We start from the raw sequence: 57,671 nt of genomic DNA on the forward strand, positions 1-57,671 counted from the left end.
GCCCGCAGCCGCGCCTCCCGCGGCCTCCGCGCCCGCAGCCGCCGCCGCGCCGGTGGAAGCGCCCACGCCCGCGCCCGCGCCCGCGAAGCCGCGGATCTGGTCGAAGGGGCGTTTTGCCTGGATCCACCCCCAGCCCGGGGCGAGCCACGCCTGGATCGGATACCTCGCGCTCGGCAGCTCCGTGCCGCTCAAAGGAGGCAGCGTCGAAGCCGCGCGGATCCCAGGTTATGCCGGCTGCGACGCCTGGTACGCCGTCGAGCCGCGCGGTTACGTCTGCGCGGGCGCGACGGCGACGGTCGACGAAAAGGACCCAGCCATCGTCATCCTGCGTCGCGACGCAGCCGACGTGAGCTCGCCCTGGCCCTACCAGTACGGCGAATCCATTGGCGCTCCGCGTTATGACCACATCCCGACGCGCGCCGAGCAACGCGAGGCAGAATGGGACCTCGAAAAACACGAGGCCAACGTCGAAAAAGCGCGCGCCGCCGCGGGAGACCCCGCCGCGATCGCCGCCATCGACAAGTCCCTGGTCGGCGTCGACCTCGCCCCCTCCGGCGAGGGTCCGCCCGAGCTTCTGCCCTTTGGCCCCCTCGTCCGGGAAAACCGCAAGTTCGTCCAGCTCGGCTCGACGATCGCGTTCGTACGCGCCTTCGAGTCCGGCGGTCGCACCTTCGTCCTCACGGCCGACCAGGCGATCATCCCGAAAGATCGCATCAAGCCCTACCCACGCTCGACGTTCCACGGCATCTCGCTCGGCGACGACGTGAAGCTGCCGCTCGCCTTCTTCCGGCAGAAGCCGCGTCCAAAATGGAAGCAAGGCGAAGACGGCAAGCTCGTGAAGACCGACGAGACGTTCCCGCGACTCGGCTGGGTGGGCCTGACGGGCTCGCGGATCGAGCAAGACGGCAAGGCGTTCGTCGAGACGAAGGAAAGCGGCATCTACGTACTCGCCGAGGACGCGCAGATCGTGGAGGCCGTCACCGAAGCGCCCTGGCTCGCCGACAAGGACCCGAACAAGAGCAAATGGGTCGACGTGCGCGTCCTGAACGGGACGCTCGTCGCCTACGAAGGTCTGCGCCCGGTCTACGCGACGATGATCTCCCCGGGTCGCGGCGGCGTCCCCTATCCAGGCATCGAGCCGCTGAAGACAGCCTCCACCCCCGTCGGTCTCTTCCGCGTCGACGGCAAGTTCCGCACGGCGACGATGGTGTCGAGCTCGGACGAGAACCTCGTGCATTCCGAGGTGAACTGGGTCCTGAACTTCAGCGGCCCCCACGCACTGCACGGCGCCTACTGGCACGACGCCTGGGGCGAGCCGAAGAGCGGCGGCTGCGTGAACCTCGCCCCCACAGACGCCAAATGGGTCTTCGACTGGACCGACCCCGACGTCCCCGAAGGCTGGCACGGCATGCGCGCCGTGAGGGAGTTCGGTCAGAGTACGATCGTGCGGATCCGGCGGTAGATCGGTAGCGTAGCGCCGGGGTTTCACCCCGGGCCCGACCAGGGGCTGTCCGCCCCTGGACCCGGACCAGGGCAAGCCCTGGACCTCTGGGCATCGACTGCGCGAAGCGCAGTCGATGCGGGGAAATCTGTTTGTAGCTATCCGCCCCCTGTGCAGCGCAAGCCCTGGACCTCTGGGCATCGACTGCGCGAAGCGCAGTCGATGCGGGGAGATCTGTTTGTAGCTATCCGCCCCCCTGTGCAGCGCAAGCCCTGGACCTCTGGGCATCGACTGCGCGAAGCGCAGTCGATGCGGGGAGATCTGATTGTAGCTATCCGCCCCCTGTGCAGCGCAAGCCCTGGACCGCTGGGCATCGACTGCGCGAAGCGCAGTCGATGCGGGGAGATCTGTTTGTAGCTATCCGCCCCCCCGTGCAGCACAAGTGCTGGACCGCTGGTGCATCGACCGCGATGCGGTCGATGCAAACGGGAGGCTCAGCGGGGAATTTCGAGGAACGCCTTCGCGAGTTGCATCGCTCGCTCGGGGTCGACCATGTTCAGGTAGGCGATCTTCCCCTGCAGGTACGCCTCGAAATGCGGGATGTTCTCGCGGTTTTGCGCGGCGAGCCCGGTCTTCTTCGCAGCGTGCAGGATCGCGCGGAGCTTGCGAACCTCCTCGCGCGGCATCCCGAGCTTGTCGTTCACCACGATGCCCGTGACCTCTTGCCGCCCGCCCGCATGCTGCACCCGACCCTTCTTCGGGTTGATGGCAAACCCCTCCTCCTGCACGATGTGCCGCACCCGCGCGAGCAGGATCCCAAGGTCGCTCCGGCCCTTCTTCTGGCCACCCTTGCCATCGTCGACGAGCTCGTTCGCCGCGGAGAACGTGAGATCGTCCGCGTACCGCGTGTACGTCCAGCCCATCTTGCGCGTCATGCCCGTGAGGCGCCGATCGAGCTTGCGCGCGACCAGATTCGAGATCGCCGGACTCGTACACGCGCCCTGCGGCAAACCACGCTCGCCCACCGCCACCCAGTACGTCGTCCCGTCATAGACGACCTTCCGCCGCGGCGACTCCGTGCAGATCAACGCAAAGATCGTGGCCACCGCAGGCGAGTACCCGATCGACTCGAAGAGCCCACGCACGCGGCCGAACGTGATCGTCGGGAAGAAGTCCGAAAGGTCGAGGTTCACCACGGTCCCGCGACCAAGATGCGCCCGCGCATTCGTCACCGTGGATCGCCCCTTCACGAACCCATGCGCCTCGCCCTCCACCGAGAGCTTCGCGAGCACATTCTGAAGGACCCACTGCTGCGCCTTCGAGAGCGCCTCGTGCGGCGCCGAGAGCAAGCGCGTGCCGCCCGAGCGCTTCGGCACCTCGAAGTACACGTAATGCGGCTTCTCGACCGCGTCGTTGTGATAGCAGAGCCAGCGCAGCCGCGGGATCGGCACCGAGAGCGCCTTCGCGACCTCCGCAGGCGTCGACAGCAAGGGCAAACCCTGCTTCCGCAGCTCCTCGACGTTCGCGCGTCGATCGCCGAGGCAGCCGGACACGCCACGACCGAGGAAGATGATGTCCTCGGCGCGACGCTTGGCGACGGCCTCCGCGAGCTTCTTCTTCCGCTCGGCCGCGAGCCGCTTCTTCTCCGCCTTGCGCTCGGCCTTCTGACGGCGAAGCTCCTCGATCGCCGCGTCCGCCTTCTTGCGGGCCACGACGGTCGCCATGCTCGCGGCCTCGTGGTGCTTGAGCCAGAGATCCCCGACGCGGTGGATCTCCTCGAGCTGCTGCTCCGTGAGCAAGCCGCGCAGGATGAGGCCCCGATCGATCAGCGCCGTCCGCTCGTCGCTCTGCGGCGGGATCGTGTCCACGCGCCCGATCCACGCCGTCTGGTACGGGTTGATCTTGAGCGCGCGCTTGCGCATCTCGTCCGCCGACAAACCGAGGATCCCCGACGTGTCGTACGGGTCCTTCGGCTTCGGTTTGTCCTTCTTCTTCTTGTCGGGCGTCGCCGCCGCCGCCGCCGGCGCAGGGCTCGACGTGAACGTCGCGACCGCCGGGTTTTTCCCGCCCGCGCCGCTCGTCGTCGAGGTCGAGGACGTCTTCGTCGACGTCGACGCACCGGCTTGCGGTTTGTCGCCCGGCTCGTTTTTCCCGGGCTCACCCTCGCCGGGTTTGCCGGTGCCGATGAAGGACTTGACTTTGTCCCAGAAGCCCACGGCAACTCCCGCTAGATCGAGGTTGCGACGCGCTTCGCCCGAGCGCTCGGGCGAGCGATCCTTGATGCACCGTTCGACGCGCCGTCCAGCCCTCCAAGGAAGCCCGTCCGCCCGACTACTCGCCTAGGACCACGTCCGATCACCGAGGCCCTAGGCCCCCTACCGGCATCCAGACCCAAGGGTCCGCTGAGTGGATGCTGGTAGGGGGCTTTAGGGCCAAAAGAACATCGGGCGCGGGGACGCATGGGGGAACGAACTCCGCCACGGCGGAACGCCGCAGCATGGTGGGCTCGGGCGGACGGACCTCCTTGCAAGGCTGGACGCGAGCGCGTCGAACGAGACGACAAGACCATTCCTACAACGACTTCCTACCAAGAAGCCAGGCCAGACAGAGGACGGATGCACGCTCGGCGCGGAACCGATCCGCGACGCGCTTCACCTCGGCGAGCACGTCGGGCGGCAGCGCGAGCCGCTCCTCGACAGCATCCGCAGGCGTACGGGTGGCGAGTAAACGCGCAAGCGTGACGTCCGCGAGCGCGAGCGCCGTGGTCCACGATCGCTCCGCCTGGATCCGCGGCATGGCCACGTCCCAGGCCTGCTCCAGCACCCGCGACACCGTGGTGTTCTTCCGGTTCGCGGTCTTGCGGATGTCGTCGAGGATCTGGCGCGGAATCGGAAAACTCTCGCCCGACGACCACTTCGACGCCTTCGCCGGCTCCGGCGCGGGCTCGGGCTTCGGCGCCTGCGGCAGCGCGCGGCTCGAGAGCACCATCTTGAGCGCGAGCAGATGCCGGCAAGGCCCGGCGCGGAGCCCGCTCTTGTAGAAGTACGAGCACGAGCACTTCGCCTTCTTGATGGCGAGATCCTCGTCGAAAATCGCCTCGCAGCTCGTGCCCTTCGCCTTGCCGACGACCGCACGCCGGCCGTCCGAGAGCAGCTCGTCGCGATCGATCGTCACGCCGTTGCCCCGGGCCATCGCGCGGCCCTCGACGAGCTCCGGATGCTCCGGCCCGATGAGCGCCTCGCTCAGCACGGCGGGCATGACCTGCCGATAGCGATACACGCGATCGGCGTGGTCGTAGATGAGCTGTCCACGCTTCGCGAGCTGGTGCAGCGCGGGCACGAGGCTCTCCTCGGACGCGCCCGTCGCCGCGGCGATCGCGGGCAAGGTCGCGCGTTGCTCGTTCTGGAGGAACCGATCGGCCTGCACCATCGTGCGCGCATCCGGCTCGTACGCGCCCGCGAGCAGATCGAGCCCCGAGCCGCTCGTCCAATCGTTGGTGGTCCAACCGCTCAGCGCGAGCACGAGCCGCATGTCGCCCATGTGCGCGATCCAGATGCTCGGCAAACCCGAGCCGAGCAGCCGCACCTCGACGCGCTCCGTGAGCGGAAGGACGCGGGCGAGCGCGAAGAGCCGCCGGCGGCCCCAGATCTTGACCTCCTCGGTGATCTCGCGAGCCACGGCGGGCGCCGAGCGATACGGGCCCAGATGGCCGCCCGCTCCATGGCCGCCGATCTCGAGCCCGCCGTCGTACACGGGGCCGCGCGACTGGATCTCGATCCCCCACGGATCGAGGATGATCTTCGGCGCCTTGCCCGGCGTGAGCACGAATCGGATGCTGCGCGGCCCGCTCTTCTCGCGGTGGCGCTTCAGGTGCGCGAGGATCGCGTACACGACCTCGACGGGCAGATCCACGCGGCGGCTCGGCAAGCACGTCGAGGCCTGGATCTGACCGAATCCACGCAGCCACGAGGGCGGCAGATCGATCTTCTCCTCGCGGTAGTCCGCCATGCCCTCGACCTTCACGTCGAACCCGGCCGGATCCACGGAGAGGCGCGTCTTGCGGTAGCTCCGCAGCGTCTGGAAATGCTCGTAGAGCGCGATCGAGTAGTCGACGTTCGTCGTGCCGAGCCCCGCCTCCTGCGAGCCCACGAACGAGTCGCGGTCCACGGACAAACAGCCGTAGCTCGACTCGTCCTTGGAAAAACACTCGAAGAAGACCACGTCGGGCGCGACGGTCACGACCGGGTCGCACGGCACGAGGTGGCGGAAGAGCTCGGGATCGTTCCGCGCGAGCTCGTTCGCCCACTTGACGCGCGCGTCCCAGTAGAGGCGATGCATCTTGCGGAAATCGCGGTCGAGGTTCGGCGGGATCGGCTCCTTCGCGAGGCGCGCGAGCTCGGCCCGCTTGGCCTGATCGAAGAGCTGCGCCTTGAGCTCGGCCTCGCGCTCTTCTTCGGCCTTCTTCCACGCCTGGTACGCGGTCTTGTCCTTCTTGCGGAACTTGAGATCGCCGACGACCACGTCGTGCAGCGCGCTCATGGCCTCGCGGAAGCGGATCGCGTCCTTGAGCTCCGCGTCGAAGAAGGTCTTCGGCCGCGCCAGGTTCGGGGAAAAACGCACGAGCAGGCTCTGCGCCGCCCCGAGCACGCCGCTCTTGCCCAGATAACGGAGATCGACGTTCACGCCCTCTCCTCCTGGAAGAGCGAAAGCTCCGGCAACTTGCGCCCGATCGCGCTGCGAAGCGCGGGGGCCTGGAAAGCCGCGCGCGAGACGGCCGCGAGCGCCGCGCGCCGCTCCGGCGGACGCACGCTGCGCAGCGCATACCCGAAGAGCCCCACGAGCGGCTCGGCCTCGCCCGGGTGCGCCACGATGCGCGCCGCGATCTGCGAGAGCGCCGTGCGCTTCTGCTTCGAGCCGCGGTGCACCGCGAGGATCGTCGTCGCCCAGATCCGCTCGAGCGTCGCCGGCCCAAGCGCCTTCTCGCGCGCCACGAGGTGCGCGAGGAGAAACGCGCGTACGTCGTCGTACGGGCTCTCCGCGAGAGCCGACCAGAGCGCAGGATCGTCCTTGAAGCGCACGTCGCGCTCGAAGAGCTGGAGGGCTTCGCGCCGCACGTCGTCGTACCGCGCATCCACGAGGTCCCGGACGTGCGTCATGCGCGCATCCTTGGAGGTCGAAAGGATCGACACGACCCACTTCGCCGCGGCCTCGCGCACGCGCGGCGCGCGCGCCGAAGCGAGCCGCAACATCGCCTCGATGCCCTTGATCCCGGCCGTCTTCTTGGTCATGGCCCAGTCGAGCCCGAGCTCGGCGACGGGCGCGACCGGCGAGCACGCGAGGTCCACGCACTGATCGAGCGTGAGCCGCGCCGGCGCGACGTGCTTCTTGATGGCTTCACAGAGAAAGCCGAGCGCCGTGGGGTTGTCGATCTGGAGCAGCTCCAGCCACTCGGCCACGGACAGGCTCGAAATACCCTCGGCCGTGCGCAGGAGATCGGCCGCGAAGACCTGCACCTCCTCGTTCGGGCTTGCGATGAGCGGGCGCAGGCGCGCCATCGTCAGCGAGCCGAGCTCGCGCGGGTACCACGCCTTGAGGATCTCCACCGCGAACACGCGCACCGTGCGGCTCTTCGCGGTCGTCACGAGCGCGAGCACGCCCTCGAACGAGCCCTTCCACGCCTCGGGCCAGAGCGGCGCGGGCTCGAGCTCCGCGAGCGAACGGTCCTTCGCCACGCGGATGCCGTCCGGGTGCCGATCGAGCACGGGCGAGCCGTGATAGAGGGCGTGGAGCAAGCTCCAGGCGTCGAGCAGATGCTCGGGTTTGTCCAGGTGATCGTCGCGGTAGAGCACGAGCGCCTTGCGGATCGCCTCGCCGTACCGGACGGGATCCTTGCGCCCGATGTCGCGGAAGTAGCGCAGGACGCGGCGGCGCAGGTAGTTGCGCGTGGCCTTCGAGAAGTGCGGCGCGCTGTCGTTGCGGCCCCAGAAGCGGGTCGGGTGTTTGCCCTCGCCCACGAGCGTGCGCACCTTCAGGGACTGCCGGCTCGACCAGTCGTAGCGCTGCTTCTCCACGAGCTTGCGCGCGACGAGCCGGTCGAAGGCGACCATGAAGTGACCGACGAGCTCGTCGTCGTGCGCCTTCTCGGCGAGCTTGAAGAGGCTCTTCACGAGCGGCCGGTGGTGCGGCCTGTCGCAGCCGTCGGCGATGTACGCGACGAGCGTGCGGCGCGCGAACGGACGGCTGTCCTTCATCCACCGATCGGCGAGGGATTTGAGCTTCTTGCCCGCCGTGAGCGAGAGGACCTCGTCGACGTAACGGTCGTCGCCCGCCTCCCAGTATTCATCGAGGAGAAGGTTCGATCCGGTCCGCGTGCGCGCGTTCGCCATGCGAAGGCCGAGACGATAGGCAAGTTGGACGCGCGCGGTCAAGGGGCATGGCCCTCGCGCCGCAACAACCCCCAAAAACCTCCGACCATTTCCACCCCCGCTTCCAATCTTCCACCCGAACGGTTCGTCCACGATCCGCGTTGAGCGCGCGCGACCGATCCTTTACGGTGTCTTCATGAGAGCGCTTCGATTCTCGCCTGGGACGCTTGCCATTCCCCTCGTCTCGCTCCTCGCCGCAGCCGGCTGCGGCAGCGGTGGCGATACCGATCAACTCTTCAACAACCCGTCGGGCTCGAGCAGCGGCACGTCGGTCGGCGGCGGAGGCGGCGCCGGCGGTGACGGCGGCGCGAGCGCCGGCGGAATGGGCGGCACGGGTGGGGACGGCGGGATCGGCGGGACGGGCGGCGCCGGTGGCGGAATGGGCGGCTCCGGTGGCTCCGGCGGATCGGGCGGCTCCGGCGGCGGCGGTCCGGCATGCGCGCCCGAGGGGCCGTTCGACGGCGCGCCCGTCGAGGCCGCGCCCGGGGAATGGACGTGGGTGCCGGTCCCCGAGGCGAAATGCCGCAACGGCAGCGCCACCGGCTTCGGCGTCCGCATCAACCCGGAATCGACGAAGCTCGTCATCTTCCTCGAGGGCGGCGGCGCGTGCTTCAACGGCACCACGTGCAACATCAACCCGAGCTCCTTCGGGCAGAGCAACTTCAACAACTGGAAAAACGGCGGCGGGAACAACGGCATCTTCAGCACGTCGAACGCCGCGAACGCCGTCAAGGACTGGAGCTTCGTCTACGTCCCCTATTGCACGGGCGACGTGCACGCCGGCAATGCCCCGGACGCCGACGTGCCGGGCACGCTCTCCCCGAAGGGCCAGCAGTTCGTCGGGTACGCGAACATCGGCCATTACCTCAAGCGCATCATCCCCACGTTCAAGGGCGTGACCGAGGTCCTGCTCACGGGCGTGAGCGCGGGCGGGTTCGGCGCGTTCTACAATTACGATCGCGTGGCGCAGGCATTCTGCCCCACGCCCGTCGCGCTGATCGACGACTCCGGCCCCCCGATGGGCGACACCTACATGGCGCCCTGCCTGCAGCAGCGCTGGCGCGATCTCTACAACTTCCCGGACACGCTGCCCGCCGACTGCGCCGAATGCACGCTCCCGAACGGCGGCGGCCTCGCCAATGCCTGGAAGCTCCTCGGTCAGAAATACCCCGAGGCCTCGCTCGGGCTCGTCTCGTCCGACAAGGACAGCACGATCTCGCAGTTCTATGGCTACGGGAAGAACGACTGCCAGAACATCGACGGCCTCTTCCCGTCGGCGCTCAGCGGCGCTGAATACACGGCGGGCCTCGAGGAGATCCGCGAGAGCTTCCTCAAGCAATCGCCCGCGTGGAGCAGCTATTTCGTGAGCGCCACGACCCATACCTACCTCGGCGGCAATGGTTATTACAACACCAACGTGGATGGTACGGCGTTGAGCGGCTGGGTGAAGGGGATCGTCGACGGCGCGGCCGCCACCCACGTCGGGCCGTAACGAAACGGCAGGCGGATCAACTTTCCGCTCTTACCGAATTTTCCGGGTGCCAGGGGCGGCACCCTGGACTATGTTCCGCCCATGAACAGCACGCGCACCTATTTCCGCCGCGTTGCGGTCTACTGCGGGTCCTCCGGCGGCGTCGGGACGCATTACCTCGACGCCGCCCGCGCGGCCGGCGCTTACCTCGCCGAACGCGGCATCGATCTCGTCTACGGCGGCGGCCGCGTCGGCATGATGGGCGCCGTCGCCGAAGGCGCGCTCATGAAAGGCGGCAAGGTCTACGGCGTCATCCCCGAGAAGCTCAAGTCCCGCGAGCTCGCGCACGAGGGCCTCACCGAGCTCTTCATCGTCGACAGCATGCACGCCCGCAAGACCATGATGGCCTCGATGGCCGACGCCTTCATCGCCCTCCCCGGCGGCTGGGGCACGCTCGAAGAGGTCTTCGAGGTCGTGACCTGGTCGCAGCTCAACTACCACAAGAAGCCCGTTGGCCTGCTCAACGTGCGCGGCTACTACGATCACCTCGTCGCATTCCTCGATCACGCCATGACCGAGGGCTTCATCCGCCCCATTCACCGCCCCCTCTGCGCGTCGGCGGATTCGATGGAAGCGCTCCTCGACCGCCTCTCGAAGCTCCAGATCCCCGATATCGGCCGGTGGATCGACAAACCTTGAACCGACCCCGCCCGATCCCCACACCCTCGCCTCGATGACCGACGAACGAAAAATCCCGGAAGGACGCCTGGGAAGGCTCGCGCGGCTCGCCGCGGTCGGGGCGCGCACGGGCGCGAGCCTGATCCGCGGGACATCGGCCGCGGACGCGGCCGCGCACAAGGCCGCCGAGATGCTCGGCACGCTCCGCGGGCTCGCCGCGAAAGCCGGGCAGATGGCGAGCTACGTGGACGGCATGGTCCCCGAGGCGCAACGCGAGGCCTACGAGACGGCCATGCGCAAGCTCCGCAATGCGGCGCCGACGTCGTCCCCGGCGGCCATCCGCGCCCGGGTCGAGGAGGAGCTCGGGGCGCCGATCGACAAACTCTTCGCCGAATGGGACGAGCAGCCGTTCGCGAGCGCCTCGATCGGCCAGGTGCACCGAGCGCGGCTCGACGACGGCCGCGAGGTCGCCGTGAAGGTGCAGCACCCCGGCATCGAAAAGGCCGTCGAGAGCGACCTCGAGAATGCCGACGTCCTCGGCGGCATGGTCGCGGTGCTCGGGCCGAAGCGCCTGGAGCCCAAGGCCGTGCTCGCCGAGCTCCGGGCGCGCTTCACCGAGGAGCTCGATTACGAGCTCGAAGCCCGGAGGCAGCGGGCGTTCACGGCGTTGCACCAGGGCGACCCGGCGATCCGCATTCCCGAGGTCATCACCGAGCGGTCGAGCAAGCGCGTGCTCACGAGCCATCTCGTGACCGGAAAAACCCTGGAAGAGGCCTGCGAGGCGGACCAGGCCATCCGCGAGCGTTATGCCGACACGCTCTGGCGGTTCGTCTTCAAGGGCAACCTCGTCGGCGGCATGTTCAACGCCGACCCGCACCCCGGCAATTACCTCTTCCAGGACGACGGCTCGATCATCTTCCTCGATTTCGGCTGCGTGCAGCCCATCGAGGGCGAGCGGCTCACGCTCGCGCGAAACCTCCACCTCGCGGCGCTCCGCCGGGACGAGCTGGCGTTCGGCGACATCGCCACGAAGATCCTCCTCACGGAGGGCGGCACCTACGAGCGAATGGCGGTCGCGTACTCGCGCCGCTGCTTCGAGCCGATCTTCGCCTCGCCGTTCCGGATCACGCGGCCCTACGCGGCGAGCCTGGTCGACGGCATCCGGGAAATGAAGGACGAGGTGCTGTTCAAGAAAGACGGCAACTTCGTGCAGCTTCCGCCCGGCATGCTCTTCATGAACCGGCTCCAGTTCGGCTTTTATTCGGTCCTCGCCCGCCTCGAAGTGACGATCGATTACGCGGCCGTGGAGGAGAAGTTCCTGCGGGAGGCGAGGCTCGTCTGATGCGAGGGCCGTTGTGAAACGCGCCCGTCGGCTTATACTCCGCCGAGGTCCGTGATGCAGAGGCTCCCCCTTCCCTTCCTCATGCTCGCCCTCTTCGCGCCTGCTTCCTGCGGCTACGAGGAGCCGGACATGCCCTCCCAGGACGCGCTCTACGACGAGCCGTGGAGGCCGAACGACTTCTACCTGCAGGGCTCGGGCGGGCACGTCGTCAACGCGACCATCGGCGAGGGGACGGCGATCGGGCCGGTCGTCAACGTCGGCCTCTACGCCGAGGACGACGGCAAGGCCCTGCGCGGCCTCGTGCTCGGCAAGACGCTGAGCGCCTCCGTCCGCGGCTCCGCGATCGAGGGGCTCTGGGGCGCCGAGCCGCTCCGGCTCCGCGTGACGCGCATGGAAAAGCGGCAGCACGTCGAGGGCCTGCTCCGCGGCCGCATCACCGATCTCTGGATCGGGCCCGAGGCGATCACGGGGACCGTCGGCCTCTGCGGATTCGATCTCGCGCGACGCGGGCACATTTACGAAGGGTCGCTACGTTGTGGGGGTTCGATGGAGCTCGTGAGCGTCCGGATCCCCGAGACGTTCGCGAGCTGGGGCGAGACCGCCTCGGCCGCGATGGTGGCTCTGCTCCTCTCGGGTTGAGCGCCTGCACATCATTCGTATTCGACGCCTGGGGTAGCCCCCTCGCCCGAAATTCTTTTGCGCGCCCCCCTTCCGGAGGCACGAGAGATGCTTACGTTCCGTAACCCGGCGAGCATCACCCTCCGCCGCGTCTTTCGCCGGGCTGGACGCGGGCCTGGAGACCACATTGAACAAACTGAGGATCGCGGGCCCCGCGAAGGAGCCCGCACGCAAGCGTCGGCCGCGTACGCCCAAGGGCCCCACGCCCCAGGCGCCGCGCGCGGCTCCGATCCAGGACGCGACCGATCTCTACCTGCGTGGGCTCGAAGCGAGCCAGCCGCTCACGCGCGAGGCCGAAGCCGAACTCGGGCGTCGTATCACCCTCGCCGAGCGCGACGCGCTGTCCGCGCTCGTCCGCTCCCCGGCCAGCGTGCACGCGCTCGCCGCGATTGCGGAGGAAATCCGGTCTGGCCAGACGAACCCGCGGGACCTCCTGCTGAACGGAGAGGCCCCGGACGCGGCGGACACGGCGAGCCGCCTCGTCGACGCGCTCGAACGATCGCGCGCGCTCGCCTCCGAATCGGGGAACGACGCTGCATTGCCCGCGGATCTCGCGGACGCGTTCGACACGCTCCGGGTCGACCCGACGCTCGTCGAGCGGCTCGATCAGGCGCTCGCCGCGCACGCGAAGGTGAGCTCGGCCGAGGAGCGGGCGCGCATCGAAGAGGCGCGTGATCGCTCGGCCAAGGCGCGGGCGCGGGCGGCGTTCGAGAAGGGTGAGCTCGTCCGGGCGAACCTGCGCCTCGTGGTCGCGACGGCGCGCCATTATGGGAGCCGCGGCGTCCCCCTGCTCGATCTCGTGCAGGAGGGCAACCTCGGCCTCATCCGGGCCGCCGACAAGTTCGACTATGCGCGCGGGTATCGGTTCGGCACGTATGCGGCGTGGTGGATCCGGCAGTCGATCGAACGGGCGCTCCTTTATCAGGGCAAGGACGTTCGCATGCCGGTGCACCTCACGGCGAGCCGGCGGCGGGTGCTCGGCGCGGAGCGGGCGCTCTCGCAGAAAAACGCGCGATTGCCCTCGCAGGAGGAGATCGCGGAGAGCTCGGGCGTGCCGCTCGACAAGGTCCAGGCGGTCCGCGCGCTCTCGCTCACGCCGATCAGCCTCGACGCGCCCATCGGCGACGAGGGCGATTTTCGCTTCGGCGACACGCTCGCCAGCGAAACGGACGCCCCCGACGAGGCGCTCGTGCGCACCCGCATGCGCGAGGCCGCGAGCGCGATGCTGGAGACGCTCACGCCCCGCGAGCGCGAGGTCCTCCGGCTCCGTTATGGCCTGACGGGCGAGGACGACCATACCTTGGAGCAGATCGGCCGCTCGTTCTCGCTGAGCCGCGAGCGAATCCGGCAGATCGAATCGAAGGCGCTGCAGAAGCTCCGCACCTGGTCGGAGGAGCGGGGGCTCGGTTCTTATCTGGAAGGCTTGCGCTGAGGGCCGAGCCCGTCCATCGATGGCGAAGTCCATCGATGGACGCTCGGCCTCCCGCGCGGATGGCTTCTCGGTGGGCTCGATCCGTGGCAAGCTCCCCTTTCGCGCCCCTTCGAGCCCGATGCATACGCCCGACGTTTCCTTTCTTTCGCGACGGATCGGCTCTCATCAGACGCGCTTCGAGCCGCCTATGCTGCTCGTCATCGATGTGATCGGCGCCGTCTCGACCACCGAAGCGGCGGCCATCAAGCGCCTCCTCTACGAAGCCGGCGAGCGAATTGGCGCACCGTACGACATCCTGGCCGACGTGAGCCGCATGGGGACCTTCGATCCGCACGCGCGCGCGGTCTTCCGGCACGTCGAACGAAAATACCCGTTTCGACGCGTCGCCATCGCCGGGCCGAGCTTCACCACGCGTGCGATCCTCGGGATGCTCGAGCGCGCCGGACGTGCGCTGTTTCCCCAGCATTTCGCGTACACGGCCGAGTTCTTCGCGAATACCGAGGAGGCGCGCCGCTGGCTCGCCGAGCCGCCCCCGCGCGCTTGAGCGTCAGCCCTTCGACCGCAGACGCACGCCCATGCCGACGAGCTTGCGGAATGCGCCCGGCAAAACGCGCTTCACCCTCCAGAGCCAGCGCGCGTCGGCCATCGGCACGGCATATAGCTCATCGCGCTCCACCGCCGCGAGCGCCGCGAGGACGACCTCCTCGACGGGCCGGCCGCCCGCCATGAGTTCGTCCGCCATCTTGCGGGTCTCCGGATCCGCGAAGCGCCCCGAATTCACGATGTCCGTCTTGAAAAACGTCGGACACAGAACGGTCACGCCCACGCCCGTGTCGTCGAGCTCCACGGCCAGGGTCTCCGAGATCGCGATGACGCCCGCTTTCGCGGCGTTGTAGGCGCCCATGCGCGGCGCGCAGAGCAGCCCCGCGGCGGACGCGACATTGAGGATGTGGCCGGCCCCCTGCTTTTTCATGCGGGGAACGAAGACGTGGCAGCCGTGGATCACGCCGAAGAGGTCGACCTCGATCGTCCAGCGCCAATCCGTGAGCGAGAGATCCCCGACGAGCCCGCCGCTGCTGACGCCGGCGTTGTTGACCAGGAGGTCGACGGGGCCTTCGCACGCATTCGCGAGCGCCTCCACCTCCTCGATTTTCGTCACGTCGCAGCCGAGCGCCTTGGCCCCTGCGGCGCCGCGCGCGAGGGCGAGGCGCGCCGTCTCCTCCGCTGCGCCCGGGTTGATGTCGGAGAGCACGAGCCGCGCGCCGCGCGCCGCGAGCTCGAGCGCGAGCGCGCGACCGAAGCCGCCCCCTGCCCCGGTGATGACGCTGCATCCCGATGATCGAAGTCCCATGAAGTTCTCCTCTTCCTCGTCTCCTGGCCCCGCATCAGAGCCCGACCCGCGCCGACCCGTCAATGGCGCTCACACGAGCGGGACCACTTCGTAGGGCGCGGGATCGAAGCGCCGTGTCTTCAGGCGAAACTCGAAGGTGAAGCCGGGCCAGAGCGTGGTGTTCTTGCCGCTCCGGGTCTGATACCAGCTCACGCATCCGGTCGACCAGACGGTGCGGGGAAAACGCGCCTGGAGCCTCCGGTTTTCCTGGCTTTGCGCCTCGGGCCGCACGTCGACGAACTTCCAGCGCCGCGCCTGCATGGCCTCGATGCAGCTCATGACGTACGCCGCCTGCGATTCGATCATGAACACCATGGAACTATGGCCCAGGCCGACGTTCGGCCCGACGATCAGGAAGAAATTGGGAAACCCCGCGATCGTCGTCCCGCGATAGGCCTCGGGTCCGTCGCGCCACGCGTCGTTCAAAGCGCGCCCGCCCCGCCCGCGGATCTCGAACGGCGCCACGGCCTCGGCCGCCTGGAACCCGGTCGCGAGGATGAGCGTGTCGACCTTTCGTCGGGCTCCGTCGCTCGTCCGGACGCCCTCCGCCTCGATGGCCTCGATCGGATCGGTGACGAGCTCGACGTTCGGCCGGAGCAGCGCCGGGTAATAATCGTTCGAGAGCAGGACACGCTTGCAGCCCATCGTATACGCGGGCGTGAGTTTCTCCCGCAAAACCGGATCCGGCACGCTTTTCGCGAGGTACGCCCGCGCGAGCCGCTCCGCGAGCTTCATGATGCGCGGCTCGGCGACGAACCCCAGGGCGAACATCTCGTGCCACCAGTATTGACGGAGGCGGGCGAGCCGCTGGAGGAGCGGCACGCGGGCGAACCATTCGCGCTCGGAAAGCGAGATCGCGCGGTCGCGCTTCGGCAGGATCCACGGCGGCGTGCGCTGGAAGAGGTGGAGACGCCCGACCTTCGCCGCGATGGCCGGCACGATCTGGATCGCGCTCGCCCCGGTGCCGATGACCGCCACCGTCTTGCCTTCGAGATCCGCGGAATCGTCCCAGCGCGCCGAATGAAAGGTTTTTCCGCCGAACTTGCCGAGGCCGGGGATGTCCGGCAGCGCCGGCCGGTTGAGGCCACCGCAGGCCGAGACGAGCACGCGCGCCGTCGTCGTGCGCCCGTCGCTCGTCTCGACCCGCCAGAGCCCTTCCCGCTCGTCGAACGTGGCGCCTCGGACCTCGGTGTTCAGGCGGATGTGGGGGAGCAAGCCGTACTTCCGGGCGCAAGATTCGAGGTAGGAAAGAATCTCGGCCTGCGGCGCGAACATGCGTGTCCAGCGCGGGTTCGGCTCGAACGAGAACGAGTAGAGGTGCGATTCGACGTCGCACGCCGCGCCCGGGTAATGGTTGTCGCGCCAGGTGCCGCCGACGTTTGCTGCCTGCTCGAAGATCGTGAAGTCGTGGATGCCGGCCTGCTTCAACCGGATCGCCATGGCGAGGCCCGCAAAGCCGCTGCCGACGATGACGATGGGGGTGACCGAGCCCGAAACGCGCGCGCGTCGCATGCTGTTGACTCCCGTTCAGTAGCGAGTCGAAGATACCGGCTGTTGAACTGAAGTCAACAACAAACCGGACGATTGAACATCCCGGGCGTCGGGGGTATAGGCTCGCCTCATGAAGAGCCGAGCAAGGCCGAGGCCCGCCGCGCGCCCCCCGGCGGAGGCCGAAAAAGGGCCCGCCGCGCGCGCGCGACTGGAAGTCGACGAGCGCCGCGCCCAGCTCCTCGCGCTCGGCCTGTCGATCTTCAGCGAGCGCTCCTACGACGAGGTGTCGATCGACGACATCGCGCGCGCCGCCGGGATCTCGAAGGGCCTGCTTTATTATTATTTTCCGACGAAGCGCGATTTTTACGTGGCCGCCCTGCGCGCGGCGTCGAAGGAGCTGCTCGACGAAACCCTCGGTACGACAAAGGACGCCTCGCCCGAGGCGCAAGTCGAGCAGGGCGTCCGGACCTACCTCGCGTACGTGGAGCGCCGCGGCGCCGCGTACGTCGCCCTCATGCGGGGCGGAATCGGCTCGGATCCAGAGGTCGCAGCGGTGCTTGAGGAGACACGCTCGACCTTCCTGGGCCGCATCGTCGCGGCCCTGCCCCCCGAGGCCATGGGCCCGCTCGTCCACACGGCGATGCGCGGCTGGATCGGGTTCTTCGAGGCCGCGTCGATCGACTGGGTGGCGCGGAGATCCGTGCCGATCGAGCAGATCGTCACGCTCGCGAAGGTGCTGCTCTTCGACGCGCTCCGCGCCGCGACGGAGTTTTCCCAGACGAACGAGCCCGCCCCGCCGAAGAAAAAGCGTCCCGCGAAGGCGCGCTGATCAGAGCCAGGCCGCCGCGAGCGAGCGGGCGCGGACGTTCTCGGGCACCTCGTGGAGATAATGCGAGCGCAGCGCCTCGTCCGGGATCTCCGCGGCGCGCGCCTCGATCCGGCCCATGACGTCGCGCAGGGCTCGCGACGCTTCCTCCATCTCGCCCTGCTCGGCGCACGCCTCGGCCATCACGAGCCGCGCCTCGATCTCGACATACCCGCCGCCGTCCCGGCCGAGCGTCGCGCCAATCTCCCGGGCGAGCGCGCGCGCCTCGGACGCCTTTCGCAAAAGGACGAGGCAACGCACGAGGAGCGTCGTGATCCAGAGCTTGCGCAAAGGGACCCGCGCGCAAAGGGTGAGGGCCGCGCGCGCCTCGCGGGCGGCGTCCTCGTAGGCGCCGCGGTGGAGGAGGATCTGCGCCCGGAGGCCACGCGCCCAACCGCGATACCCGTCGCTCACGCCCGAGGCCGAAAGCACGCGCGCGGCGATGGCCTCCGCCTCGGCCCATTTCGTGTCCTCGCCGAAGCCGACGAGCAGCGCCGCGAGGTGGAGCTCCGATTGCAGGAGGGCAAACGGTCCCCGGATGCGGCGCGCGAGATCGACGGCGGACCGGAGCGCGCGCTCGCCGGCCTCGCGCTCGCCGATCTCGCCGAGGGCCTGGCCGAGCCGATTCAGCGCGGTGATGTGGTTTCTGGCATCGCCGATGGATTCGAACGCGGAGACGGCCCTGCGCGTGAGCTCGAGCTGGCGAAACGGGGCGCGCTCGAAGGCGCGGAGCTCGTCGCTCTCCCCGATCGCCAGGGAGCCGACGACGTCGAGGTCGAGCGCGGGCATCGACGCCGCGAGCCGCTCGGCGCGGTCGAGCAAGGCGCGGCAGAGCGCGCGCCGTCCGTACGACGTGAGCAGGGAGGCGGCGAGCGGGGCCCAGAGCAGGTAATCGCGGCGCGCGTCGGGCTCGGGCTCGAAGTCGATGAAGCGGCTGCCCATGCGGAGGAAATCATCCTCCGCGCCCACGACGAGCGACGCCCACGTGCCGTGGAAGAGGAGCAAGCACTCCCAGCGGCTGCCGCGCGCGACGAGCGGCAGCGCTCCGACGCTCATCCGGTGCGCCGGTTCGAGCTCCGAGCGCCAGCAATGCGCCATCGCGCAGAGCGTCTGCAGGTTGCCGAGGACTTCGCCCGCGGCGCCGCACCCGATCCCGCGCTCGGCGCAGAGGAGCGCGCCGGAGAAATCGTCGCGGTCGAACGACTGGCTGCCCGCGCGGAGGTAATGGGCCGCGGCGTTCTCGGGGTCGTGACCACGCTGGAAATGCTCGGCGAGGACGAGCGCGTCGGGCTCGCCGGCGCGCTTCAGCCACTCCCCGGCGAGCCGATGGCCGAGGTGTCGATCCTGATCGGTGAGCATGGCGTACGCGCCCTCGCGGATGATCGCGTGACGGAACGTGTACTCCTCTTGCCCGGCGAAACGCGAATGGTGCCGCCGCGTGACGAGCTCGCGTGCGCAGAGATCCGAGAGCGACGCGGCGAGCGGCAAGCCGTCGCCGAGCAGCTCGCAGAGGCCGCTCTCCCAGAACACCTCGCCGAAGATGCTCGCGGCCCGGAGCAGCCGGCGCGACTCGGGCGCGAGCGCCGAGAGGCGCGCCTCGACCATGCCGAGCACCGTGTCCGGCAGCTCGCCGCCCCGACCGTCGGCGACCGCGCGGATGAGCTCCTCCAGGAAAAACGCATTTCCCTCGGCGCGCTCCACGAGCGCCGCGCCGCGTTCGGCCGCGACGTCCCCGCCGAGCACGGCCGACACGAGCTCCGTCGCGGCGCGCTTCGGCAAGGGTCCGAGCCGGATCTCGTGCACGTTCCGGCCCGACCAGAGGCGCGGGAAGACCTCGTGCACCGCGGGCCGCGCGAACGCGAGCACGACGAACGGCACGTCGGTGAGGTCCCGCAGCACGGCGTCGAGGACCTTGAGCGAGGGCGCGTCTCCCCAGTGCAGATCTTCGAGCACCACGAGGATCGGCCGCGTCGCCCCGACCGCCGCCGTGAGCGCGCGGTACGCCGACTCGATCTGATCGGCCATGAGCTGCGGGTTCTGACGCGCCGCGCGCAGGCGCGGGCTGCCGTCGTCGGGGAACGGCGCGCCCGCGAGCTCGCCGAGGAACTCCATGATCGTGCGTTGCTCCGCCGCGTCCGAGAAGATCGACGTGAGCAGCTCGATCTTGCGGCGCTGCGCCTCGATCCGCTCGCCCGCCGAGATCTGCAGGATCTCGCGCAGCGCGCCCGCGAGCAGCGAGTAGGCCGATCCGGCGCCGATCGCGTCGGGCCGCGCGATCGTGCAACCGACGTTCGTGTGGCGCTCCTTGATGACGCGCAAGAGCTCCTGCCGCAGGCGCGATTTGCCCATCCCCGGCGGCGCCGTGACGAGCACCGCCGAGGGGTGACGCTCCTCGAAGCTCTCGGCCACGAGGTCGAGGATGTTCCGGAGCTCGCGCTCGCGGCCCACGAAAGGGCTCGGCCTGCCGAGGAGCGTGCGGCTCTCCTGCCCCGTCCGGCGCTCGCCACGCAGCGCGATCCGTCCTTCCTGCTCGACCAGCTCGAAGCGCGCGTCGAGCAGCGCGCGCGTGTTGTCGTCGATCCGAACGGGCGCGCCCTCCTGCTTCTCGGCGAGCGCCTCGTCGAGCAGCGCCGCCGCGCGTTCGAGCGCCTCGCCGACGGGAAGGCGGTTCGTGGACTCGCCGCGCCCCGTCACGAGCACGACGGCCGCCTCGGGCGCCGCGAGCTTGACCCACGCGGCGCAACGCGCCGCGTTCGCCGCTTGATCCACCACGCTGCCCTCGCCGAGCAGCACGGCCACGACCGCGCCGGAGGAGAGCTCCAGGGCCCGCGCGCCGAGCGGCGTGGCCACGCGCCGCACCGCGGCGACGAGATCCCGCGGCGCCTCGCGATCGAGCGGCGGCGCGACCGCCACGATCGAGACGAGCCGCCGCTCCGTGCCCGTCAGCGACGCCCGCGAAGGCTCCCCCGTGGAGACGGGCGGCCTCGCGGTCAGGTCGATGCGATCGAGGATCACGCGCACCGCCGCGCCGTCCTCGGGGCGCACCTCCGGGTCCTTGGAGAGCAAACGATGGACGAGCGCCGTCAGCGGCTCCGGCGCGTCGGGGCGCAGATCCCGGAGGCGTGGCGGCTCTTCGAGCAGAAGCTTCGCGAGCAGGGCCATCGGGTGCGCGCCCTGGAACGCGGGTTTTCCGGCCAAACACTCGTACAGGACACACCCGAGCGCGAACAGGTCCGCCCGCGCGTCGGCGTCGCGGTCGCCGCGCGCCTGCTCCGGCGCCATGTATCCGGGCGTCCCCAGGATCGATCCCGTCCGGGTGAGCGCGCCCGTGACGCCGCTCTGCGCGATGCCGAAATCGACGATCTTCACGCGATCGGCAGAGCCGCCCACGAGGAACAGGTTGCTCGGCTTCACGTCCCGGTGGACGATCCGCCGCGCGTGCGCCGCGCCGAGCGCCTCGGCGACGTGGCGAGCGAGGGACAAACTCTCCTCGATGGAGAGCGCGCCTCGCTCGAGGCGCGCGAGCAGGCTCTCGCCTTCGAGCCATTCCATCGCGAGATAAGGTTCGCCCGAGGAGGCAATGCCATGGGCCACGTAGCGCACGACATGCGGGTGCTCGAACGTCGAGAGGATACGCGCCTCCTTCAGGAAACGCGGGGCCGCGTCGCCCTCGGGATCACGCAGCACCTTGAGCGCCACGGGCGTGCCCGTGCTCCGGTCGACGGCGCGCCACACCGTCCCCATCCCTCCGGATCCGGCCCGCTTCCCGAGCTCGAACCGTTCGTCGATCACCTCACCGGATCGCATTGAGATTCAGGATACCCTGGAGAACCGACGCCCACAAGCATGCTCGCCGGGCGACGAAACGAGGTCCTTTCGCCTTCGATTCGTGGCTCGGGAGCGTACCTTCGCGCCATTCGGAGATTTCCCGTCGGGGAAGACCACCGCGCGACCGGGACGGTTACGGCAGACTCGCCATTTCAATCGGCTTGCGGCAGGTCGCGAATCCGCCCGCGCAATGCCCCGACTGGAACATGGGCCCGCGCGGCGCGCTCGTGCCCGGCAAAAAGCCCGCCGCGCCCCATCGCCCATCGAAGCGGAACGCCCGCCCCGCGAGCGCGCTCTCGGGCACGTCGTCGAGCCGAGAGAGCCCGCCGCCCTCCCACGTCCGCCAGGGCCGATCGCCACACGTCGCGAGATCGTCGCACGACGAGGCGGCCGATTCGAACCACGCGAGGTCCGAGCGGTCGGCATAGGTCGCGTGGGTCCCGCGCGCGGACAGGACGACCGGATGCTCGCCCTCCCTGCGGAGCCGAGACCACGTGAAAAAGGGCCCGGGATTGTTGTCCTCGTGCCGGGCGAGGTACGCGCCGAGCGGGCGGCCCTCCTCGTCGAGGCGCACGGTCATGTGCTCCCAGTCGCTCTCGTGCTGAAAAAAAAGCGGCCCGTCGTTGTACGGATAATAAAACCAGTATTCGAGGTGAATTCCGCCGCTCGCCCGCGGGTAGACGTTGACGTAGGTCACCCAGTCCTCGGGCCGCTCGCTCCCTTTGCGCACGTCGTCGTCGAACGCCCTGCGCGCGCGGCGCACGCGCGCGGCGCCCTCCACGAAATCGGACTTTTCCATGACCCAGGGGACCGACGCCGGGAGCGCGCGATCCTCGCGATCGAGAAGGACGACGGGGGCAAACGTACGAGCGAGCTCGGCCTCGCGCTCATCGGAGAGCCCGTCGCCGTCCCTGTCGCCCGACGCGAGCGGCGGGGGCGGCGTGCCGACGGCCGCGTAGACCGGGTCCATCCACGCCTCGCGCAAATCGCGCGCGTGTCCGCTGCCCAGCTCGACACCGGCGAGAGCGAGAAAAAGGACGGATACGGACGCGAGACGAGGATGACGGCGCGCCCTCCGGGGCGAGAAAACGAGCGGGACGAACGGCATGAGGCGGGCAACCTTTGCACGCACCCCACCCTCGCCGCAAGACCGGCCTGGACGTTATTGCGAACGAGCTGCATGTTTTCGTTTTAATGCTCGGGCCGCTCGTCCGGCGGCCTCGGCGCTCTCCATACGAGTGGAACGACCGCGCCCACCGCCACATAGACGGCCTCGAGCGCATGCCCGAGGAGCGCGATGGCGATCGCCTGTGGCAGCGTCGCGCCGAGCACGTCGGCGCTCCACGCGAACGCCCCCTCGCTCACGCCCACCTGCGCCGGGACGAACGCGCCCACGGCGAGCGCGACCATGCTCGCCCCCTCGGCGACGAGCGCGCGCGAAACGCCCGTCGCCGCGCCCACCGCGCGGGCCAGGATTGCATATTGCGCGACCTGGAGCGCCCGACCGAGGAGCATCGCGGCGATCGGCCCCGGCGGAAGGAGGCTCGTCTCGCAGGCGCGCGCCTGAAAAGCCTGGACATGCGCCCCTGCTCGCCCGGACAACCGGCCGGCGAGCGAGCCGAGCCACCGCGCGCGCATGGCAATCCGGATTCCCGTCCCCGCCGCGACGAGGAGCGCGGAATGGAGGGCGAGCGCCATCGTGATCGGCGAGGCCCCCGAGAGCGCATACGCGGCGGCCGCGCAGGGCACCGAAATGATCCCACCGGTCACGAGCGTCACGGCTTGCCCCGTCGCGGCCGCCGCCGTCGCCGCTGTCGGGCCTGCCCACGGCGCGAGCAATGCGGCCTTCGTCGCCTCGGCCGCCGTGCGCCCGGCGGGCGCGATCGACGAGACGGCCCGCGCCACGAGCGCCGCGCGCACGAGGACACGGGCGGGCAGGAGCCTCCCTTCGGCCGGGCCATAGGCCGCATACGTCGCGAGCGCGTCCGTCCCGACGCGCGCTCCTTCGAGGAGCACGACGAGCGGCAGCCACGGCGCCGCGCCGCGCAGAATCAGGCAAAGCGTACCCGCGCCCGCCTGCCGCACGAGCGAGACGACGACCCCGATCCCGAGGGCCGCGAACGCGATGCGCACGCCCCAGCGAAGCGCGGAGACCCAGGCCCTCCGCTCCAGCATTTCGTGTCGCTCCACGTTTCCCCCGCGAAACCAGGCGAGGCGCTCGCGCGGCCTCGTCCCTGGCTCTCGCCACGGACGTGCCAGCGCGACGCGCCCTCGCGATCGCGACGAAATGGGAAATGGTGCGATCAACGAAAACGGCGCGCAACGTGGGGTTCCGGGAGGCCCCACGCCGCGCGCCCCATGGGAATTCGATCAGGCGGAGGTCTCAGCGGCCCTGGCCACCCGTCCGTCCGCCCTGCTGCTGCTGGCCGCCTTGCGTGCCCGGCTGCGTGCCCTGCTGCTGGCCGCCTTGCACACCAGGCTTCTCGCCGATCAGGATCCGGGTGACGTGCAGATAGGCCTGCGCGCCGGCCAGCTCATTGGCCTCCTGGGAAGACAGTCCCCATTGCTGCTGCGCGAGCTGCGTGTTCGGCGACTGCCGGATCTCGCCCACCAGGGCGACCTGATCCCCCTTTTGCAGCTTGTGCTGGCCCTGCTGCAGCGCGCTCCGGGCCTGGTCGTCCAGGTAGACCGGCACCGTCCGCTCAGCGCTCGGGCCGACCCAGAAGACCCGATCGTTCGAGACCTTCTGCACCTGCGCCCCGACGAGGTCGACCTGCCGATTGAAGAGCGTCGGGCGGTCGGGCGTGACGAGCACGATCGTCAAATCACGAATGGGTTCCGGCGCGGGCTGCGCTTGCTGCTGCCCAGCGGCGGGGGGCGTCCCCGGCTGCTGGACCGCCGCTCCTTCGCCGCCCTTACGCACCTCGGCCCCGGCTTGACCGCCGCGGTCGCGCTCCTGGCAGCCCGCCACGGCGAGCGCCGCGAAGAGGCCGGCCACGCTCACCAAACGAAAAGATCTGCGCATCGCGCTCCTCCCGTCGTTCATTGCAGAGCTCCTCTCGCCCTCGATTTCCGCCGAGGACGCCGCCCCCATTCGCTGCAAGTCCCGATCCGAGATCCCACTTCGATCGCCGAACACGCCCGGCCGGGACGAGGTCTCTTCCTTGCATTCCACGGCTCGGCCCCGACGCCGAAGAGGAGCGCGCATGCAATCGAAGACACCCAGGCTCGACGATATCCACGGCATTCCGGCCCGCGCGCGCAAGATGAAGCCTCTCAACGTGGGCCCGAACGAGCGCGTCGTCTCCGCGGCGATCGGCGGCGGCCTCGTCGCATGGGCGCTCTGGCGCAGGGGCGCGCTCGGCCTGCTCGCAGGCGCGTTCGGCGGCGCGCTCACCCATCGCGGGCTCCGCGGCCATTGTCCGGCCTATGAGGCTCTCGGGCTCAGCTCGCGCAAGGCCCCGAAGCCCACGCCCATGCCCCTCGGCGCGGCCGAAGAACTCACGCGCATCGAGCGCACCGTCACCGTCGCCCGCCCGGCGAACGAGGTATACGCCTTTTTGCGGGATCCGGCCCACGTCCCCCATTTCGCGCCGCACGTCGAGCGCGTGGAGGACCTCGGCGAGGGACGCATCCGCGTATGGACCGCCCTGAGTGGCGAGCGTTCCTCGTGGGAAGCCCATATCGATCTGGATCACGAGGCCCGGGCCCTCGTGCTCGGCCACGCGGAGGGTCCGCCGGAAAGGCTCGCGATTCTGCTTGGCGACGCCCCCGGCGGTCGCGGCACCGAGATACGGCTCGTGCTCGAGCTCTCGAAGACACGCGGCCTCCTCTTCCGCGCCCTCACCGCGGTGGCGGGCGCGGATCCGGACGCGTGGGCCCGCGCCGGGCTGCGCCGCCTGAAGATGCTGCTCGAAGCCGGTGAAATCGTCACGACCGAGGGACAACCCTCCGGCCGGTTCATCCCCCTGACGCGCGCGGCGGCCTGACGCCGGGACGAACGAACGACGAAGGGAGAACGATCATGCAGGCGCTCTGTTATCAAGGCGTGAACCGCGTCGGAGTCGAGACCGTCCCCGACCCCGAGCTCCTCGGCCCCCACGACGCCATTCTGCGCGTCACGATGTCGAGCGTGTGCGGCTCGGATCTGCACCTGCTCGACGGATACGTACCCACGATGCGGCGAGGCGACATCATCGGCCACGAGTTCATTGGCGAGGTCCTCGAGGTCGCGACCGAAGTGAAAAGCTCCGCCCCGGCATGCGCGTCGTCGTGGACTCGATCATCGGCTGCGGCCATTGCTTCTTCTGCCAGAGCGAACAGTATGCGCTCTGCGACAACACGAACCCGAAACCCGAGCTCACCGACAAACTCTACGGCTACCCGACCGCGGGCATCTATGGCTACTCGCACGCCTTCGGCGGCTTCGCGGGCAGCCACGCGACGTACGTGCGCGTGCCGTTCGCCGACACGAATGCCTTCGAGGTCCCCGAGGGCCTGCCCGACGAGCGTGTCGTCTTCGCCTCGGACGCTCTGCCCACGGGGTACATGGGCGCCGACCTCTGCAACATCCAGCGCGGCGACGTCGTGGCCGTCTGGGGATGCGGCGGCGTCGGGCAGATGGCCATTCTCAGCGCCTATTTGCTCGGGGCCGAGCGGGTCATCGCGATCGACCGCTTCCCCGAGCGGCTCGCCATGGCCCGGGACCGGGCGGGCGCGGAGATCCTCGATTACGAGCAGGTCGACGTGCGCGAGGCCCTCCGCGAGATGACCGGCGGCCGCGGCCCCGACGCGTGCATCGATTGCGTCGGCATGGAGGCGCACGGGACGGGCATCGATTACGCCTACGACCGGGTCAAGCAGGCCGTTCGCCTGGAGACCGACCGGCCGACGGTCCTGCGCCAGGCGATCCTCGCATGCCGCAAGGGCGGCACCGTCTCGATCATGGGCGTCTACGGCGGATTCGTGGACAAGTTCCCCATGGGCGCCGCGATGAACAAGGGGCTCACGCTGAAGATGGGCCCGCAACACGGCCAGCGGTACATCCCGCGGCTGCTCGAGCACATCCGGAAAGGCGAGCTCGACCCGAGTTATCTCATCACCCACCGCGCCCGCCTCGCGGACGGGCAAGAGGCCTACGACACCTTCAAGGAAAAACGTGACGGTTGCATGCGCGTCGTCTTCACGCCCGAGGCCTGATCAGTCGTCGAGACAAGCATTGAATGCGACGCTGCAACCCTCGCTCGGGTCGAGCGCGCAATTGACGCACGGCTGCGAGGGATCGCTGCCCACGCAGAGGGTCGCGGTGCAGACGGTCGCGCACGGCCCCGCGCACAAGCACCCGAGGAGCGTGTCGTGCAGCGACTGAGACTCGGGGCAAAAGGGAAGCTCGGGGTGCATGTCCGAGAGGAAGTTCGAGCAGGTCTTGCAGAAACCGCCGCAGGGCATGAAATCGTCCGCGGTCCCATTACAATCCTCGTCGAGCCCATTGTCGCAGATCTCGGCGGAGGGCAACACCTCGCCCTCACACGCGCCGGGCGTGCCGCTCTCCGTACAGACCCGGACGCCGGCGTGGCAGATCCCCACGCCGTTCGTGCTCGGCGGGCCCGTGTAACAAGACTCCGCCACCTCGCCGGGCGTACACGGCGGCGAACCGCCGCTGCCGCCCTCCGCATCCACGACGACCTTCGCGCCGCAGGCCGACCCGACGAGGCAAAGGAACCCGAAGCCCAACCAAGAGACCGTTCGCATGGGACGTACCTCTAAAACGGCCTCACCCCGCCTGTCATCTTTCCGTCGCCCAGGACGACGCGACGCATCATCGTGGCATTGCATCCTCGCAAGGCCGCGGCCGCCTTTTTCCCCGCTGCAAGGATGGTCACGCCGATTCCCACGCCACAACTCCATGAAAAGATTCGGTTCCGGCGAGCGAAGCCGGCTGGATCGGTCGTTGCAAAGAGGATCGCGGAGTCGGTCGTGCCGGGAGTTGCGTCATGAGCACATCGTCGTCATTCGAAGAGCGGTTCGGATCGCACCGCCTGCGTTTCGAGGCCCCGGACGAGGTCTGCACCGTGCTCGACGGCCCGCTCACCGTCGAAGAGGCCGAGGGGATCATCGGCCGGATCTACGAGCTCGGCCGGAAGCATGGCCCCCTGCTCTCGAGGCTCGACGTCTCGCGGTATCAGACCTCGGGCGATCGCGTGCGGCAGGTCTTCTTGCGGGGCGGAGGCGACCTCATTCCGGTCCGCGCCGGCGCCATTTTCGGCGCCTCGTTCCCCATCCGCATCGCGATGTCGATGGTCCTCACCGCGGGCGCCCACATCCTGCCGAGCCGTTTCTCCTTCCCGGTGACGTTCACCCCGACCGAGGCGGAGGCCCGCGCGTGGCTCGCCTCCCATCGCCCCGCCAATTCGGTGCGCGGCAGCGCTCTCTTGCCCACCGGAACCTGAAACGGCAAACGTGGCACGGCGCGCCGCGCCCCGTCCGTCACGGCGCAGGCGGCAGCGCAAGGAATTCGCTCCCCGCTCCGCGCGAACTCCCTGCCGCTCGACCATGCTCGACGCCCTCCTTCGTCAGGACGACGGCGAGCTGGGTCGCGTTGGCGAGCTCGATACCGCGCTCGTCGAAGACCTCCTTGATGAACTTGCGCAGGATCCGCGGAATCGGATCCGGATCGCCCGCGGTGAGCTTGACGGCGACACGAACCACGATGCCGCTCTGCGCGATCTGCGTCACGCCTCGAACGACCAGCTTGTCGAGCACGCGACTCCGGTGCGCCTCCTCGAGGCGCTTGCCCGCCTCTTTCAACGCGTCGAACACCTCGTTCAGGTTCGCGTCGAGGCCGACGACGATGTCCACCACGGCGTGAACGTACTCGCGTGAGAAATTGATGATCGTGCCGATGTCGCCATTCCGGAACGTGAACATTCGCCCAAAGCCGTCCCGGATCATGGTAACCCGGAGCTGGACCGAGTCGACGACGCCTTCGCAGTCGCCGATCCGCACGTAATCGCCTTTGAGCAAGTGCCCCTCGAACAGGATGAAGAAGCCGCTCACCATGTCGTTGACGAGCTTCTGGGCCCCGAGCCCCACCGCCAGGCCCACGATGCCGGCGCCGGCCAGGAACGGCTTCGTGTCGATCCCGACCTGATCCATCATGAGCAGGCCCGCGCCGAAATAAATCACGTAGGTGACGACGCTCTGGAGCAGATACACCAGCGTCACGCGGTGCTTCGCGGTCTCGTCCTCGGCGCTTTTTTTCCCGGCGAACGCCTCGACGAGGAGCACGCGCACGAGCTCGGCCAGCACGCGGGCCGCGAAGAAGGTCCCGAGGAGCCGGATGATGCGAGGGCCATAAGGCGCGAAGGCCTCGAGCGTCTGGAACTGCCGAACGACGAGGGTCGCCGCTGCGAGGTGGATGATGGCCTCCAGGATCCGCTTCGCCAGCGGCGACAGCTTGCGGATGCTCACGTAATAGACGCTGAACGCCGATTTTTCGAGGCGCGCGGCGCCGACGTGGTCGAGCCCTTCGAGGCTCAGGACGCCGAGCACCGAGGCCGCCCGCGCGACGCACACGACGAGCAGGACGTAGAGAATCGTGTCGAGCAACCAATGGACGCTCGACGGCAGGCCGAGCGAAGCGCTGCCGAGGCGGTGCAGACCATAGAGGAACGCGACGTTCCCGAGGCCGCCGGCCCTCTCTCGAAAGAGCGTGATTTCCTCTTTCTGGCTCTGGAGGGCCGCGACGGCGCGGAGCCGCGCTTCGAGGCGGTCGAGCAGCGACTTGAAGAAGACACGGAGGGCGAGCCAGCCGACGCCGATCGCGACGACGATCCCGACGCCACGGAGCAAATCCTGGCCCGTTCGGACGCTCGCGTATTCGACGAGCCGGTTCGCCCACGGGTGAAGATCGATATCCCGGATGATGGCAATGGCGAGCGTCGCGCAGCCCGCCACCACGACGAGCAGCGATAGGACCGTCGCCACGAGGCGCAGCGACTTCTGCACCTGCTCGGCGGCGCTCTCGACGGTCTTCGAGCGAACCGACTGCGTGGCCTGCCGCACGACCCACCGCAAGAACACGGTCAAGGCGAGCGGCGCGAGGAGCAGGATCGTGGTGGCGACGACGGTCAACGCGACGTTGTTCGAGACCGTGTCGAAAGAAAAACGGGGCAACGGCATGTCATCTACCTCGTGACGTCGTGCTGCTTCGCTGGGGCGCGATACCTACCGATCGACGGGTGATTGTCAGCACGGCGCGCTGGAGGGGGCATCCCCCCCACGCCACTCTACACGAGGCCCCGGGAAAAAGAACGGCCCACGGGTGAACCCCCGCAGACATCCTTGCCACCCCGCGCGGGCGTGGAAAGATGCCCCGCATGACCCTACGGCACCTCCTGCTCCTTCCGCTCCTCCTCCTCGCCTGCAACAAGGAAGCTCCTGCCCCGGCGCCGGAGGCGAAGGCCCCGGAAGGAAAAACCTCCGCGGCCGCGGCGGCCTCGGACAAACCGGCGGCGGGCGCCGAGGTCGGCAAGCCCGCCCCCGATTTCACGCTCACCGACTACGAGGGCAAGACCCACCACCTCGCCGACTACCGCGGCAAGATCGTGGTCCTCGAGTGGTTCAACCCCGAGTGCCCGTTCGTCAAGGCTTCGCACACGAAGGGCTCGCTCAAGGGATACTCCAAGCGCGCCGTCGAGAAAGGCGTCGTCTGGCTCGGGATCAACTCGGGCGCGCCGGGCAAGCAAGGCCACGGCCCGGAGCGCGTCGCCGAGGGGCGGAAAGCGTTTGGCATGGAAAACCCCGTGCTCGCGGACGAGACGGGCAAGGTCGGACACCAGTACGGCGCGACGAACACCCCGCACATGTTCGTGATCGACGCGCAGGGCACGCTCGTCTACCGCGGGGCCATCGACAACTCGCCCGACGGCGAGGGCGAGTCGCCGAAGGACGGCAAGCTCGTGAACTACGTCGACGCGGCCCTCGAAGACCTCGCCGCCGGTAAGCCGGTGCGCACGCCCGACACCCGCGCTTACGGTTGCAGCGTCAAGTACGGCTCGTAAGCCCCCCGCCATTGTCTGGACCGCACGACCTCGGGTAGTCTCGGCGGCATGTCGAAGTCCACGCCGCCGGACGGGCCTTCCCCTTCCGCCATCGACGACGCCGTCACGGTGCCGCGCGCAGAGCAGGCGGCGGCCGCGGGCGGCGAGCCGAGCGCCATGCTGATCTCGTCCTCGGCGCTGGAGGAGCGCGGGCAAGGCTCGCTGCTTCAGGACGAGCTCGCCTCGCTCGTGGGGAAGCTCATCTCGGATCGGTACGTCGTGCACGAGCTCATCGGGCACGGCGGCATGGGGGCGGTCTACCGCGGCGAGCAGGTGCACCTGCGCAAGCGCGTCGCCATCAAGGTCCTCCGGCCGGACATGGCGCGGATGATCGAGCTCTCGGTCCGGTTCGAGCGCGAGGCCATCGCGGGCGCGCACGTGAGCCATCCGAACGTCGTCGCGGCCACCGACTTCGGCAAGCTCGACGACGGCTCGCAGTTCTTGGTCCTGGAATACGTCGAGGGAACGTCGCTGAAGGACCTCATCGAACAGGGCCCGATGCCCCTCGATCGGGTGCTCTCCATCAGCCGGCAGATCACAATGGCCCTCGGGGCGGTGCACGAGAAGAGCATCGTGCATCGCGACGTCAAGCCCCAGAACATCCTCGTCGACGCGAAGGGCACGGTCAAACTGCTCGATTTCGGCCTCGCCAAGGTGCGCGTCGAGCTGCTCTCGGATCAGGGTCGCAATGCGAAGCCGAGCCCGGCGCTGACGGGCGTCGGCATGGTCATGGGGACGTTCGCGTACATGGCGCCCGAGGCGGCGCGTGGCATGGAGGGCGTCGACGCGCGCTCGGATCTGTATGCGCTCGGCGTCGTGATGTACGAGATGCTCACGGGCAAACGCCCGTTCGAGGAGAAGGATCCGGGGCTGCACCTGAGAAAGATCCGCAGCGAGGATCCGCCGTCGATGCGGGAGCGCGCGCCGGAGATCAAGGTGCCGCCGCGGATCGACGCCCTCGTGCTGCGGCTCCTCGCGCGGGAGCCCGATCGGCGGTTCGCCTCGGCGAACGAGGTGCTCGCGGCGCTCGACGAGGCGGCCGCGGCGCCCGAGAAGGAGCTGGAAAAGGCGCTGGGGAGCGAGATCAAAAACGCGCCCGAGGCCGCGCCCACGCAGGCCGCTTCCCCCGCGCCGAAGCGCCTCGACAAACGCTCGCTCATCTTGATTGCCGCGGGCCTCTCGGCGGTCGCGGTGCTCCTCCTCGTCGTGGTCCTCCTCCGCGGAGGGTCCGAAACGACGGAGGCCTCGGCCCCCACGGCGAGCGCGGCGCCCGCGCCGAGCCCGACGACGGCCCCTGCGAGCGCGCCGACCGATATCGAAGGCGCGGACGCGACGGAATGGGCCGAGCGGCTCCGGCGGGCGGCCTCTCGCAAAGAATGGCGGCCGGGGGCCAAGGCGTTCCTCGCGCTCGCCAAGCTCGATCCTGCGCGCCTCACCGGCTCCGAGCTTCGCGGCGACGTGGCCGCGGTCGTCGCGGGGATCGGCTTCGAGACGAGCTTTGCCGAGTCGGATCAGGTCTTCGACGCGCTCGAGAACGAGCTCGGCAGCGGCGGCCTCGATGTCCTCTTCCACGTGGTGCGGACCCGCGGCGGCTCGAAGGCGAGCCGTCGGGCCCAGGACATCCTCGGAAAGCCGGGCATCCTGGAACGCGCCACGCCCGCGCTGCGTGTCGCGTACGAGCTCCGCAAATCTGCTTGTCCCGACAAGCGCGCGCTCTTTTCGCGCGCGGCCGAGGAGGGCGACGGGCGCGCCCTCGAGGAGCTCTTGATCGTGAAGGACGTTCCCTGCTCGGCCAAGCGGGATCCGTGTTGTTATCGCGAGGACGCGGAGCTGAAGGACGCGATCACGAAGCTCCGGGCAAAACTCGGGGGCTGATTTCCACGGCTCAGGCGGTCTCGATGCGCGACGCGAGCTCGAGCCCGAGCTCGCCCACCGAAAGCTCGCGCATCCGGAACTTTTGCACCTTCCCCGTCACCGTCATGGGGAATTCATCCACGATCTTCCAGTAACGCGGAATCTTGAAGGTCGCGATCTTGCCTTTGCAAAATTCGACGAGCTCGGCCTCCGCCAGCGCCTCGCCCGGCTTCGGCCGGACCCAGGCCATGATCTCCTCGCCGTATTTCGCGCTCGGCACCCCGATCACCTGCGCCTCGCCGACGCGCGGATGCAGGTGCAAGAACTCCTCGATCTCGCGCGGATATACGTTCTCGCCGCCGCGGATGATCATGTCCTTGATGCGGCCGACGATGTTCACGTAGCCCTCCGCGTCGATCGTCGCGAGGTCGCCGGTATGCATCCATCGGCCGGCGTCGATCGACGTGCGCGTGGCCTCCTCGTCGTCCCAGTAGCCGAGCATCACGCTGTAGCCGCGCGTGCAGAGCTCGCCGGCGACGCCGCGCGGCAGGACCCTGCCCGTCTTCGGATCGACGATCTTCACCTCCACGTGCGGGTGCACGCGGCCCACGGTGCCGACGCGTTTGTCCTCGGGATCGTTCGTCGCGCTTTGCGTGGAGACGGGCGAGGTCTCGGTCATCCCGTAGCAGATCGTGACCTCCCGCATGTGCATCTGCGAGACCACGCGCCGCATCACCTCCACCGGGCACGGCGATCCCGCCATGATCCCCGTGCGGAGCGAGCGCAGGTCGAACTCCTTGAATCGCGGGTGATCGAGCTCCGCGATGAACATCGTCGGCACGCCGTAGAGCGAGGTACACCTCTCGGCCTCGACCGCCTCGAGCACCGCGAGCGGGTCGAAGGCCTCGCCCGGGATCACCATCGTGGACCCGTGCGACGTGCACGCGAGGTTTCCCATGACCATGCCGAAGCAATGGTAAAACGGCACGGGAATGCAGACCCGGTCGTCGGGGCCGTAGCCGAGGGCCTCGCCCACGAAAAACCCGTTGTTCAGCACGTTGTGGTGCGAGAGCGTCGCGCCCTTGGGAAAACCCGTCGTGCCCGAGGTGTACTGGATGTTGATCGGGTCGTCGAACGAGAGCTCGGCCTCGCGCTCGGCGAGCGCGTCGTCGCTCACGTGCCCGCCCGCCTCCACGATCATCTTCCAGTCGTCGTCGACGATCAGGACGAGCCGGAGCTCCGAGAGGCGCGGGCGAACCTCCGCGATCATCTCCACGTAACTCGTCGTCCGGAACCGCCGCGCCGCGAACAGCACCGAGACGCCGGATTTCCGCAATGCGTATTCGAGCTCCGCCGTCTTGTACGCGGGATTGACGTTCACCAGAATGGCGCCGACGCGCGCCGCCGCGTACTGCAGGACGACCCATTCGAACCGGTTCGGCGACCAGAGCCCCACGCGATCGCCCCGCTTCACGCCGAACGCCACGAGCCCCCGCGCGACGCGCGTCGTGGCCTCCCAGAGCTCGCCGTACGTCATCCGCACGCCTTGCGAGCGGACGACGAGGGCCTCGCGCTCCGGGTATCGCGTCGCCGTGCGACGCAGATTTTCCCCGATGGTCTCGCCGAGCAGCGGCGTCGCGCTCGTGCCGTGGGTGTAGGAGAGAACGGCCGTCATGGCGCAGCATCGTGGCACGACGCGGCCGCGCCCGGGAGATGAAACGAACGAGGACGGACGTCCGGGGCGTATTCCGCGAGTTTCAGCGATGCTCGACGGTTGACGGGGCACACGGGCCCGCGGATGATGGGTGGGGGCACCATGGCAGGACGCATCGCAGGCAAGGTGGCGCTCGTGACGGGCGCGGGGTCGGGCATCGGGCAGGCGACGGCGGAGCTCTTCGCGGAGGAGGGCGCGCGCGTGGTGGTCACCGATATCGACGTCGCCGCGGCGGAGGCAGCGGCCACGCGCATCGCGACGCGCGGCGGCCAGGCGCTCGCCCTGGAGCTCGACGCGACGGACGAGGCGGACTGGGAGTCGGTGATCGACCGCGTGCTCGCGGGCTGGGGCCGGATCGATATCCTGGTGAACAACGCGGGCATCGCGTCGAGCGCCCCGCTCGCCGACAGCACGCTCGCCGATTTCCGGCGCGTGGTCGCGGTGAACCTCGACAGCGTTTTCCTCGGTACGCAGCGGGGGATCCGGGTGATGCGCGGCGCGGGCGGGGGCAGCATCGTCAACGTGGCGAGCGCCTCGGGCAAAAAAGCGAGCGCGGGCGCGGGCGCGTATTGCGCGAGCAAGGCCGCCGTCGTGATGCTGACGAAGGTGGCCGCGCTCGAAGGCGCGCCGCACCGGGTCCGGGTGAACGCCGTGCTGCCGGCGGGCGTGGAGACGCCGATGTGGGAGAAGCAGCCGTTTTTCCAGGCGCTCGTGAAGGAGCTCGGCGACGTGCGGGACGCGTACACGGCGCTCGCGAAGACCTCGCCGTTCGCGCGGTTCGCCGCGCCGCGGGAGGTCGCGGCGGCCATTTTGATGTGCGCTTCGGACGAGAGCTCGTACGTGACGGGCGCGGAGATCGTGGTCGACGGCGGGTATACGGCCTGATTCAGGGCGTGTTCAGGATTCTGAGCACCCGCACCTTGATCCCTTTTTCGTCTTCGAGCCGCACGCCCACGGCGACCTCGGCCCCGAACGCCCGGATGTCGAGCAAGCGCACGTCCGTCCACAGGTCCGAGTAAAGATTGTAGGTCGACGGCGCGTCGATCGGGAGCGTGAACAGGGGGTCGACGAGGAGATTTCCGGGCTCGTATCGCGCGATCACGAGCTCGTTCTTCGTCTTCACGTCCTCGACCACGCCGCCGCAGATGCACATCGACTCCTCGTCGAAGCATTGCTTCTGGTAGACGCGCATGTAATCGAGGTGGCTCACGATCCAGGCGAGCCAGACCTTGCCGTCCGCGGTCCGCGTGATCCCGAAGGCCCCGTTCTCGATGCCGGTCGCGGTCTCGTGGCAAGGGGCCGGGCAGGTTCCGTTTTGTGAATCGTAATCGGTGGTGGGCGGACAAACGTAAGGCGGGACGTTCGTGTCCGGGATCTCGATCTCGTCGGACGCCTGGCCCTCGGGCCACACCACGTGCAGGCCGACGTCGTGCTGGATGACGGCGACGAACGGCTCGACGCCCGCGCCGAGCGCGCTCGCCGGGGCCTGTGTCGTGCGGTATTTCGTGATGACCGAGGGCACGGAGACCCCGGTCAGGACCTCCGGCGGATCACCGTATGCGAGATCGTAAAAGGAGCCGTTCGGAATGAACCCGAGCGAGACGGGCGCGCCCGAGGCGTCGATCGTGAATCGACTCCCCTCGCCGACGGTCTGCACGGGCGAGGACGAAAAACTCCCGTCCACCGTACGCCTCGCGAGCGAGACTCCGCTCGGCGGCTCGCTCGCGTACCACACGTACGCGATGCCCGTCGGATCGATCTCGAAATCGTGGACCGGCACGTAACGATCGTCCCTGTCGGCGACCGTCTCTTTCACGAACCCGCTCCCCTCCGGGCGCACGAGCACGAGGCCGTTCGGGTATCCGACGGGCGACGTGCTCCCGTCGATCGTCGTCTCGTCGCCGACGGCGTACACCTCGCCGGCCGGCCCCTGCGCGAGCACCATCGCCGTCGCGTCGAGCCGCATCGGGAATTCCTCGAACCGGCTGCCTCCCGAAGGCGTGATCTCGAAGAGATAGGTCCCCTCGTGGCTCGACGTGCCGAGGAACGTGCCCGTGGGCCCCGGCGCGACGCGCACGCCGGCCGCGCCGAATTCGCGCTCGGTGCAGCGCACCTCGATGTCCGCCGTGATGGGGCAGTTCCCCGCGGGGCATCCCACGTCGTGCGAGGCCACCTCGAAGGAGCACGTGATGGGATCGCCGCCGGATCCGCCGGATCCGCCGCCTCCGCCGGCCCCTCCCCCGCCCGCGCCGGGAGGCTCGTCCGGCCCGCCGCAGCCCGCCGCGGCGTGCACGATTCCGACGAACATGGCCCCGACGAACGACCCGCGCAATGCCCTCATGACGCATCCACCTCGCGTGAAAAGGAAGGCGAACACGGCACCAGAATGACAGGCGCCTGTCAAGCCCCGCCGAGGACCTCGAAGAGCATTTCGAGCATGCGGTACGTCAATCCCCACACGATTCGTTGCTCGACGGCGAACGCCGGCATGTCGAGCACATTCCCTTCGTGATTGTAGGCGTATCGCGCCGCGCTCTGGCCACGCGCCATCGGGGCGATCGGCGCCCATATCACCTCGGCCACCTCGGCGCTCAGCTGAAACGGCGGCGGCTCGGGCTCGTCGAGGGCGAACACGAACGGCGTGATGGTCATTCCGACGCGCCGCGCCCGGGCCACGGCGGGCACGTCCGCGAGCCGCGCCAAAAAGCGGCCGTGCTGCGCGAGATCGAGCCCGATTTCCTCCTCCGTCTCGCGCAGGGCCGTGTAATAAAGGCTCGGATCCGCCGGCTCCCGCCGCCCGCCCGGGAAGGCCATCTGCCCCGACCACGGATCGCCCTGCCGCTCGGAGCGGCGGATCAAAAGGACCTCGGCCTCGTGACCCTGGGGGTTCGGGGGCGCAGCTCCGCTTGCCGGAGCGGAGCCCCCGAGCGTGGACCGCGGGGCACGTAGGATCGCCGCGACGGCCGCTTGTCGCTCCGTCGTCACGGCCTCGGACACGAGATCGAGCATAGCGAGTCGGGCAGCGACGGCGGCGAGATCATACGAGGTGGACACGGCGTTTCCCCTCACATGGCTAGCGGCGCGCGCGGGAGACGTCAAGGGAAGGGCTTGACGCCCCGAGTCCCCATCGTGGTATCCGGTCATGATGGGACACAAAACGCTTTTTTCTCTCCTCGCCCTGGTCGGGGTGCCCACGGTCCTCGCAGCTGCGTGCGGATCGAGCGGCGCGGGGGGCACAGGCGCGGCTTCGGGTTCGGGCGCGGCCGGCTCGGGTGGCCAAGCCGGCGCGGGCGTGGGCGGCGAATTCGTGGGCTCCGTCGGATCCGGCGGCGCGGCAGGCGCGGGCGGCGCGCCGTCGTCGTCCTCGGGCGCCGGCGGAAATCCGCTCGACGCGGGGCTCGAGGATTTCTGCATGGGCAAGGGCGCGATCCCGATCCCGAACTCCGGCGAATGCACGGGCGACATCGGCAAGAAGACCTTCCTCTTCGCCGCCTGCTCCTGCACGGGCTTCGACGCGAACAACACCATCGTGACCGACTCGTTCTCCTCGATCGACCCGAACAAGCCGCTCGCGGGCGGCTCGATCGGCGTCAATGGCAATTACAGCGCGCAGGCCGCGACGAGCATCAAGGGCGCGCTGCTCGTGAAGGGCTCGATGAGCACGACGAACCAGCACGACGTCGTGCAGGAGCTGCAATGCGGCGGCAATGCCACGATCTCGCACGTGGCCCTCGCCCAGAGCAACGCGACGATCGGGGGCGTCGTGAACAGCAGCAACAAGGAGCTCACGATCCAGGGCAAGCTCTTCACGCCGCTCGCCGACAACACGTCGAAGGTAAACGCGCTCGGCGGCTCGGTCGTGGGCCCGGTCGACATCGAGACGCCCTGCAACTGCGACGATCCCGTCGACGTCGCCGGCATCGTCCAGGCGTTCGGCGGGACGAACGACAACGACGAGAATGGCGTCGCCGCGGACGTGCTCGTGGCGAATCCCAGCATGCCCACCGAGATCACCCTGCCTTGCGGCCGGTATTTCCTCTCGGGCATCAAGTCCGACAGCACCGTCACCGTGCACCTCACGGGCCGCACGGTGCTCGCGATCGACGGCGACATCGCGGTCGCCGGCAAGCTCACGATCGACCTCACCGACGCGGCCGAGCTCGATCTCTTCGTGAAGGGCAACGTGGCCCTGACGAACCAGGCCGCGATCGGCGCGATCACGCGCCCCGCGGCCACGCGTGTGTACATCGGCGGCGCGCAGGTGGCGCTCGCGGGCGAGCTCGTGCTCGGGGCGAACCTCTACATGCCGAACGCGGCGCTCCAGGCGAGCAACGCGCTCGAGATCTACGGCGCCGTGTTCGCGAAGAGCATCGCCACGGCGCACCAGTTCAAGGTCCATTACGACGAAGCGATCATCACGATCGCCGGCTGCCAGCCGCCGGACAGCGCGTGCACCGATTGCCACGATTGCGTGAACCCGACGCCCGCCTGCGGCCCCGGCGGAACGTGCGGCCCCTGCAGCACGGACAAAGATTGCTGCCCGCCGCTCGTCTGCACCCCGAACGGCACGTGCGTGCTCCCGCCGCCAAAGTAAAACGTCATTCCTGGCCCCGCGGCGCCTCGCCGAGAATCGCGAGGTTTCGCGGAGTCGCGTCCGCGTCGAACACCTCCGCGACCCGCGCCGTATACCCTCGCTCTTCGAGCGCCGCCGCCCGGTCCAGCACGACCGCGATTTCCAGCGGACGCGCGAGCATCGCGCGCGGCAGCGTCCAGCGCCGGATCCGGCCGAACTCGATCGCCGCTTCCGCCTCGTGCTCATGGATCTCCGCCTCGGTCGCCGGCGCGAGCCCCCGGAGCGCGAGCGCCCGCGCCGAGAGCTCCGCGAGCCCTTCGCGCGCCCTCCGCCGGTTGATGCCACGCATCTCCTCGCCCGGCGAGATCGCAACGCCGCGCGCCCTGAGCAGCCGCGCGAGCGCGTGCCTGTTTTTCCGCGCATCGAGCATCTCCGCGAGGCTCGCCTCCACGCCCACGAGCCGCGTCGTCAGGTTCGAAAGCCCGAGCGCCTCGCGCGGGAGCACGAGCCCGGCCGCTCGCGCCGCCGCGGAGAGCGGCTCTCGCGCGGGCCCGTCGATCTTCTGCAGGCAACACGACACGAGCGCCACGTCGCACGGCGCCCTCGATGCTTCGAGCACCAACCGATCGCCGAGCGACCCGCACGCATGCAGCCCGACCGCGAGATCGTCGGGCGAAAGCAGGATCGGATCGCGGAGCGCGTCGAGCACGACGAACCTCGCGCGCGAGCCTCGCCCGAGGATCGACGCCGCCTCCACGCGCCGCGGCTCGCGCTCGATCCCCACCGCGTCGCGATCGAACATCTCCGCCGCGAGGCGCGTGAAGTGCCCCCGCCCCGCGCCGATGTCCACGATTCGCCGCGCCCTCTGCGCCATGGGCTCGACCGCGTCGAGCAGCGCTTCGAGCTGCCGCGTCTTGCGCTCGGAGACCGATCGAGGCCGATCGAGCCGCGTCCCCGGGCTTTGCGCGAGCCGCGCGGGCAGCGCCGAAACCTCGAGCGCCGAGCGCCCGAGCTCCACGAGCGACGGCGGCGCGCCTCGGAGCATGGGCAAGCGCGCCGCGAGCCCCTCGGCCTCGCAGCGGGCGAGCTCGTCGTCGGAGAGCGCGCCGAGGAACGCGGTGAACCCGCGCGCCTCGCAAAAGGCGGGCGGCTCTGCCGAATCCGGCCGCCCGCGCAGGATGTCGAGCGCCGGCGCGACGAGCGCGAGCGCCCGTGCGAGGCTCTCCGAGACGAACCGGGGCGCGGCTTCCATGGCCGGCAAAGCGAACGGCCCCACAAGCCTTCTGTCAAGCTGTACGTTTCGTGCCTTCGGGCTTCTACTCGCGCCCCTGCGTGGTGTAGGCTCCCGCCGAGCGCCGCATGGCCACCTGTCCTACTTGCCTTGCCACCTACTCGGGCGACGTCGCCACCTGCCCCGCCGACGGCACGTCTCTCGTCCCGGACGACGCGATCCCGGCCGCGGCCCTCCAGCTCGAGGCCGGCCGGATCGTCGGGGAATATCGCATCGAACGCAAGATCGGCGAGGGCGGGTTCGGCGCGGTGTACGCCGCGGTCCACCCGGTCATCGGCAAATCCGCGGCGATCAAGGTCCTGAACCCGCAATACTCGCACAACCCGGTGATGGTCTCGCGGTTCGTCGCCGAGGCCCGCGCGGTCAACCAGATCCGCCACCGCGGCATCATCGACATCTTCTCGTTCGGCAAGCTCGACGACGGGCGGCAGTATTACATCATGGAGCTGCTCGAGGGCATGACCCTCGAAGGGTACCTCCGCCAGCGCGGCCGCCTCCGCCCCTCCGAAGCATTGCCCATCCTGCGCCAGATCGCCCGTGCCCTCGACGCCGCGCACGCCGCCGGCATCGCCCACCGCGATCTCAAGCCGGAGAACGTCTACCTGGTCTTCGACGAGGACGGCTCGGTCTTCCCCAAGCTCCTCGATTTCGGCATCGCCAAGCTCCTCGGCGAATCGCAGGGCCACAAGACGCGCACGGGCACGCCCATGGGCACGCCGCTCTACATGTCGCCCGAGCAATGCCGCGGCAAGCAGGTCGACCACCGGACGGACATCTATTCGTTCGGCGTGATGACCCACGCCGTGCTCACGGGCGGGCCGCCGTTCATGGGCGACGACGTGATGGACGTGCTCATGCAGCAGGTCCAATCCGCCCCGCCGGCCCTTTCGTCGGTTTGTCCGGACATCCCGACCGGACTCGACGCGCCCGTCTTGCGGATGCTCGCGAAGGATCCGACCGAGCGCCCGGCCTCGGTGACGGCCGCGATCGACGCGGTCGTCGACGCCGCGCGCGCGGCGGGGATCGAAGTGCCCTCCGTCGCCACGCGCTCCAGCGAAAAGCTCCCGCACATCGACACGCCCGCGGCGTTGACGCCCGCCCAGCAAGCCGTTTTCGGGCAGGCGACGACGATGATGCAGCCGGAAGCGGCGCCGGCGACCACGGGTTCGTCGGGGGATCAGCCCAAAGCGACGCTCCGGTCGACGCCGGACGCCATGCCGAGCCGAAGGTCCAAGGTCCTTGTCGTGGCCCTCGGCGCGGGCCTCCTCGTCGCGGGGACCGTCGCGGCGACGCTTCATTTCTCGCGCGGCGGGCCGGACGCCGTCGCCGCGCACCCGCCGCCGCCTCCCCCACCGCCGCCGACGCTCCCCGCGCTCCCCCCGGAGAAAACGGCCGCGCCGGAGCCCACGGTCGTGCCGGACGTGCCGCTCGACATCGAGCTCCGCGTGCAGGCGACCCCGGAGAACGTCGAGGTCCACCTCGGCGAACGCAAGCTCGGCGTGGCGCCAGGCCCGTTCAAGATTCCGCGCGGTGATGCGCCGGTCGAGCTCACGTTCTCGGCGAAGGGACATCAATCGAAAACGGTCTCCGTCGAGCCCAACCACAACATCCTGATCCCGATCACGCTGGAGAAGGAGAAGCTGACCTCCCAGCCGCGACCGGGCGGGACGGCGAAGACGGTGAAGAATCGTGGCGAACTCGAGTATTAGCTTCCGGCGGCGCGCGGCGCTGCTCGGCCTCGCCGCGTTCCTCGGGGCCGCGGCGGTGGTGAGCTGCGAGAGCCTCGAAAACGTCGACAAGAACGAATGCGGCAACCGCGTCCTCGAAACGGGCGAGGATTGCGACGGAAACCTCGTCCCCGGCGAGGAGGCGGTCAACGGTCTCACGACCGTGCCCCCGAACCTCTGCGGCGCCACCTGCCGCTACGTCTGCAACCTCGCCGATGATCCGACCGTGGTATGTCCGGCCGATTTCGGCTGCGGGATCGACGGCACGTGCCGCAAGCCCGGCGGGCTCTCCACGCCGCCGCTCTCGATCGGGGGCGGCGGCGTGCGGCGCTTCCTCTCCGGCGATTTCGACGGCGACGGCCGGCAGGACGCCGTGGCGCTCGGCGACAACTCGCTCGACATCCTGTTTTTCGGGACGAACGGCCTCATCGATCGCTCGCTCACGGTGCCGAACGAGCGCCGTTTGCCCGGGGTGGGCGATATCGACGGGGACGGCACCTCGGATCTCGTCCTGAACCTCGGCGACGCGCTCGGCGTCCTTTCGGGGCAGGACAACCGCACGCTCAAGCCGTGGAGTTACCATTCGGGGGAGCTGGAGAGCGGCGGCACGCGGCTCGTCCCCCTCGGCCGGATCGGCACCGAAAACACGCTGCTCGCGTTCATCACGAAGGAGGGACAAACCCACCTCGAGACGATCACCGTCAACGGCAACGCCGAGCCCGTCCACAAGAAGGTGGGCGGGATGCAGGAGCTGGTCTTGTCGGGGACGCTGGTCGGCGCTGTCGCCGTCTCCGAAAACACGAAGAGCGGCTCGAAATGCCCGGTCGTCGCCTTCGAACTCGCATCGACGCCCTCGCAGGTGGTCCTCCTCTCCTGCGGCGAATCCGGCCAGCTCGCGGAGGAGCCGAAGCATACCGTGATACCGCTGCCCCTCGGCGGCGCGGCCTGGGCCGGAGCATTCTTCGCGGACGCGGACGACGACGGCGACGACGACCTGCTCGTCGGGGCCGCGGAGCGTCTCCACTTCTTCGCGAACGACGACACGGGCAAGTTCATGGAGGCCGTGAACCCGGGGGACGATAGCCCCCTTTTGCCGCTCGTCGTCGAGCCGGGCCAGTGCGGCGGCCGCGTCCTCGCCGGGCCGCCGCTCGCGGTCGGTCATCTCGACGGCAATCGAGCGCTCGACGTCGTCGACGCGCGCGGCGTGCTCTACAATCCGTACTATAAAAAAGAAGCGATCAAGAAGAGCTGCATCTCTCCGTCCAGCGTGAGCTGGGCACACGCCATCATCGGCGATTTCAATGGCAACGGGCTCCCGGACGTCCTCGCGTCGCGCTCGGCGCAGACCCTCCTCGACGTGTGGAGCAGCGTCCCAGGGGGCGAGCTCAATACGTTCACCGTCCCGGTGGAAGAGCTCGTCGGCGAGCTCGCCCTCGGCGATTTCGACGGTGACTCCGTGGACGACGCCGTGCTCCGGTATGCTCCGCCGCCTTCGCCTGGCAACGAAATGATGACGCCCGCGAGCGAGCTCATCGTCCTCTTCGGCCGCCCGCTCGCCGCGCCCGAGGCGCCCTTCTCCCTCGGTTTTTATCGGAGCCTCGAGCACATCGCCACCGGCCGCGTGAAAGGGACGAACGCCATCGGTGCCCCCGATCTCCTCGACGATCTCGTGGTCCTCTCCGCCGCCGCCGGGGACTCGGGAGGGGCGCAAGGCATGCCGAAGCCTTTCACGATCATCGAGGGCAACGTCGGGCGACGGCTCCTCGCTCCGCTGACCATCAAGGGCACGTCGGATGGCGCGCCGCCGGGCACGATGCCGGTCACGGCCAGTGCACCGACGCAGATCATCGTGTCCCGCTTCGGCGTCGAAGCCTGCAATATGCAAGGGGGCCCGGGAGAATCCGCGCAGGGGACCCGGGCGACCATCGCGGCCGCGACAGACAGCGCGGTCTGGCTCGCGGGGTGTCGTCAAGACGGCTCGTCCCTGCGGGTCCTCGAAGAGCTGGATACGGGCAAGGGCAACATACTGCTCGCGCCGGTGAATTACAGCCAGAATCGCGACGCGCTCGGGGTCTTCCTCAAGGCGGAGACCGGGGGTCGCGGCCTCTGGGTCGCCGATTACGACCCGAAGACGGGTTTCGAGGCGTCTCCCAAGCTGGGTGACATCTCGAGCGTGCTCGAGGACCTCGTCCTGCCAAACCCCGATCCGTTCGACGCGCCGGCGGTCGTCGTCGATGTCGACGGCAATGGGCGGCGCGACGTCGTCCTCCTGGCGAACACGGTGGGCCCGATGAAAGACGCCCGGCCCCGGAGCGCGGTCGCCGTCTACTGGAACGACGGCACGGGCACGGAGACGCTCGACGGGAAGCGGCCACCGACGGTCATCACGATCCCCCAAGAGCTCCTCGAAGACCCCGACACGTCCACGGATGGCAATACCTCCAGCGACGACCTCATCCAGGGGATTGCCGACATCGCATTTCTGAACATCGACGGGGACGCGGCCCGGGAGCTCGTCGTTCTCACGCAGCGAGGGCTCTACGTGCTCGACCTGGGCAAGGACCAGGACGGGAAACGCGTATTCAAGCTCCCGGAGGACGACAATCCGTTCGCCCGACTCCCGGGCGGCCAGGCGCTGCTCGCGATCGACGCGAACAGCGACGGCGTCGATGATCTGCTCGTCGCCGAGGGCCCCAGGCTCCTCCTCTTCCTCGGCAAGGAGGCCGCCCGATGAGGCGTTTTTTCGCGGCGCTCGTGATGCTCGCGCTCTCGACCGGGGCGGGGCTCTCGCTCGCGGGCCCTTCGGAGGTCGATTCCCCCGAGGCACGCGCCTATTTCGAGACCGGCGCCCGCGAGTACGAGAAGGGCAATTACGCGAACGCCGTCCGCGCCTTCGAGCAGGCGTACGCGCTCACGACGCGCCCCGGCCTGCTCTTCTCGATCGCGCAGGCCTACCGCAAGCAATACGGCAATGACGGCAAGCCGCAGAACCTGCGACAGGCCGTGGATTATTATCGCCGGTACCTGGCCACGGACACGACGGGCAAGCGGCGTGGCGAGGCGGACGCGGCCATCAAGGACATCGAAGCGATCCTCTCGCGCTTGCCTCCCGAGGTGCAGAGCACGCCCGCGCCCGAGGAGGCGCCCTCGACCCAGATCTCCATCACGACGCAGGTCGAGGACGCGACCATTTCGATCGACGGCGGCCCGCCGCGCTCGCTCGAGGCGATCGACGTCACGCCGGGCAAACACAAGGTCGTGGTGCAGGCGCCCGGATATTTCCCCGAGGAGCGCGAGGTGCCGGCCAAGCAAGGCCAGATGACGGCGCTCGACGTTCCCTTGCGCGAGATGCCGGCTTTGGTGTCGATCACGGGCCCGGCGGGCGCCTCGGTCACGGTGGACGGTTTGCCCAAGGGCGCCCTGCCGCTCCAGGCGCCGCTTCAGATCGAGGCGGGCGTCCGGACCCTCAGCGTGAGCTTGAACGGATTCAACACGTTCACCACGGAGCTCGATCTCGGCCGTGGAAAGTCGGAGGACGTGAAGGCCGCGCTCGATCGCACGCGGCAACGGATCACCTCGTTCGTCCTCATCGGCGGGGGAGCGACCTTCGTCGCCGGCGGCGTCGTCATGGCCTTCATCGCCGCGAGGGCCGGCGAGAAGGCGAAGGAGATCAACGATATCCGCAACAACGGCACGATCAGCGAGACCGAGCTCGACGATTACCTCGACTATCGGGACGCGCAGACGACGCTTCGCAACGGCGCGACCGTGGCGCTCAACGTCGCCGCGGGCATGGGGGCCCTCGCGTTCCTCCTGTATTACTTCGACGAACCCCGGCTCGCCCCCCCGCGCAAGAAGGATGACAAGAAGCCCAAAGGCCCGGATCCCTCGCGCCTGCGCGAGATCGCGGTCGTGCCCGCGGTCGGCCCCGGCGTCGTGGGCCTCTCCTTCGGCGCCCGGTTCTGATTCGCCCGCCGAGAACATCGAGCGGTTTGACAACCGCTCGATGTTCTCGGCTTCTTTCGTCCCGAGGGGGACGCCTCGCGTCCCCCTCTCGTCCGGGCAAAGCCCGGACGATTCACCCCCCGAGGCGAGCTCGTTTCGCGATCTCGCAAAGCGCCGAACCGTTCGGCGCTCTACCGCCGCTTGCGACGCATCGCCGCCGCAAAGACGAGCGCCCCGATCACCGCGCCCATTCCTCCCAGGCCTCGGGGCGATCCCGGCGCCGCGCTGCAACCTCCGGCTTCGTCCGTCGTTCCGTCGACGCCGAGGTCGGGCATCGAGCCGGGCGGCTGGCTGCATTGTGCATAGTCGAGCTTGCAATCCGCCATGCAGGTGAGTGGACCTTCGCCCGCCCCTGCTTCCGCGCAATCACTCACCAGAAACAGCTCGCCGTCGCATGCCTCGCCCGCTTCGAGCTTACCGCTGCCGCAGACGGGCGGCGGGTGGTTGTCGGGGTTTCCGGGGTTGTACACGAAGCCCTTCGGATCCGGGTCGCCCTTCGTCCAGAGACAATCGGGGTCGCCGAGCTCCTGCCCGTTCGTCCAGCCATCCTGATCCGAATCGAACTCGCAAAGCGGCGCCCAGTTCACGTTTTGCTCCTGCACGGGCACGTCGCCCACGAGCTGCAAACGTGCATCGCCGCCGAAATCCGTGTTGTAACTGGCCTTCGTATCGCCGTGGCAGTTCAAGCAGCCGTATTTGGTGCCGTTCGGGATGTCGTTCACCCGGAATGGACGCGCGGAGGCGGCCGTGGCGAAGGTGAACGAGGCGAGGCCGACGAGGAGAACCGAAGATCGCAAGGAGGGCGTCATTCGCCGAGCGTAAAGACGGCTGGCCGGAGGCGTCAAGCGAACCTCCTACCCCTCTCGCGAGGGCGGCCAGGAACGTGGTATAGGTACGCCCCATGGTTCCCTGCCCTCGCCGCCCGGGTCTCGCGCGCTCGTCGGTCACCGCCGCCGTGCTCGCCGCGGCTTGCGTCACGCTCGGCCTTCCCCTCGCCTGCACCCCGACCGAGCCGCGGACGGGGCAATGGAAGCCGACCGAAGGAACCTTCGACGACCCGCGGCCCGAGAACACGACGAAGGCGACGTCGGAGCCCACGACGAAGCCAACGGCAAACAAGCCGCCGCCGCCGCCGCCTCCTCCTCCTCCTCCGCCCCCGCCTCCGCCTCCTCCACCTCCGCCGCCTCCCCCGCCTCCGCCCCCGCCTCCTGCGCCGACCGCGACGATTGGCGTCACCGGTCCGAGCTGCGTCATCAAAGGCACGTCCCCGCTCGCGAAGGGCACTCTGCTTTACGACGCGCCCGTGGGTGGCCGGGTCATTGCGAGCTTCCAGGGCGGATACGTCCCGATGTCGATGAGCGAGATCCCGCCGGATCCGGCCATTCAGCGCTCGAAGATCACCACACGCGCGAGCGAGCCTTCCTTCCGGCTCGAAGGGTACGTCGCGACGACCGCGATCCCGGTCTGGAGCGGCCGCGACATCCCGATCGTCTCGGGCAACGTGTGGATCGCGACCGCGCAGAAGCTCAAGATCACCGGGGCGAAGCTCGGGTTCGTCACGGTCGAGATGCCCATTTTCGGCACGAATGGCCAGAATGCCACGGTCAGCGCGCCCTGCGACGCCCTCGCGTTGCAGCGCGGCACGCCCGTGCCCGTGGAGGTGCCCGGCAATGGCCGCGGCTTCCTCGCGAAGCCCCAGGACGTCGATATCCTCGACGGCCCCGCGGGCAACGTCGTCTACACGCTCCGCATGAACGTCGCCGACGTGAAGCTGTTCTGGAGCACCGAGCAGACCGGATCGTTCGTCCACGGAAAGCTCCGCGCCGATCTCGCCATCGACGGGTGGATGCGCTGGTCCGATCTCACGGCCCTACCGAAGGGCGAGATGCTGGATCAATACATTCCCCCCGAGACGAGCGTCGCGGGCGCGCAGCTCGTCATGGATCCGCCGCCGCGCGTCGCCCGCGCCTCGAAGGACATCCCGATCCGGTTCCGGCGCGACGAAAAAGAGCGGCCGATCGGCGTGATCGAGGCCGGCGCCGAGCTCCTCGTGCTCGAGACCATCGCGGGCTGGACGAACGTGCTCCCGAAAGCGGTGTTCGCCCTGCCCGACGACGCCGGCGGCTTCTGGATTCCCGCCGGCGAGACGCCTCGCTGATCACTCCGCCACGACGTCCGCGGTCGCCCCCGCCTCCTCCAGCAATCGCCGATACCACTTCGCGGCTTGTCGCGCGCGGCCCGGGAGCGCGCGCGTGCCCCAGAGGACGGTGAACGTGCGCCGCGTCCCCGCGTGGGTCTTCGTGCGTTGCGCGTCCTTCACGCCGTTCGCCGACGCGCCTTCCGCGTCGAAGAGGCAAAGCAGCCCGCCGAGATCGATCTCCTGCCCCGAGGCATTGAAGACGTATTTCTCGCCCGGCTTCGCGATCCCGATCCGGAGCGGCGGCGTCGCGCGGTCGAGGTCGATCACGCTGATGGGCAGGCCGCTGTGCAAGGAGACCGCGTTGCACGTGTCGACGGCCGCGTTGATCGAGCCGAGCGCGCCCTCGGTCACCGCGCGGACGAGGTACTCGGACGAAGGCTTGCCCCGGCCCGTCGGCTTGTATCCGCCGTGCCGCAAGAGATCCCGCACCGCCGCACGGACCGCCTCGTCGGCCGAGAGCGGCGCCGCGGCGCCCGGCGTGAGCAGCGCGCGGACGCTCGCGGGGACTTCGATTTCGCCGAGCGGCGCGGGAAACGTGGTCGTGAAGGCGGCGGCCTCGAGCAGCGGGTGGGGATCGATCGTCAGCATGGGAGGCGCATCCTAGCCCGGCGCGGGCCGCTTGACACGAGGGGGCCGCCGCGTGCCTCATGGCCCCGGAAAACGACCGAGGAGGCACGATGAGGATCCCCGCGAAGGGTCTCGAAAGGGACGAGCTGTTCGGAAAACTCGCCGCGTTCCGCGCCCATGACATGCCCTGGCGCGACGGACGCACCTTCGCGTACGTCTACGATGCCGGGCCGGACGCAGAAGGCGTCATTCACCGCGCGTACACCATGTACCTCGGGGAAAACGCGCTCGATCCCACGGTCTTTCCGAGCACGCTCGTCCTCGAGAACGACGTCGTCTCCATGGCCGCCGGGCACCTCGGCGGCGACGACGCGGTCGCGGGCTCGTTCACGAGCGGCGGCACCGAGAGCATCCTCCTCGCCGTGAAGACGGCGCGCGACTTCGCCCGCGAGGCGCGCGGCATCCGCGAGCCCGAGATCGTCGTGCCCGAGACGGCGCACGCCGCGTTTCACAAGGCCGCCCATTACCTCGACGTGAAGCTCGTCAGCGTGCCCGTCGACCGCGCGACGTTCAAGGCCGACGTCGCGGCCATGCGCGAGGCCGTCGGGCCGAGCACGATCCTGCTCGTCGGATCGGCCGTCTCGTACGCGCACGGCGTCGTGGATCCGATCCGCGAGCTCGGCGCGCTCGCGCTGGAGAAGAACCTCCTCCTCCACGTCGACGCGTGCATCGGCGGGTTTCTCCTGCCGTACTTCCGGCGGCTCGGCGCGCCCGTCGCCGATTTCGATTTCCAGGTCCCGGGCGTCACCAGCATCTCGATGGACTTCCACAAGTACGCCTACGCCGCGAAAGGCGCGTCCGTGCTCCTCCACAAGACCAAGGATCTCCGGCGGCACCAGTTCTATGCCTGCGCGGGCTGGTCGGGCTACACGGTGATCAACTCGACCGTGCAGAGCACGAAATCGGCCGGGCCGCTCGCCGCCTGCTGGGCCGTGCTCCATCACTTCGGCGACGAGGGGTACCTCGAAATCGCGCGGAACATGCTGGCCGCGACGCGCAAGATCGTGGACGGGATCGAGGCGATCCCGGGCCTAAGGCTCCTCGCGCGGCCCGAGATGAACCTCGTCGCGTTCACGTCCGACGAGGTCAGCGTCTTTCACGTCATCGACGAGATGAAGGCCCGCGGCTGGTTCGTCCAGCCGCAGCTCGGCTTTGGTTCGTCGAAGGAGAACATTCACCTCTCGCTCAACCCGAAGGCGCTCGGGCTCGCGGACGAGCTCCTCCAGGATCTGCGCGCATGCGTGGCGATCGCCCGGACGCTGCCGCCGCCCGGCGGCGATCTCTCGGCGCTCCGCGGCGCGCTCGCCTCGCTCGACCTCACGAAGCTCGACCCGGCGATGCTCGGCGGCCTCCTGCGCGAGGCGATGGCGGCCACCGGCATCGCGGGCGCGAGCCTGCCCGATCGCATGGCCGCCGTGAGCGAGGTCCTGAACCACCTGCCGCCCCCGCTGCGCGAGCGGCTGCTCGTCGAATACATGAACGGCCTCTTCCAGACCCGCGTGGACGGCCCCTGATTCCGCCCCGCGGCTGGAAATCCCGAAAATCGATCCGCCCGTGAGGCCCGTCGTTCCCCGATTGCGACGAGCTAGCGCCTCCCCCACGAAGCGAGCATGCAGAAGATGCTCCGCCGCCTCGGGCTCCTCGCATGGCTCTGCGCCGCCGCCACGGGGTGCGGCCGGGACGAGCAGGCCCTCGCCGCCATTCGCCCGCTCGCCACGCAGAGGCGCCTCGCGCTCCCCGTCGAGGTGTACACGCTGAACATCCCCGACGATCTGCCCGGGTTCGCCGTGCCCGGCCCGGACGGCGCGAATCCGAGGATGCTCTTCCTGCACGGGATGTGCTCGGCCGGCGTCGGGGACGTGCAAGCCTTCCAGTTCGCGGCGAGCGAGCACGGCGGCATCCTCGCGGTCCGCGGCGACACGCCCTGCAACGGCGCGGGCATCCTGCGCAAGCATTCGTTCGATCTCGACAAACTCGACGCCCGCATCCGGGCCGCGTTCGAGGTGGGCGGCGGAGCGGCGGACGACCTCGTGCTGGTGGGTCACTCGCAGGGCGCGTTCCTCGGCGAGCGGCTCGCGGAGCAATGGCCCGCGCGGTATTCACGGCTCATCTTGATCGGCGCGCCCACGGAGCCCTCGGCGGCGCGGCTCCGGCACGTGCGCGGCGCGGTCATGGTAAGTGGAGAGTTCGATGTGACGACGCGCATGAAGCAGGCCGCCGAGGAGCTCCAGGCAGCCGGCATTCCTTCCACGTACCTCGAAATGCCAGGCGCCAAGCACGGGCAGATGGGCGACGCCGAGCGGATCTTCGGCGAGGCGTTCGCCTGGCTCGAAAAGAACGCGCTGCCCCGTAAGCCCTAGGCGTGGATAGCGGGCCGGGTTCCGGGGTATCCTCGGCCCATGGCCCCGAAGAACCTGCTCGCCTTCGTGCTCGCCGCGTCCGGCGCCCTCCTCGCCCCCGCGTGTTATCTGACCTCGTCGTTCGACGGCCTGACCGGAGCTCCCGACGACGGGGCCACGGCGAGCTCGGCGAGCACTGGCGGAGGCATGGGCGGCGCAGGCGGCGCAGGCGGCGCAGGCGGCGCAGGCGGCGCGGGCGGCAGCGTCGCCACGCCGGCGACGGGGATCCTCGACAATTTCGACCGCGCCGACGGCGCCCCCGGGCCGCCGTGGAAGGTCGCATCGCCCGACGCGTACACGATCTACGGCGAGCGTCTCATGACGATCGGCACGAATCCCGACGCAGCGATCTGGGATCAGGTGTTCGGTCCCCGCCAGGAGGCCTACATCACGCTCGAATCGATGGATGGGGACGAGATGGAGATCGAGCTCGTCCTGCGCAACCAGGGGCACCCGAGCGAATGCGAGTCGGTCGTGGTGAGCTGGAACCGCTTCGATGGGGAGCCCGTGATCCACGTCGCTTATTGCACCGAAGGGCAGTGGATCATGGTCGGCGAGCCGGTCCCGTGCACGCTCGTGGAAGGCGACACGATATGGGCGCGCGGCTACGAGGACGGCCGCATCGAGGCGTACGTGAACGGCAAGCTCTTCGGGACGTGGGACGCCTCGGAAGCGCCGATGGGGACCTCCGGCGGACGGATCGGCGTGTTTACCTATGGCATCCCCGACGAGGTCCGCTTCGAGGATTTCGGCGGTGGCTCGTTCTGAGGCCGCTGCGCCGGGGCGCCGCCCCGGACCCCGCGGGGGCTGTTCGCCCCTCGACCCGAACCAGCGCAAGCGCTGGACCTCAGGGGGAAGAACTGCGCGATGCGCAGTTCTTCCCACAGGCCGGTGCCAAGACCAGGGACGGCGTTGCCGGTCACGACGGTCTTGGCTGGCAGCGTCGCCCGCCGGTCTTGCCTCGGCCCGTTCGATGAACTGCGCATCGCGCAGTTCATCGACCCCGGGTCCAGCGCTTGCGCTGGTCCGGGTCCAGGGGCGGATAGCCCCTGGTGGGGCCTGGGGCAACGCCCCAGCGAAGCGCCTCAGAACGTGCCGACGATCATCGCCGCGCCCCCGCCCGGCAAGGGCGCGACGACCGGCCGGACGACCGGCCCGCGGGCGGCCGCCTCTGGCTTCTTTTCGCCGCCGCTCGTGAAAAATAGCGCGGCCGCGACGCCCAGCGAGGCGACCCCCACGCCGAGCGACACGTCCCCGAGGATCAGCTTCGTCTTCACGGCATCGACGTCCGTCTCGGCGCAGCTCTGCGTGCGGCCGCAACCGTCGCGGAGCCCCGCGAGATCGGACTTGCCCGTGATCCCGAGATAAGCGAACGCCCCGAGCGACACCACCCCGAGCCCGCCGAGCACGTACGAGGCCACGCGTTTCCCGGACGGGCCCGAGCCCGGCGCCGCGGGTTTGTCCGGGTCCGCGCCCGGAGGCGCCTGGGCGGGCCCCTCCAGATCTAGCGTGATCACGCGATTCTTCTCGCCGACACGGATGACGACCTGCCGCTCGACCGGCGTCTCGTTCGGCGCGACGAACCTGAGCGTGTGGGGCCCCGGGTTCACCGCAATGGGCTGGCCGTCGAGTGTCTTCGTGAGGACGGCGCCGTCGAGCGTGACCTCGGCTGTGACGACGTCGTTGCCCCGCGCGTCGCGCAAGCCCGGGACGATCGTCGGCAGGCTCGCCTCGACGCGCGGGAGCATGGTGGCGCATTCGTCGCGCACGACGGCGGGGCAGGCCTCGGCGCTGCACGCGACGAATTTTCCGCGCGCCTCGACGAGGCGACCGGCTTTTTCGAGCTCCTGACCCTCCTCGAACGCGGCCGCGCACTGGGCCTTGCGCGCCGGATCGGGCGGGGCGGCGTGCGCCGGCGTGGCTCCGAACGCCGCGGCGACGAACAGGGCGGCGAAGAGGAACCGCGGGGCGAAGAGGGGTCTCGACGTGGGCATGGGCAACGCGGGTGAGCAGAGCGAAGGAACAACAGCTTGCGTGGGGCGTCAACTGCGGGCGGCCTGCTCCTGCGCGGTAGTATCCCTCACACCACGTCGGTTCGTTGCCCCGTCATAGGTATACGACATCACACAATCGTTCCGCGCGGACCTCGGAGACGACCTCCGAGGTTCCCTTCCAGCTCTGCCCGGACCTCGGAGACGACCTCCGGTCTTCAAGTCGATATCTAACACTACTTTACCGCCGCCTCCGGGCGAGCGGAAAGCTGCACCAGCCGAAGGACGGCTTTGGTATGTCCGTTCGACAGGTCATCCTTGGGAAAGACATCGATCGTCTCCTCGGGAGGAACGCCGCGCGCCTCGAACAGCTGGCCTTCCGTGTCCAGGTAGATTTCGTTCGAAAACTCCACCTTCCAGCCGTTCGGCAGAGGCTTCTCGAGCACGTCGGAGAAAGCGCCCCGTGTCGTCGTCCCGAGGTGTTTGACGTGGGGTAAAGCACGCATGGCGAGCGTGAACGTCTCTCCGGCGCTCACGGTGACGTCGCTCGTCAGCAGATAGACCCGACCGGTAAAACGCGGCCGCGGGCTCGGCTCCACATGGAATGCCTGCGGCGCCATGCCCTTCGCGCGGTAGGCCTGCTTGGTGAAGGCAAGCCGCTTCTGGTCGGCAAAGCGGTTCGCAATCGCGCGGGAGATCAGGTCGTAGCCGCCGCGGTTGTTGGTGACGTCCACGATGACCGCATCGGCGCCATGAAAGGCTGACATGGCCTCGTCCAGCACGAGGTCCAGGGCGGAGAGCTCCTTCTCGCGCGAGAGATGATCGCCGTAGCCCCCCATCGTGACCACGTTGAGATATCCGACGCGCGGGGCGGCGAACCCCCATAAGATCCGATCCTTGGCGGCCTGATGCCCCTTTCCGCCGAGGATGACCTGCAGAATGCCATCGCGGTAGGCCCGCAGCCACGCGCGCTCGACCTCCTTCGCGGGTCGCCCCTCGGCGCGGGCACGCGCCGAGAGCAGCTCCAGCGTCTGGCTATGCGTCTCCTCGAAGCTCAGCACCTCGGCGCCGATCTCGGCCGAGAGATTGACATGCGCGTCGCCGAGGCCTTGCAGCGTCGTGGAGAGGACGTCGAACAGCTTCCGCTCGGGCATTCCAGGCGACACCTGCGCGCGCCCCGCTTCAACACGTGCCGACCAGTCCAGGTTGCGTTCCTTGAAAAACGCGTAGTGCTCCGCGAGGGTGGCGGCGAAGACTTCGAAGACCCGAGGTGCATCCCACGCGCGCTTCTCATCATTGCAGGAGGGCGGCAGCCGGTCGATCCTGTCGAAGTGGTATCGCGTCTCGCCCGGAAGGCTGAGGAAGTGCACGGCACCCTCCGGTCCGGGCTGGCTATAGCCAAAAATCTCGAGCAGCCCCGCAGTCCCGGTGGGGTCTGCATAGCAGCCTGCGGCGCTTTCGTGGTGAAGCAGGAGCCCCTTGTCGGATACCGTCAGGAGCCAGCCGTAGCCGCGCGAGCGCCACGAGCCTCGCACCCCCTTCGCCGTCGTCTCTCCCTGGATGACTGGGCTGGGCGCGGCAGCCGCCGGCGGGGCAAGCGGCGGAGAGCTGCCGCCGGGGCCCGATGCGGCGCAGCCGGTCATCAGAACGCAAAACCCAGCAAGGAGGCGGCGATGCATCTTATCCACGGGTTCGCATCCTAGCGCAGGATGCCACGCACGACGAGCCCATTTGAGCAGGGTCGATGCGAGGCGGGGGAGGACGGTGGCTTTGAACCCCAGCCTATTTCGGTCCCCTTGGTCGAACACTCGAACAGGCGCGTGATTCACGAGATGAGCCTCTCGTACCGTTCACCGAGGGGACGAAGGCGCGCGCGCAGGTCCGGAGTTTCGCCTCATCAAATAGGACGCCAGGCCCAATGGCTCCGGATATCCGCTGGAGAATGCCGTGATCATGCTCCCCTCGGGCGCCGGTTGACGTATTGGCTCGATCTCGTCGAAGAACGCCTGCACCTCGTCGCGCATCCCATACTGGGCCGCAAACATTCCCAGCGTCATGATTTGCACAACATGGTCCTCATAGGGCTTGCGGCGATCCGGGTTGCCTATTTTGGCGCGCATCGTTTCCATCCAGGCGCGCAGAATGGACCGGCCAACCTCGGGCTCCGCTGCCGGGTCCTTGGATAGATGAAACATGAGGAGTCGTCCCAGCGTCGGGTTGGGCACAATAGGCGAACGCCCATTCGAAGAAGGCACGCCATGATTTTCCTTGCTCACCGTGGCGAGCCAATCCCGGAGCGAAGGGTGACGCTCGATCCAGTCCAAGTTGTCCCACAGGACCGACGCAGCCGTGTGGCCGACCATGTAATAGGGGGCGGCACTATCGGCTTCAGCCCAGGGATCCCCGCTCGCTTGCGGAGGATCGACGATGTCCTCGCGCGTCGCCTTGAAGAACCGCAGGAGCAATGCGACGCGCAGGTCCTCCGAGACCACCGCGAAGCTCGCGGCGACCTGGATGCGACAGAACGTCTCCATCGAGCTCACGATCTTTCCATGGATGAAGATCGGCTCCGTGACGAGCTTGAACAGGCGCTCGGCGTCATCATGGACGGCGTGCTCGGCGAGCTCCTTCATTACATGGCAGCGCAGCTTCCAGGATTGCAACTGCGCGAACTCCGCCTCGAGTTCCCGGACGCGTGTCCGTCGTTCCGCTTCAGGAAACTCCGCGGCCGGTAGCTCAGGTAGAAACCGACGTCCCCACACCTTCCGGCCCACACTTTCACGTAGGGGGAACACGGTTGCCGGGGATAGGCATCCACCCGAACGGCAAGCACGATCCATCCAGGCGAGGCTCTCATAAGCAATGGTAGCCAGATCCTGCGCTGCCCCGTCGATTCCGCGCGTGATTGGCATTTCACCGTTGGCACGGAGCACATCCTGGAGCAGGTCCCTTATCGGTCGACCCAAGCTGGGGTGCTCGTCGAACCCACCTATGAGCGCTATACGTTGCAGCACGATCTCCAGCGAGATCGGAGTGGCAGGGCCGGAGAGCCTCGCGTGGAGATCAGGTAGCCATGAGCGAACCAGGGCTTGCCCCTCCTCCTTTTCGGAGGGGAGGAACTCTCGGCTCACAACCCACTCCGAAGCGTGGTCGAGGAGCACGAGCTCATTGTCGTCGCGTGAGGTTTTGAGCCGATCCACGACGAGCGACGAGGCCCCCTTCGAGTTGTCCATGAGCCAGCCCCATGCAAGCTGGGACAACACTCTGTACCGAAGGTGGGACTTTGGCGGAGGAGGGCCCATTTCGCCTGGCATGAGGCGATATTCGGTCAGCTCTGACTCGGGTAGCTCGAGCAGCATGCGAAGGAAGGAGACGTGCGGTTCCACCACCCCAAGCAGGCCAAACGGGTGGATGGCATCCACACGCGCCAAAAGCAGGCGGGAGTATACGACAGGCTTCTGCTCCAGGATTTCGGCCGACGCGCTTTCGATATACTCGAGGTCACATCGCCGTGGGGGATCCTCCCGGCTGTCTCCTGGAAACAGGGTGGGGAGGAGCCCAAGGAGATGAGCGCGCATCGCAGGCGTGGCCCGATTCGCCCGGTCGAGCTCCCGTCGCATGAGCCGGTACGTTTCGTCCGCAGATGCCAGGCGGCTGCGAGGGACCGGGCCGGTCAAGCACGGCTGATAAACCACGTCCTCGAGGTGCCGGTGCCGCCCGAGGCAGCCAAAGAGGCAACTCGGGAGGATGATCACGAGGAGCAGTGGCCAGGTCGGAGCTTTCGGCATGGTCGTGGTTCCTTGCGCGCCTTCTCGGGGGTAAAGCACGCTTCCCGTGTGGCGGTCAACCGTGTCGTTACACACCGCGCGGAGCCCATCTTCGCGCCCTGGGGCTCCCCGTCCTCCGTCTTGGGGCCCCCGAGATCGGCTTCCCGTCTGAATGGCCCGCCCGAATTCGCCAACCTGCGATCGCTGGTTCAGCTCGGCGCCGACGCAGACCCTCCCGAACCGCGCGCGTTCGACGTTCGTGCGGATGGGGTCCCATCGTACGACGTCTTGGCGTACGCTCGTGTCAGCGGCGGGAGACGAGTGAAAAAAATGGAGGATTCGAATGCGTATGCACCTCTTGTGGAGCATCGGTTTGGCGCTGCTCATCGGGGTCGGGTGCGATGGCGCTCCGAACCCTGATGCAACGAGCGGAGGTGGAGACGGAGGTTCCGGAAACGGCGGCGGAGGAAACGGCAGCGGAGGCAGCGGAGGAACATCGGACGATCACGAGCCGCCCATCGCGATCTTCGCTCCGGCCCCGCCGGCATACTGGTATGTCGACGCGGTGCCGCTCTCGGCCGGCGTCGCCGGCGACGACGTCACCCACTACCGTTACGCCATCGACGACGGCGATTTCAGCGACGAGCAGCCGGTGGCGGCGCCGATCTCGATCCCATCCGTCGCGGCCGGCAAGCGCACGCTGAAGATCATCGGGCGCGACGCTGCCGGCAACTGACAGGTCACGCCGACCCGGGCGAGCTTCCACATGGCCACGACGGGCCCGGAGCCGACGGCGTGCAAGCTCGTGGCCGACGGCGGCACGTGCGACTTCATCCTCACGACCTCGAGCGGCTTCTACGCGACTTCCAAGCACTTTTACGACGCGAACGGCGACGACACCCCCGACTACGAGAAGCTCCTCGACATCAAGCCGGGCTCGAAGGTCTGCCTCCAGGCCGGCGCCTACGACACGCTGAACATCCGCGGCTTCGAGGGCAGCCCGGAGGCGCCCGTCACGCTCGTGAACTGCGGCGGTCGGGTCGACTTCGCGCACAGCCACGCCAATGCGGCCCTGGGCGTGCTCGAGTCACGCTACGTGCGCATCGTGGGCGTCGGAGCCGCGGCCGAGCCGTATGGGATCACCATTGCCACCTCGGGCAATCAGGGCGCGAACGGCCTCGAGATCACCGACGGGTCGTCCGACATCGAGGTCGCCTTCGTCGAGGTCGAGAGCTCCGCGTACGCGGGAATCGTGGCCCGCACCAATGTGAGCTGCAAGTGGCACCGCGAGTCCTTCGTGCAAGAGAACACCTTCCTCCACCATAACAACGTGCACGATACCGGAGGCGAAGGGTTCTACATCGGCGGCTCGCATTGGGGC

Annotated in this window: 43 protein-coding genes and 1 pseudogene (1 of these 44 running past the window's edge); 24 read left to right on the forward strand and 20 right to left on the reverse strand. The window is 68.9% G+C overall.

The genetic code is table 11. The features are described 5' to 3' along the window. On the forward strand, positions 1 to 1,462 hold a 1,462-nt coding region (locus QHF83_RS25780), incomplete at its 5' end, for a L,D-transpeptidase (RefSeq protein ID WP_282420590.1). A 473-nt stretch (positions 1,463 to 1,935) separates the two neighbouring features. On the opposite strand, the gene QHF83_RS25785 is transcribed toward QHF83_RS25780, so the two are convergent. From QHF83_RS25785 to QHF83_RS25795, 3 genes are all read right to left on the reverse strand, one after another. Then, positions 1,936 to 3,657: a reverse transcriptase domain-containing protein gene (locus tag QHF83_RS25785; RefSeq protein ID WP_282420591.1), complete on the reverse strand. Its 1,722-nt coding sequence runs from the start codon at positions 3,655 to 3,657 to the stop codon at positions 1,936 to 1,938. 355 nt (positions 3,658 to 4,012) lie between these two features. After that, the gene (locus QHF83_RS25790) at positions 4,013 to 6,124 is read right to left on the reverse strand and encodes an SWIM zinc finger family protein (protein WP_282420592.1); all 2,112 of its coding nucleotides are present in this window, start codon (positions 6,122 to 6,124) and stop codon (positions 4,013 to 4,015) included. Then, a complete protein-coding gene (locus tag QHF83_RS25795) occupies positions 6,121 to 7,827 on the reverse strand; it encodes a hypothetical protein (protein ID WP_282420593.1) in 1,707 nt (568 codons plus the stop codon). Before QHF83_RS25795 ends, QHF83_RS25790 begins: the two co-directional genes overlap by 4 nt. Positions 7,828 to 8,002: 175 nt before the next feature. Here QHF83_RS25795 and QHF83_RS25800 point away from each other — a divergent pair, with 175 nt between their 5' ends. The 6 genes from QHF83_RS25800 (at position 8,003) to QHF83_RS25825 (ending at position 14,011) form a co-directional block, all read left to right on the forward strand. Then, a complete protein-coding gene (locus QHF83_RS25800; RefSeq protein WP_282420594.1) occupies positions 8,003 to 9,358 on the forward strand; it encodes a pectin acetylesterase-family hydrolase in 1,356 nt (451 codons plus the stop codon). Between the two features lie 81 nt (positions 9,359 to 9,439). Further along, positions 9,440 to 10,036: a TIGR00730 family Rossman fold protein gene (locus QHF83_RS25805; RefSeq protein WP_282420595.1), complete on the forward strand. Its 597-nt coding sequence runs from the start codon at positions 9,440 to 9,442 to the stop codon at positions 10,034 to 10,036. Positions 10,037 to 10,070: 34 nt separating this feature from the next. Further along, complete coding sequence (locus tag QHF83_RS25810; RefSeq protein ID WP_282420596.1) at positions 10,071 to 11,357, forward strand: AarF/ABC1/UbiB kinase family protein; 1,287 nt, start codon at positions 10,071 to 10,073, stop codon at positions 11,355 to 11,357. Between the two features lie 81 nt (positions 11,358 to 11,438). After that, on the forward strand, positions 11,439 to 11,996 hold the full coding sequence (locus QHF83_RS25815) for a hypothetical protein (RefSeq protein ID WP_282420597.1): 558 nt from the start codon (positions 11,439 to 11,441) through the stop codon (positions 11,994 to 11,996). A gap of 166 nt (positions 11,997 to 12,162) precedes the next feature. Then, positions 12,163 to 13,467, forward strand: a complete 1,305-nt coding sequence (locus tag QHF83_RS25820) for a sigma-70 family RNA polymerase sigma factor (protein WP_282420598.1) — start codon at positions 12,163 to 12,165, stop codon at positions 13,465 to 13,467. A gap of 187 nt (positions 13,468 to 13,654) precedes the next feature. Then, positions 13,655 to 14,011 carry an STAS/SEC14 domain-containing protein gene (locus QHF83_RS25825; protein ID WP_282420599.1) on the forward strand — a complete coding sequence of 119 codons (357 nt, stop codon included), beginning with the start codon at positions 13,655 to 13,657 and terminating at the stop codon, positions 14,009 to 14,011. A gap of 3 nt (positions 14,012 to 14,014) precedes the next feature. Here QHF83_RS25825 and QHF83_RS25830 read toward each other — a convergent pair whose 3' ends face one another. Together QHF83_RS25830 and QHF83_RS25835 are read right to left on the reverse strand one after the other, a co-directional pair. Further along, positions 14,015 to 14,818 (reverse strand): SDR family NAD(P)-dependent oxidoreductase, encoded by an 804-nt coding sequence (locus QHF83_RS25830; protein WP_282420600.1) that lies wholly within the window; start codon positions 14,816 to 14,818, stop codon positions 14,015 to 14,017. Between the two features lie 69 nt (positions 14,819 to 14,887). After that, a complete protein-coding gene (locus QHF83_RS25835) occupies positions 14,888 to 16,369 on the reverse strand; it encodes an NAD(P)/FAD-dependent oxidoreductase (RefSeq protein WP_282420601.1) in 1,482 nt (493 codons plus the stop codon). A 109-nt stretch (positions 16,370 to 16,478) separates the two neighbouring features. On the opposite strand from QHF83_RS25835, the gene QHF83_RS25840 reads away from it, so the two are divergent. Further along, positions 16,479 to 17,177: a TetR/AcrR family transcriptional regulator gene (locus QHF83_RS25840; protein ID WP_282420602.1), complete on the forward strand. Its 699-nt coding sequence runs from the start codon at positions 16,479 to 16,481 to the stop codon at positions 17,175 to 17,177. Here the strand turns inward: QHF83_RS25840 and QHF83_RS25845 are convergent, their stop codons facing one another. The 4 genes from QHF83_RS25845 to QHF83_RS25860 form a co-directional block, all read right to left on the reverse strand. Continuing rightward, positions 17,178 to 21,020: a serine/threonine-protein kinase gene (locus QHF83_RS25845; protein ID WP_282420603.1), complete on the reverse strand. Its 3,843-nt coding sequence runs from the start codon at positions 21,018 to 21,020 to the stop codon at positions 17,178 to 17,180. It abuts the gene before it with no gap. A 154-nt stretch (positions 21,021 to 21,174) separates the two neighbouring features. Then, the gene (locus QHF83_RS25850) at positions 21,175 to 22,011 is read right to left on the reverse strand and encodes a hypothetical protein (protein WP_282420604.1); all 837 of its coding nucleotides are present in this window, start codon (positions 22,009 to 22,011) and stop codon (positions 21,175 to 21,177) included. A gap of 221 nt (positions 22,012 to 22,232) precedes the next feature. Continuing rightward, complete coding sequence (locus QHF83_RS25855; protein WP_282420605.1) at positions 22,233 to 23,231, reverse strand: hypothetical protein; 999 nt, start codon at positions 23,229 to 23,231, stop codon at positions 22,233 to 22,235. Positions 23,232 to 23,424: 193 nt separating this feature from the next. After that, positions 23,425 to 24,066: a hypothetical protein gene (locus QHF83_RS25860; protein ID WP_282420606.1), complete on the reverse strand. Its 642-nt coding sequence runs from the start codon at positions 24,064 to 24,066 to the stop codon at positions 23,425 to 23,427. A gap of 181 nt (positions 24,067 to 24,247) precedes the next feature. On the opposite strand from QHF83_RS25860, the gene QHF83_RS25865 reads away from it, so the two are divergent. Both QHF83_RS25865 and QHF83_RS25870 read left to right on the forward strand, forming a co-directional pair. Beyond that, the gene (locus QHF83_RS25865) at positions 24,248 to 25,030 is read left to right on the forward strand and encodes a YgaP-like transmembrane domain (RefSeq protein WP_282420607.1); all 783 of its coding nucleotides are present in this window, start codon (positions 24,248 to 24,250) and stop codon (positions 25,028 to 25,030) included. A 35-nt stretch (positions 25,031 to 25,065) separates the two neighbouring features. Beyond that, positions 25,066 to 26,240, forward strand: a pseudogene (locus QHF83_RS25870) (zinc-dependent alcohol dehydrogenase). Here the strand turns inward: QHF83_RS25870 and QHF83_RS25875 are convergent. Beyond that, complete coding sequence (locus QHF83_RS25875) at positions 26,241 to 26,792, reverse strand: hypothetical protein (RefSeq protein WP_282420608.1); 552 nt, start codon at positions 26,790 to 26,792, stop codon at positions 26,241 to 26,243. A 242-nt stretch (positions 26,793 to 27,034) separates the two neighbouring features. Between QHF83_RS25875 and QHF83_RS25880 the strand changes: the two genes are divergently transcribed. Then, positions 27,035 to 27,490 carry a hypothetical protein gene (locus QHF83_RS25880; RefSeq protein WP_282420609.1) on the forward strand — a complete coding sequence of 152 codons (456 nt, stop codon included), beginning with the start codon at positions 27,035 to 27,037 and terminating at the stop codon, positions 27,488 to 27,490. A gap of 37 nt (positions 27,491 to 27,527) precedes the next feature. Here the strand turns inward: QHF83_RS25880 and QHF83_RS25885 are convergent, their stop codons facing one another. Then, complete coding sequence (locus QHF83_RS25885; protein WP_282420610.1) at positions 27,528 to 29,222, reverse strand: mechanosensitive ion channel domain-containing protein; 1,695 nt, start codon at positions 29,220 to 29,222, stop codon at positions 27,528 to 27,530. A 197-nt stretch (positions 29,223 to 29,419) separates the two neighbouring features. On the opposite strand from QHF83_RS25885, the gene QHF83_RS25890 reads away from it, so the two are divergent. After that, positions 29,420 to 30,103, forward strand: a complete 684-nt coding sequence (locus tag QHF83_RS25890; RefSeq protein WP_282420611.1) for a thioredoxin family protein — start codon at positions 29,420 to 29,422, stop codon at positions 30,101 to 30,103. A 48-nt stretch (positions 30,104 to 30,151) separates the two neighbouring features. Then, positions 30,152 to 32,017, forward strand: a complete 1,866-nt coding sequence (locus QHF83_RS25895) for a serine/threonine-protein kinase (RefSeq protein WP_282420612.1) — start codon at positions 30,152 to 30,154, stop codon at positions 32,015 to 32,017. A gap of 10 nt (positions 32,018 to 32,027) precedes the next feature. Here QHF83_RS25895 and QHF83_RS25900 read toward each other — a convergent pair whose 3' ends face one another. Next, positions 32,028 to 33,671, reverse strand: coding sequence for an AMP-binding protein (locus QHF83_RS25900; protein WP_282420613.1), 1,644 nt, complete (start codon positions 33,669 to 33,671; stop codon positions 32,028 to 32,030). Between the two features lie 141 nt (positions 33,672 to 33,812). Here QHF83_RS25900 and QHF83_RS25905 point away from each other — a divergent pair, with 141 nt between their 5' ends. Continuing rightward, a complete protein-coding gene (locus QHF83_RS25905; protein WP_282420614.1) occupies positions 33,813 to 34,595 on the forward strand; it encodes an SDR family NAD(P)-dependent oxidoreductase in 783 nt (260 codons plus the stop codon). A 1-nt stretch (position 34,596) separates the two neighbouring features. Here the strand turns inward: QHF83_RS25905 and QHF83_RS25910 are convergent, their stop codons facing one another. Beyond that, positions 34,597 to 36,051, reverse strand: coding sequence for a hypothetical protein (locus tag QHF83_RS25910; protein ID WP_282420615.1), 1,455 nt, complete (start codon positions 36,049 to 36,051; stop codon positions 34,597 to 34,599). Positions 36,052 to 36,110: 59 nt separating this feature from the next. Next, complete coding sequence (locus QHF83_RS25915) at positions 36,111 to 36,764, reverse strand: CoA pyrophosphatase (protein ID WP_282420616.1); 654 nt, start codon at positions 36,762 to 36,764, stop codon at positions 36,111 to 36,113. A 91-nt stretch (positions 36,765 to 36,855) separates the two neighbouring features. On the opposite strand from QHF83_RS25915, the gene QHF83_RS25920 reads away from it, so the two are divergent. After that, a complete protein-coding gene (locus tag QHF83_RS25920; RefSeq protein WP_282420617.1) occupies positions 36,856 to 38,304 on the forward strand; it encodes a hypothetical protein in 1,449 nt (482 codons plus the stop codon). 4 nt (positions 38,305 to 38,308) lie between these two features. Here the strand turns inward: QHF83_RS25920 and QHF83_RS25925 are convergent, their stop codons facing one another. Further along, complete coding sequence (locus QHF83_RS25925; RefSeq protein ID WP_282420618.1) at positions 38,309 to 39,535, reverse strand: methyltransferase; 1,227 nt, start codon at positions 39,533 to 39,535, stop codon at positions 38,309 to 38,311. Positions 39,536 to 39,642: 107 nt separating this feature from the next. On the opposite strand from QHF83_RS25925, the gene QHF83_RS25930 reads away from it, so the two are divergent. From QHF83_RS25930 to QHF83_RS25940, 3 genes are read left to right on the forward strand one after another with little or no spacing between them, the layout of a single operon-like run. Then, entirely contained in the window at positions 39,643 to 41,283 is a 1,641-nt protein-coding gene (locus QHF83_RS25930) for a serine/threonine-protein kinase (RefSeq protein ID WP_282420619.1), read from the forward strand. Further along, complete coding sequence (locus QHF83_RS25935; RefSeq protein WP_282420620.1) at positions 41,264 to 44,035, forward strand: VCBS repeat-containing protein; 2,772 nt, start codon at positions 41,264 to 41,266, stop codon at positions 44,033 to 44,035. The genes QHF83_RS25930 and QHF83_RS25935 overlap by 20 nt, the downstream gene beginning before the upstream one ends. Beyond that, on the forward strand, positions 44,032 to 45,267 hold the full coding sequence (locus QHF83_RS25940) for a PEGA domain-containing protein (RefSeq protein ID WP_282420621.1): 1,236 nt from the start codon (positions 44,032 to 44,034) through the stop codon (positions 45,265 to 45,267). The genes QHF83_RS25935 and QHF83_RS25940 overlap by 4 nt, the downstream gene beginning before the upstream one ends. Positions 45,268 to 45,437: 170 nt before the next feature. Here QHF83_RS25940 and QHF83_RS25945 read toward each other — a convergent pair whose 3' ends face one another. Then, positions 45,438 to 46,103, reverse strand: coding sequence for a hypothetical protein (locus tag QHF83_RS25945; protein WP_282420622.1), 666 nt, complete (start codon positions 46,101 to 46,103; stop codon positions 45,438 to 45,440). A 104-nt stretch (positions 46,104 to 46,207) separates the two neighbouring features. On the opposite strand from QHF83_RS25945, the gene QHF83_RS25950 reads away from it, so the two are divergent. Next, the gene (locus tag QHF83_RS25950) at positions 46,208 to 47,464 is read left to right on the forward strand and encodes a hypothetical protein (RefSeq protein WP_282420623.1); all 1,257 of its coding nucleotides are present in this window, start codon (positions 46,208 to 46,210) and stop codon (positions 47,462 to 47,464) included. Here QHF83_RS25950 and QHF83_RS25955 read toward each other — a convergent pair whose 3' ends face one another. Then, positions 47,465 to 48,094, reverse strand: coding sequence for a phenylalanine--tRNA ligase beta subunit-related protein (locus QHF83_RS25955; protein WP_282420624.1), 630 nt, complete (start codon positions 48,092 to 48,094; stop codon positions 47,465 to 47,467). An 89-nt stretch (positions 48,095 to 48,183) separates the two neighbouring features. On the opposite strand from QHF83_RS25955, the gene QHF83_RS25960 reads away from it, so the two are divergent. From QHF83_RS25960 to QHF83_RS25970, 3 genes are all read left to right on the forward strand, one after another. Next, complete coding sequence (locus QHF83_RS25960; RefSeq protein ID WP_282420625.1) at positions 48,184 to 49,647, forward strand: aspartate aminotransferase family protein; 1,464 nt, start codon at positions 48,184 to 48,186, stop codon at positions 49,645 to 49,647. Between the two features lie 96 nt (positions 49,648 to 49,743). Continuing rightward, positions 49,744 to 50,493: a hypothetical protein gene (locus QHF83_RS25965; protein ID WP_282420626.1), complete on the forward strand. Its 750-nt coding sequence runs from the start codon at positions 49,744 to 49,746 to the stop codon at positions 50,491 to 50,493. A gap of 39 nt (positions 50,494 to 50,532) precedes the next feature. Then, positions 50,533 to 51,300, forward strand: a complete 768-nt coding sequence (locus tag QHF83_RS25970) for a hypothetical protein (RefSeq protein ID WP_282420627.1) — start codon at positions 50,533 to 50,535, stop codon at positions 51,298 to 51,300. A gap of 317 nt (positions 51,301 to 51,617) precedes the next feature. On the opposite strand, the gene QHF83_RS25975 is transcribed toward QHF83_RS25970, so the two are convergent. From QHF83_RS25975 to QHF83_RS25985, 3 genes are all read right to left on the reverse strand, one after another. Next, positions 51,618 to 52,526 carry a hypothetical protein gene (locus QHF83_RS25975; protein ID WP_282420628.1) on the reverse strand — a complete coding sequence of 303 codons (909 nt, stop codon included), beginning with the start codon at positions 52,524 to 52,526 and terminating at the stop codon, positions 51,618 to 51,620. A 233-nt stretch (positions 52,527 to 52,759) separates the two neighbouring features. Further along, on the reverse strand, positions 52,760 to 54,202 hold the full coding sequence (locus tag QHF83_RS25980) for a S41 family peptidase (protein ID WP_282420670.1): 1,443 nt from the start codon (positions 54,200 to 54,202) through the stop codon (positions 52,760 to 52,762). A 171-nt stretch (positions 54,203 to 54,373) separates the two neighbouring features. Beyond that, positions 54,374 to 55,756 carry a hypothetical protein gene (locus QHF83_RS25985; protein ID WP_282420629.1) on the reverse strand — a complete coding sequence of 461 codons (1,383 nt, stop codon included), beginning with the start codon at positions 55,754 to 55,756 and terminating at the stop codon, positions 54,374 to 54,376. An 877-nt stretch (positions 55,757 to 56,633) separates the two neighbouring features. Between QHF83_RS25985 and QHF83_RS25990 the strand changes: the two genes are divergently transcribed. Continuing rightward, positions 56,634 to 57,026: a hypothetical protein gene (locus QHF83_RS25990; RefSeq protein ID WP_282420630.1), complete on the forward strand. Its 393-nt coding sequence runs from the start codon at positions 56,634 to 56,636 to the stop codon at positions 57,024 to 57,026. 30 nt (positions 57,027 to 57,056) lie between these two features. After that, positions 57,057 to 57,671: the beginning of a choice-of-anchor Q domain-containing protein gene (locus tag QHF83_RS25995; protein ID WP_282420631.1), read on the forward strand. Its footprint extends 798 nt past the window's final position; only the first 615 of its 1,413 coding nucleotides appear in the window; its start codon is at positions 57,057 to 57,059; its stop codon lies beyond the right edge, outside the window.

Origin of the sequence: Polyangium sp. 15x6, assembly GCF_029960785.1 — a bacterium.
GTDB lineage: Bacteria > Myxococcota_A > Polyangia > Polyangiales > Polyangiaceae > Polyangium.

Bases quoted from the DNA above. Each gene is read 5' to 3' on its own strand.
- QHF83_RS25795 (WP_282420593.1), bottom strand. From the start codon at position 7,827: ATGGCGAACGCGCGCACGCGGACCGGATCGAACCTTCTCCTCGATGAA.
- QHF83_RS25800 (WP_282420594.1), top strand. From the start codon at position 8,003: ATGAGAGCGCTTCGATTCTCGCCTGGGACGCTTGCCATTCCCCTCGTC.
- QHF83_RS25805 (WP_282420595.1), top strand. From the start codon at position 9,440: ATGAACAGCACGCGCACCTATTTCCGCCGCGTTGCGGTCTACTGCGGG.
- QHF83_RS25810 (WP_282420596.1), top strand. From the start codon at position 10,071: ATGACCGACGAACGAAAAATCCCGGAAGGACGCCTGGGAAGGCTCGCG.
- QHF83_RS25815 (WP_282420597.1), top strand. From the start codon at position 11,439: ATGCTCGCCCTCTTCGCGCCTGCTTCCTGCGGCTACGAGGAGCCGGAC.
- QHF83_RS25825 (WP_282420599.1), top strand. From the start codon at position 13,655: ATGCTGCTCGTCATCGATGTGATCGGCGCCGTCTCGACCACCGAAGCG.
- QHF83_RS25830 (WP_282420600.1), bottom strand. From the start codon at position 14,818: ATGGGACTTCGATCATCGGGATGCAGCGTCATCACCGGGGCAGGGGGC.
- QHF83_RS25835 (WP_282420601.1), bottom strand. From the start codon at position 16,369: ATGCGACGCGCGCGCGTTTCGGGCTCGGTCACCCCCATCGTCATCGTC.
- QHF83_RS25840 (WP_282420602.1), top strand. From the start codon at position 16,479: ATGAAGAGCCGAGCAAGGCCGAGGCCCGCCGCGCGCCCCCCGGCGGAG.
- QHF83_RS25845 (WP_282420603.1), bottom strand. From the start codon at position 21,020: ATGCGATCCGGTGAGGTGATCGACGAACGGTTCGAGCTCGGGAAGCGG.
- QHF83_RS25850 (WP_282420604.1), bottom strand. From the start codon at position 22,011: ATGGACCCGGTCTACGCGGCCGTCGGCACGCCGCCCCCGCCGCTCGCG.
- QHF83_RS25860 (WP_282420606.1), bottom strand. From the start codon at position 24,066: ATGCGCAGATCTTTTCGTTTGGTGAGCGTGGCCGGCCTCTTCGCGGCG.
- QHF83_RS25865 (WP_282420607.1), top strand. From the start codon at position 24,248: ATGCAATCGAAGACACCCAGGCTCGACGATATCCACGGCATTCCGGCC.
- QHF83_RS25875 (WP_282420608.1), bottom strand. From the start codon at position 26,792: ATGCGAACGGTCTCTTGGTTGGGCTTCGGGTTCCTTTGCCTCGTCGGG.
- QHF83_RS25880 (WP_282420609.1), top strand. From the start codon at position 27,035: ATGAGCACATCGTCGTCATTCGAAGAGCGGTTCGGATCGCACCGCCTG.
- QHF83_RS25885 (WP_282420610.1), bottom strand. From the start codon at position 29,222: ATGCCGTTGCCCCGTTTTTCTTTCGACACGGTCTCGAACAACGTCGCG.
- QHF83_RS25890 (WP_282420611.1), top strand. From the start codon at position 29,420: ATGACCCTACGGCACCTCCTGCTCCTTCCGCTCCTCCTCCTCGCCTGC.
- QHF83_RS25895 (WP_282420612.1), top strand. From the start codon at position 30,152: ATGTCGAAGTCCACGCCGCCGGACGGGCCTTCCCCTTCCGCCATCGAC.
- QHF83_RS25900 (WP_282420613.1), bottom strand. From the start codon at position 33,671: ATGACGGCCGTTCTCTCCTACACCCACGGCACGAGCGCGACGCCGCTG.
- QHF83_RS25905 (WP_282420614.1), top strand. From the start codon at position 33,813: ATGGCAGGACGCATCGCAGGCAAGGTGGCGCTCGTGACGGGCGCGGGG.
- QHF83_RS25910 (WP_282420615.1), bottom strand. From the start codon at position 36,051: ATGAGGGCATTGCGCGGGTCGTTCGTCGGGGCCATGTTCGTCGGAATC.
- QHF83_RS25920 (WP_282420617.1), top strand. From the start codon at position 36,856: ATGGGACACAAAACGCTTTTTTCTCTCCTCGCCCTGGTCGGGGTGCCC.
- QHF83_RS25925 (WP_282420618.1), bottom strand. From the start codon at position 39,535: ATGGAAGCCGCGCCCCGGTTCGTCTCGGAGAGCCTCGCACGGGCGCTC.
- QHF83_RS25930 (WP_282420619.1), top strand. From the start codon at position 39,643: ATGGCCACCTGTCCTACTTGCCTTGCCACCTACTCGGGCGACGTCGCC.
- QHF83_RS25940 (WP_282420621.1), top strand. From the start codon at position 44,032: ATGAGGCGTTTTTTCGCGGCGCTCGTGATGCTCGCGCTCTCGACCGGG.
- QHF83_RS25950 (WP_282420623.1), top strand. From the start codon at position 46,208: ATGGTTCCCTGCCCTCGCCGCCCGGGTCTCGCGCGCTCGTCGGTCACC.
- QHF83_RS25955 (WP_282420624.1), bottom strand. From the start codon at position 48,094: ATGCTGACGATCGATCCCCACCCGCTGCTCGAGGCCGCCGCCTTCACG.
- QHF83_RS25960 (WP_282420625.1), top strand. From the start codon at position 48,184: ATGAGGATCCCCGCGAAGGGTCTCGAAAGGGACGAGCTGTTCGGAAAA.
- QHF83_RS25965 (WP_282420626.1), top strand. From the start codon at position 49,744: ATGCAGAAGATGCTCCGCCGCCTCGGGCTCCTCGCATGGCTCTGCGCC.
- QHF83_RS25970 (WP_282420627.1), top strand. From the start codon at position 50,533: ATGGCCCCGAAGAACCTGCTCGCCTTCGTGCTCGCCGCGTCCGGCGCC.
- QHF83_RS25975 (WP_282420628.1), bottom strand. From the start codon at position 52,526: ATGCCCACGTCGAGACCCCTCTTCGCCCCGCGGTTCCTCTTCGCCGCC.
- QHF83_RS25980 (WP_282420670.1), bottom strand. From the start codon at position 54,202: ATGCATCGCCGCCTCCTTGCTGGGTTTTGCGTTCTGATGACCGGCTGC.
- QHF83_RS25985 (WP_282420629.1), bottom strand. From the start codon at position 55,756: ATGGACAACTCGAAGGGGGCCTCGTCGCTCGTCGTGGATCGGCTCAAA.
- QHF83_RS25990 (WP_282420630.1), top strand. From the start codon at position 56,634: ATGCGTATGCACCTCTTGTGGAGCATCGGTTTGGCGCTGCTCATCGGG.